We start from the raw sequence: 50,204 nt of genomic DNA on the forward strand, positions 1-50,204 counted from the left end.
TATATCAACTAACTTATCCATATGCCCTCTGCGTGATTGATTAATCTTGGTCGAAAGATCTGATCACAAAGAGGGCTGTTAGTTCAATTTCTTATCCCGAGTTCAGGTTACATAGTTGGGATCCTCTGTTTTCAAAATTAAAACAATACGCTGAATTATGGCTAACCAGATCAATAGTATTAATAGTGCTACTTATCGGTGCACTATTAACGCTAAAACAGCCACTCATTCTATTATTAGTAGGCCTTTATCTTATTGCATTGAGTCTCGGCTTTATCATTCCTATGTCCACCAGCTCAGCCATGAAGCACGTTCATCAAGGACAAGGCATGGCCTCGTCTTTGATTGTCTTTTGCTATGCTCTAACTTCCAGTCTTTATAGTCAAATTGAAGCCAATGCTTCTTTCTCTCATAAGGACTTTATGAGTGGCTCTATTGCGATATCGACCGCACTATTAATCGGTATATTCACTTACTTGCAATATAAACACCATAAAGAGCATAATGATCATCATTAAGATCAGCCACACAGTGCCAAGTCATTAGACTCCTCAATGAAAAATAACATCAAAATCAGGTAATGTTTATTATAAAAGTGTTTATATCATTTAGAGAATAACCTAAAGACTTTACTGATTTATATAATAAAGAAACAAAAAAGCCGCAATATGCGGCTTTTAATAAAACGTTTAATTAATAAACAAGCGACTCATCAAAATTAATCTTTAACATGTTCCTTGCCTAAATAAAGCCAAGTATCAATCACAGTATCCGGATTCAGTGATACAGTATCAATGCCTTGCTCAACCAACCAAGCAGCAAAATCGGCGTGATCTGATGGACCTTGACCACAGATCCCCACATAAGCACCTTTAGCTTTAGCCGCTTTTATCGCAAGGGATAATAGGGCTTTAACCGCATCATTTCGCTCATCAAATAAATGACTAATAATGCCCGAATCTCTGTCAAGCCCAAGGGTTAGCTGAGTCAAATCATTTGAGCCAATAGAGAAACCATCGAAATACGCTAAAAATTGCTCAGCCAATAACGCATTTGAAGGTAGCTCACACATCATAATGACACGCAATCCATCTTTTCCACGCTCTAGGCCTTGCTCTTTAAGCAACTCTATAACTTGCGCCGCTTCATCAACTGTTCGCACAAAGGGGATCATGATCTCAACATTCGTCAAGCCCATTTCATTGCGCACCCGTTTAATCGCCTCACATTCTAATGCAAAACAATCACGGAACGACTCAGAAATATAACGGCTAGCCCCACGGAAACCTAACATAGGATTTTCTTCTTCCGGCTCATAACGATCGCCACCTACAAGGTTTGCGTATTCGTTAGACTTGAAATCTGACATACGCACAATGACTTTCTTTGGATGGAAAGCCGAAGCTATGGTCGCAATCCCCTCCACAAGGCGAGCAACATAAAATTCAACTGGTGATGAATAACCGGCTATCATTTCATGAATTTCAGCCTGAAGTTCTGCATCTTGCTGGTTGAATTCTAATAAGGCTTTTGGATGGATACCAATCATGCGATTAATAATAAACTCGAGGCGGGCAAGACCCACACCTTCATTAGGCAAACGAGCAAAGTCAAAGGCTCTATCAGGATTCCCCACATTCATCATGACTTTCATCGGTAAATCAGGCATCGCATCCACTCGGGATGAAACTACATCGAATTCTTGAATCCCCTCATAAATAAAGCCTGTATCACCTTCAGAACAAGATACGGTCACAGCCTGACCATTTTTGATTTGCTCTGTTACGTCACCACAACCTACCACTGCAGGTACACCCAGCTCACGTGCAATAATCGCGGCATGACATGTTCGGCCTCCTCGGTTAGTCACAATGGCACTGGCGCGCTTCATAATCGGTTCCCAATCAGGATCCGTCATGTCTGTTACCAATACATCACCTGGTTGAATTTGATCCATGTCATCAATCGATGCTAATACCTTCGCCACACCACTGCCTATCTTATGGCCAATAGCACGCCCTTCAGATAACACTTCACCTTTCGTTTTCAGATGATAACGCTCGATAAGTTGAATATCTTCGCGAGAGCGGACGGTTTCAGGACGCGCTTGCACAATATAAAGTTTGCCATCATTGCCGTCTTTTGCCCATTCGATATCCATGGCACGGCCATAATGCTTTTCGATGATCATGGCTTGTTTCGCCAATTCCATCACTTCATTATCATTAATTGAAAATTCACGACGCTTTTGTGCCTCTACGTCTTCGATTTGAACTTGTTTACCATGCTCAACAGAATCGGCATAAACCATTTGAATCAATTTACTGCCGATATTACGACGAACAACAGACTGATGTCCGGCCGTTAAACTGGGTTTATGCACATAAAACTCATCTGGGTTTACCGCGCCTTGTACCACCATTTCACCTAAACCAAAAGATGACGTAATAAAGACAACATCATCATTACCTGATTCGGTATCCATAGTAAACATCACACCGGATGCCGCTTTATCAGAACGTACCATACGCTGTATACCTGCTGACAAAGCCACGCCTTTGTGATCATAACCTTGATGAACACGGTATGAAATCGCGCGATCGTTAAACAATGACGCAAAAACATGTTTAATCGCAATCAGCACTGCTTCATAGCCTTTAACGTTTAAAAATGTTTCTTGTTGTCCGGCAAATGACGCATCAGGCATATCTTCTGCCGTTGCACTGGACCGCACAGCAAATGATGCTTCACTGGTTTGTGTTGACAATTTATCATATGACTCATGAATCACCTTTTCAAATTCAGCATGAAAAGGCGTATCTATGATCCATTGTCTGATCTGTGCACCAGCTGTAGCGAGTGCATTCACATCATCTACATCGAGTGTTTCTAGTACATCATAAATTTTTTGGTTGAGTCCGCTTTGCTCGAGAAATTCATTAAACGCAAAGGAAGTCGTAGCAAAACCGCCTGGAACTTGAACGCCAGCGTTTGCTAAGTTACTGATCATTTCACCTAGTGACGCGTTCTTACCGCCAACCTTGTTGACGTCACCCATACCTAATTCTTGATACCAGAGTACGTATTGCTGCACAGTTCTATCTCCGCAAGTTTATTTCAGTGTGGCCCCTTCACATCAGGGCTGGAGCATTTTACACTCCACGGCAAGCAGCGTAAATCTATAATTTTATTTGTAATTTTATTACTACAAGAGGCCAACAAATTGAGAAAAGTATTCTACATTTCAGACGGAACAGCCATCACAGCAGAAGTGTTTGGGCACGCAGTTTTATCTCAATTTCCAGTTGAGTTTGATGCACTTACCATACCCTTTGTTGAAACAGAAAAGAAAGCAACTGAAGTCAAGCAACAAATAAATGATTGTTTTATTACAACAGGTGAAAGACCGATTGTGTTCCACTCCATTGTAAAACCGGAGATCAGGGACATTATTTACAGTAGCGAAGGGCTTGATTACGATTTTTTAAACACCTTTGTTGCTCCATTAGAACAACAATTAGGCATGTGTGCCGTCCCCGCACTTCATCGAACCCACGGTAAAACCAATGAAAGTTACGAAACCCGCATTGAAGCCATTAACTACGCCATGGATAACGACGATGGCCAAACCATGAAGCACATGGATGAAGCCGACTTAATCCTTCTTGGCGTCTCTCGCTGTGGAAAAACCCCCTCCAGTCTTTATCTTTCTATGCAATTTGGTATAAAAGCGGCCAATTACCCCTTTACCGAAGATGATATGGACAACCTAACACTCCATGCCGCATTAAAACGTAATAAGGAAAAACTCTTTGGCTTAACCATTAATCCTGACAGATTGCATGAAATACGCCAAAGCCGCATGCGAAACAGCCGCTACTCATCACTTAGGCAATGCCGAATGGAAGTCAAAGAAGTGGAAATGATGTACCGTAAAGAGCGTATTCCATTCGTGGATACCACTAATCACTCTGTAGAAGAAATCGCCACAAAAATTCTAGAAGTCACAGGCCTTAAACGGCATATGTTTTAATCATCAAGAGAAAAACCGTTAGCGAAAAGCCATCAGAAAAGACAGCATTGGCCATATTCCCCTTAATTGATGGGGTCAGTCAGCAGAAGTTGTCGGCAACAAAATAAGCTTCCTCATTTGAGGAAGCCTTAATGGAAGAAGCCTTAATGATTGATAAAAGATGCGTTAACAATGCCCATCTTTCACATTGTTATCATTCATTCTAAAAAGAATATTTAACGCCTAAGGTAATCGTTGAGTTTTGATTATCTAATCCGGCACCATCAGAATAATAAGAGGTCTCTCCCGTCTGATTATTAATTAGTGTCATATCGGCCTTAGCTTCAGAATATTGACTGTAAACGTATTCGGCAAATAAGGTGACACTTTGCGTATAATGGTAATTATAATTGACGGACACAGAGAACAAGTCAGCCGATTCATTACTTTTCTCATAGAAAGTCAAATCACGTTGATAGTGATTGTCCTTATCTTTAGCATTTACCCATGGACTCCATTTAAGTTGCAGACTGATGTCAGACTGTTGAAATCGATAAAGACCTGCTAACCCTAAATAAAGAGCACTGAATTCTTGTTTATAATCAATGCCCACGGTATTGGGAAAAACGCCCACATTCGCGCCATTATCATAAGAATAAGTGCCGCCTATTCCATCCCATTTAAAGGTGTTGTATTAGTATCAGCTGAATAAACCTATTCCAAAGTTCAATATACCTTTGTACAATTGATACATATAGATACATATAGATACGTAAAATACAGTTTAGCTTTAAATATTTCCGTTATGAGATCATATGTTTTTAATTCGTTAATTTTTTTATTTTTTATATGTTTGTTTACTAACCAAGTTACAGCTGGTGTATATTATGACGATTGGGTCACAAAAGATGTTCCAGAAGAAACAAAACACACTACATTGTACTATGGAAAGGCAAGATGTGAATTTAGACTAATAATGCCACCTCCAAACAATCAATTGAAGTCGGAATTTATACATATTGCTAAAAAGGATGCGACAAGTAAAGCATGGGTTTCTAAAAAAGTTTATGCACCTTTGATAACTCAGCACAAAGCAGAGGAACGTCATCCTTACACGTGTAAAGCTATTGAAAAGCTGCCTCATTCATATGTAAAAGAAGAAGTTATTAAATATAAAACGGTACATGAACCTATACAGCCATTTCCTTCTTCAGTCGTTTATAAGCCTGGAGCATGTAAGAATAAAGTTAGAAAAGAAACAATTGTGACTTCTCTTGGGCATACTAGCGCTAATAATATGAAAGTTTATGCATCAGCCCAAGGGAAAAAAAGCTATATGAATCTACAAATGCATAGAACACTTATAGATCCTGAGTTTGCATCAAGTAAAAATTTTCCGAATACACTTATTTATGATGGTGTGCCAACTTCCTTTGTGGGTTATGAAGTAAATACAAGTAAAGAAGAGCAATCAGTTAGGTTCAGAGTTAAACTTGACGATGGGTCAAGTTTCTATGCTCACGACTTTGCTGCACAATGTAAATAATTCTTCAAGACGATAGTAATTAACTGGCCTCCGGCAAAGCCGGAGGCTTATTGGAATGACACCCTAAAAGGGCTTAAATAAATACCCAAGGCCCCCTACATTCCTAATTTCAATTGCTCCCAATGCATATCAGAGGGCATTCACTATTCTGTGTCAGTAATATCATTTCCTCATCCAAACCAACTGTAGAAACATAATAGCCTCTTGCCCAAAAAGCCTCTCCATTGAAATTTTTTTGCCGTCCCTTAAACTGACGAGCAATTGAAATAGCACTTTTACCTTTCATAAAACCCACAACGTTAGATACTGAAAATTTGGGTGGAATACTCAAACACATATGAACATGATCTGGCATTAGATGCCCTTCTTCGATCACAACTCCTTTTTGACGAGCTAGTTCGTGAAAGACTTCGCCCAGAGGGTTTACATTACCTCTAAAGTGAATCTATTTACTCTCATCATTTTCTCATCCTAATGTAAAATGATTTTAACTTAAGAACCATTTTACATTCAACCCTCAACTCATTTTGAAATAAAAAAATAGGCACTGCCAAAAGATGCACAATTGAGTATAATCAAGACAATTAACATTAAGTCCATTAAACACGCGGTATCATGCATGACCATCAAAACAGACGAACTACGCACCTCCCTTTTATGCAAAGTCATTTCACCTGCGCAATTAGCTTCTGAATACCCTTTAACACAAGCCGCTGCCGATTACCTTATTAAACAAAGGCGAGAAGTTGAAGCCATTATCAGCGGTGAAGATCAACGCTTATTGGTGATCATAGGTCCTTGCTCAATTCATGATACTAAAGCGGCATTAGAATATGCAGCACGTCTTGCTAAATTGCATCAGGAACTCAAGGATGATTTATGTATTGTGATGCGTGTTTATTTTGAAAAACCCAGAACCATAGTGGGATGGAAAGGCCTCATCTCAGATCCCGATCTTGATGGTAGTTTCAGTCCCAATAAAGGCTTGCGCATGGCAAGGCAGTTATTACAACAAATCACTGAACTTAAATTGCCAATTGCCACAGAATTTTTAGATATGGTCAATGGCCAATACATTGCCGATCTGATCACATGGGGTGCCATTGGCGCTCGAACCACTGAAAGCCAAATTCATCGAGAAATGGCCTCAGCCCTGTCTTGCCCCGTTGGCTTTAAAAATGGCACTGATGGCAATATTAATATTGCCGTCGATGCCGTTCGTGCCGCTCAAGTCCCGCATATTTTCTATTCACCCGATAAAGATGGTGCTATGGCGGTTTATCGCACTCATGGTAATCCTTATGGCCATATTATCTTAAGAGGCGGTAAACAGCCTAACTACAAGGCCGAAGATATTGCCACTGCCAGCCAACAACTCACCAGCCTAGGTATCACTCCACGCATGGTAGTCGATTTCAGTCATGGTAATAGTCAAAAGCAGCATAAACAACAGCTTAATGTTGCTAAAGACATTATGGAACAAATGAGACAAGGCTCTACTGCGATAGCAGGGATAATGGCTGAAAGCTTTATACTTGAAGGCAGCCAAAAAGTAATCCATGATCAGCCCCTTGAATACGGTAAGAGTATTACCGATGCTTGCTTACATTGGAATGATTCAGAAAAACTCTTAAGAGACTTAGCAAAAGCCTCTCGTGATAGACGTGAATATTTGCGTAAACACAAGCTATAATCTCATCCTATCACAGCGACTGACGATATGAATAAAGGCCTTACCAAAGGCCTTGATACTTTTATTTACACTCTAATATCTTTAATTAACAGCATTAATCACAAGCAGTTAAATCAGCGAAAGTTAAACACTTGTTTTATTGCTGTTCTTTTTTAGGCAATATCACTATAATCTCGCTCGAATTTTATCCGTATAATCTCAGGTTGTAGTATGTCCTTTGCCAACAAATCAATATCCAAAACCATGGCGCTTCGAATTGAACAGTCAGAAGCCAGAGTCATTAAAGTGGTTTTTCCATCATTAACCAATCATCACAACACGCTTTTTGGTGGTGAAGCACTATCTTGGATGGATGAGACCGCGTTTATTGCTGCAACACGCTTTTGCCGTAAAACCTTAGTAACGGTGAGTTCTGATAAAATTGATTTTAAAAAATCCATTCCAGCAGGCACCTTAGCGGAAATAGTAGCTCGCGTCATTCATGTGGGAAACACTTCAATCAAAGTTGAAGTAAATATTTTTGTCGAAAATATGTATGCCGACATAAGAGAGCACGCCATTAAAGGCGTATTTACTTTCGTTGCTATTGATAAAAACAGGCAACCGACACCCGTTTGGCAAGATCCTATTGAAAGTCATTAATAGTGTGCTATACCTCCTATCTAACTCTAGAGTAACAACCTAGACAACATACATTGATGGATAAAAAGCGCTGTTTTTCTATCCATCAAAATCAGCACATTTCTAATGCTCAACGGATTTCACCATAATGAAATAATAAACGGCTTCCCTTTGGATCTCTGTTCTTAAACAGCCTTATTACTCGACATATAAACAACAATAAAAGTCACAATAAAAAATAAAAAAATAAAGATTAATACAATATAAAAACAAAAATTAATAAAACAATATTAATAAATACATTGAAAACCAAATTAAACATAAAATAAACAAAATTAAAACACAAAATAAACACAAGTAAAAAAAAACCTTTTGCAAAGCAATATTATGTCATGATTCAATGAGTTTAATTAATAACATTGTTCAACAAACCTCTATCAATTAAATCAAAAAAAACAAAAAATGACTATTTTTTTGATTTAAAAGTCACTTTATTGGTAATTAGGAATAAAATCGATAGAATAACGAATACATAATCTGTTACATTAAACTTATTCCCGCACCACAAACTTAACATTAGATAAATTCATGAAGTCTGAAAAATTAACGATTATTATTGCGGATGATCATCCTTTATTTAGAAATGCACTAAGACAAGCATTAACTAGCGTATTCACTCATACTCTCTGGTATGAAGCCGATAGCGCAGATGCATTACAGTCATCATTGGATAATCCCAAATTAAATCCTGATCTCGTATTATTAGATTTACAAATGCCAGGTTCAAATGGTTACTCTACTTTGATCCATTTAAGAGCACATTATCCCAGTATTCCCGTGGTTGTTATTTCAGCTTACGAAGATAACGATACCATTAGCAGAGCGATGCATTATGGCAGTTCAGGGTTCATTCCAAAATCTGCTTCTATGGATACACTGGCTAATGCGATTTCCACTGTACTATTAGGTGATTTTTGGTTACCTGAAGGCGTTGAATTACAAGAAGTCGATAATGATGATGATGTCAATCAGATGGCCTGTAAGTTAAAAACACTAACGCCTCAACAATATAAAGTATTACACATGTTTGCAGAGGGGCTACTGAACAAACAAATAGCCTATGACTTGTCGGTATCTGAAGCGACGATTAAAGCCCATGCTACGGCTATTTTCAAAAAACTAGGCGTCAGAAATCGAACCCAAGCCGTCATCTCATTAAAACAATTGGAAATGAAAAAAAGCCCGATAGAATAACACTAATACGGGCTTTGGTGCGTAATATTCCCATTAGAAATCCATAATGATTTTTAATGGGAAAAATCAATTTTCAAAGCAAGCATATTAAAAATACTTAGCATGAAACGCTAAATGTTCTTCAATAAAACTCGCAATAAAATAATAACTATGATCGTACCCTGGTTGCATTCTTAATGTTAACGGATAAGATTCTTGTTCAATAAAATCATGTAAACTTTCAGGCTTAAGCTCTTTTTCTAAAAAAGGATCGTCCAAACCTTGATCAATCAAAATAGGCGTAGAAATCCCCTTACTCCGCATTAATTCAACGGCATCATATTGCTTCCATGAATCAAGATCTTCCCCTAAATAAGCAGTAAAGGCCTTTTTTCCCCATGGTGATGACATAGGATGACAAATAGGACTAAATGCAGAAATAGACGTATATCGCTCAAATGTTAGCCCTAACACTAAAGCACCATGCCCCCCCATTGAATGACCCGAAATAGCCCGTTTATCACTGACAGCAAAGTTGGCTTCAATAAGCTCAGGTAATTCCGTCAGCACATAATCAAACATGCGATAATGCTTAGCCCAAGGTGCCTGAGTGGCGTTAAGATAAAACCCCGCCCCTAACCCCAAATCGTAGGCGCCATCTTGAGCATCGGCAACACCTTCTCCTCTCGGACTCGTATCCATTGCAACAATGGCAATACCAAGCTTGGCGGCAATGCCTAAAGCGCCTGCTTTTTGCATAAAGTTTTCATCAGTACAGGTCAGTCCCGATAACCAATACACAACAGGCACAGGCTTAACTAGACTTTGAGGCGGCAAAAAAATAGCAAAACGCATTTCACACTTAAGACTTGCCGACATATGTTGATACTGTTGATGTAACCCACCAAACACTTTATTACTGCTAAGCAAAGTCAGGGGCGATTTATTTTCCATTAACCATTTCCTCAATCGCTAAAAGTGGATCACACTTCGAATACTTTTTCCTTCATGCATTAATTCAAATGCCTCATTAATACGCTCAAGTTCCATTGTATGGGTAATGAAATCATCAAGTTTAAAATCACCTTGCAAGTAACGCTCAACGATCTCAGGTAATTCAGAGCGCCCTTTCACTCCGCCAAATGCAGAACCTTTCCATACACGCCCAGTGACTAATTGAAACGGTCTTGTACTGATCTCTTTTCCGGCGCCAGCCACGCCAATAATCACAGACTCACCCCAACCTTTATGACAACATTCAAGGGCTGAACGCATCACATCAACATTTCCGATACATTCAAAAGAGTAATCCACCCCACCCTCTGTCAATTCGGTAATGACCTCGGCAATAGGTTTGTCATAGTGTTTAGGGTTAATGCAGTCTGTGGCCCCTAATTTTTGCGCTAATTCAAACTTACTCTCATTGATATCAATGGCAATGATACGGCTCGCTTTAGCCATTGCAGCCCCAATAATCGCTGAGAGTCCAATGCCACCTAGACCAAAAATGGCCACCGTCGCCCCAGATTCAACTTTCGCGGTATTTAATACCGCCCCCATGCCTGTTGTCACACCACAACCTAACAAACACACTTCCTTCAATGGCGCCTCAGGATTGACCTTTGCAAGAGAAATTTCAGGTAATACAGTATATTCAGAAAAAGTAGAACATCCCATATAATGATAAATAGGCTCACCATCTTTATAAAAACGCGTCGTTCCATCAGGCATAACACCTTTGCCTTGGGTTTCACGAATTTTTTGACATAAATTGGTTTTACCTGACAAACAAAACTTACATTCACCGCACTCAGGCGTATAAAGCGGAATAACATGATCCCCTACCGAGAGACTGGTCACTCCTTCCCCAACAGATTCTACAATGCCGCCACCTTCATGGCCTAAGATACAAGGGAAAATACCTTCAGGATCATCACCCGATAGGGTAAAAGCATCAGTATGACACACACCCGTTGCCACTATTTTAATGCGCACTTCACCCGCTTTAGGTGGCATGACATCCACGATTTCCATCGATAATGGCTGTCCAACTTTCCAAGCAACCGCGGCTTTTGATTTAATAATTTCTGCTGACATATCCTGTCCTATATAAAGTTTAAACCCATAAGTTTCATTAAAATCATTATATTCATTACCCAAAAAATGATAATCATATAAAATTGAAAATAACTTTTACTGTATAGTAATAATATAAGGCTGAGTATCAGTATTTATCACAATGAGTAAAGCATCATGTTAAGTTGGGAAGGCGTTTGCGAGTTTGTGGCTGTCGCCGAAACAGAAAGCTTCACCTTGGCAGCGAAAAAGCTCAGTATTTCTACGGCTCAAGTCAGTAGACAAATCACGGCTCTAGAAGCAAGGTTGGCCGCAAAGCTGTTTTATCGCACCACACGTAAGGTCTCTGTGACAGAAGTTGGTAAAATTTATTATCAACATTGTCGCCAAATATTAGACGGTTTAGATGAAGCAGAACGTGCTATCACGAACCTTCACTCTACTCCTCGCGGCCATTTGAAGTTAACCGCCCCTAATACTTATGGGGAGCGCACCATAGCGCCATTAATCAACAACTTTATCGCTCGTTATCCAGAGCTAAATGTTCAACTTCACCTCACCAATAAACCATTAGATCTGGTGGATGAAGGCTTTGATTTAGGGATCCGCTTAGGCCATTTAGAAGCTTCCAGTATGATGGCAAAACAATTATCAACACGCAAACTCCATGTCTGTGCATCGCCTGAGTATATTCAACGTCATGGTCTCCCTAACCAATTAAGCGATCTTGAACACCATAATTGCTTATTGGGAACAAAAGATTATTGGCAATTTTATGATCAAGGAAAAAGACGCAGTATTCGTGTCAAAGGCAATTTACGCTGTAATAGTGGCCAAGCCCTCACCGATGCGGCGTTAAAAAGCATAGGTATTGTGCAGCTACCTGACTATTATGTGCGCCCCTATATTCAACAAGGTTTACTGGTTAATCTTATTGAAAAATACATAGATTCAGACGGAATTTGGGCCATCTATCCCCATAATCGCCATTTATCACCTAAAGTAAGAATGCTCGTGGATTATTTAGCCGAGAAGTTAAACCAATAAAGGGTTATTTATCAAAATTAAGGGAGAGGTAATTACACTCTCCCTATACTGGTATGAATTACTGAGATTTGATTAAACTGGACATTAATCCCTTTAACGCTGCTGGTTTAACCATTTTGGCCATAAATTCATAACCTCGTTGATGAACATCATCAATTAATGTTTTTTGAGTATTGGCCGTGATCAAAATCCCCGGAATAGACTTACCAAAGTGAGCACGAATACCATCCATAGCATCGACACCATTTTGACCATCATCAAGATGGTAATCAGATAAAATAATATTTGGCACGACATCTAAACGGATCAATAATGCTTTTGCCTCCTCAAAAGAAGCTGCACAGAAAACCTGGCACTGCCAACGGGTTAATAAAGATTCCAGCCCTGCGAGAATAGCCTCTTCATTATCAATACATAACACCTTAATACCCGCTAAAGGCTGCATTAAAGAAGGCTTCACACTCACCTGAGACTTAACAACGGGTTGTCCATATGGAATGCAAATGGAAAACAGTGATCCCTTAGCGAGCCTTGATGTCACGTTAATTTTATGTTTTAGCACACGACTAATTCGGTCTACTATCGCTAATCCTAATCCTAACCCGCTCACTTGCTTAGTCTCTGGATTTTCAAGTCGCTTAAATTCTCTGAAGATATGACTCAAATCAGACTCTGCGATGCCACATCCGGTATCAATCACTTGAATTTCTAACCCATGTCTGCGATGGCGACAACCTAATAGCACACGCCCTCCTTTCGCATAACGATAGGCATTGGTCAAAAAGTTTTGTAATACACGCCGCAATAAATAAGGATCAGAATTAACCGTTGCCGAACAGGACACATAACTAAAATCGATATCACAATCTGCTGCCATAGCCTCAAATTCTATCGCCAATTCACTCAATAGCTGATTAATCATAAAATCTTTACGATTCACATCCACCGTACCAGAATCCAGCTTTGAAATATCAAGCAGATCCGTTAATAACTCACCCGCCGCTTTCAATGAACTGCCAATATGCGATAAGGTTTCCTTACCGGCTTGAGTCAAATCAGGATCTTGAGATAAAGAAGCAGAAAACAAACGTGCAGCGTTAAGCGGTTGCATCAAATCGTGACCCACTGCGGCTAAGAAGCGACTTTTAGAGGCATTCGCTTTTTCTTCTTCTGCTTTTGCTCGAATTAACTGTGCATTTAAAACAGACAACTCATGTGTTCTAGCTGTTACCCGTGTCTCTAACGTATCATTCATTTCTTGTAGCGCTCTGGCTTGTTCTCGATATTGAGTAATATCAGTAAAGGTCATCACAAAGCCCCCACTAGGAATAGGATTACCTTGCACCTTAATCACACGGCCATCTTGTCGCTCCCTTTCTGAAACATGGGCTGAGCCTTGACGCATAAATGCCACTCGTTTAGCGACCTGTTCCTCAATATCACCTTCACCGCAATACCCCCTCACTGCATTAAAATGGATCACATCAGCAATAGGCATGCCTGCTTTTAAAAACTCAGGAGGATAATCATATAACTTAGCGTATTTATCGTTCCAAGCGACTAAATTTAAGTCTTTATCGACCACACTCATGCCTTCATAAGCGTGCTCTATTGCCCCACGTAACATTTCTTGGCTTAACATAATTTTTGAAGAAGCATCATCAACCAAATTAAACACTTCATCAATAGCTAAATCTCTGCCATGTACGACAGAGTCCATCACCAAAGCCGCACTTGAACCGCCTAAGATCCCCGCCAATAAATGCTCAGTTTGTCTCACCAATTCTGGCGCAGCCACTTTATCACGCATGTCACTCTTTACTGAATCTTCTGAAAATTGAGCAAAGCTATCATAAGCCGCAGATGGACTCATAAAACGACTCGCCAACAGCAATAGATCTTGATGAGTGATTGACATAGACCGATTTGTTGACGGGCCTTTTAATGTTCCCGGTGTCACAAAAGCACGGGCTTGCATCCTTTCAACCACCCCCGCGCGACACCAAATAGATCCCAGAATATAGCCTAAAATATTCGCCAGCAAAGCATATGAAATATCAATGGCATCAGGTTTTATCATCGGCATCAAATCAACATGGAGTACTTGCCCACCAACCGAATCCATCACCTCTTGCCATAAAATCACAAACCAAACACTAAAGCCGGTTATTAAACCAGTAAACACTCCCCCACGATTACCATGAGTCCAATACATACCGCCAATCAATGCTGGAGCCAATTGAGCAAAAGCACCAAAAGATAAAATACCTAAGCCCGCTAATGAACGACTATCGAGCAAAGCGAGATAACAGACATAACCCATGCCTAATATCAGGATAATGGTTAGCCGTCTCACATTCAGTAGCACACTGGAAAAATCACTAAAGTTTTTCTGTTTTATTTGCTCAGTGCGAAGCATAATGGGAACAACCCATTCATTACTCACCATGACACTTATCGTCACAACAGCAACAATAACCATGCCTGTTGCGGCTGAAATCGTACCCAAAAGCGCAATAATCGATAAAGAAGGATGCTGCAGCACTAAGGGTAAATTAACCACATAACTATCCGGTGATACCACATCCCCTAAAATACTTTTCCCTGCTAAGGCGATAGGGATCACAAATAATGCAAATAAAATTAAATAAAGTGGGAATAGCCAACGCGCTTTAACTAAGGTTTTCTCACTGTCACATTCCACCATCATGACGTGAAATTGTCTAGGCATACATAAAAAAGCGGCCATACCAACAAAGAGCTCAGGCAATAACGACATAAAGTTAAAGTCAGTTTTTTTTATCACATTTTGACTGACTGCGTTTTGCCACAAATCGCCCACGCCATCAAACACATCAAATACTATGATTAAACCAATTAATAAGAAAGCAACGAGCTTCACCATTGATTCAAACGCAATCGCCAATATCATGCCAGGATTATGCTCCGTCGCATTCAGCTTTTGCGTCCCAAATAAAATCGCAAATAACGCTAAAATAACCGTAATAATTAAGGCTTCCGTTTGAGTATCAAATAATCCCTCACCTTGCTGAAACAAACTCATACCAAATATCATGGCTTTTAACTGCAGAACGATATAAGGCATGATGGCGAAAAGCGCAATCAAAGTCACAATAGCCGCCAGAACTTGCGATTTACCATATCTTGCTGCAATAAAATCAGCAACAGAAGTAATGTTATGGTTTTTTGTCACCATCACTATTTTCTTCACTAATCCAAAGCCGACAGTAAAAAACAATAATGGCCCGATAAATATGGGTAAAAAAGACCAAAGATCTTCTGCTGATTGACCCACAGTACCTAAAAAACTCCAAGAAGAACAATACACACCTAAACTCAGCGCATAAATCCACACTTGCATACGTTTAGTAATGCGAGTAAACCAACGTTCAGCTCCCCAAGCTAATAAAAATAATGTTAAAGCATATAAAATGGCTGTTGCGCTGATAATAATTGTAAACTTCATAACTCTCTCGTGTTTAAGATACGCCAAACTTTGATAATGAGTTCAACAACCCTTAATTTAACTCTCAATATAACCGCTAAATCATATATCACTTGAAAAGATCTGTTTTCATTCACTAAAAGTAATTACCTCAAAAGGCTAATGTGTAGTTTATCTAGAATAAAAACTAACAGCTATCAAATTAAGACAAGACATTCTTTGAAATAAAGCCTTTGCGCATTCAATAAAATAACCCCACAAAAAAAACTACAAACCACAACAATAAAACCCAAACAAAAACAAGTAAAAAACAAATGAGAAACAAATGAGAAACAAAAAAGAGTCAAAACAAAACGATTGACAACAAAAAGCCTTGTCTTTGAACTGGTTCAAGCCAAAATTTAATGCTATTTTAAAATGACTTTCTCGCCTGCACATTAACAGGGAATGCCAATGAAAGCTCAATCTCTCTACAAAGTTCCAAGTACTATAGCCGAAAAAACACGGGTTAATGATGAACAATATAAAAAAATGTACCAAGAGTCTGTCATTAACCCTACAGGATTTTGGCGAGAACATGGTAAACGTATTGACTGGATCAAGCCTTATACTCAAATAAAAAAAACCTCATTTGACGATCATAATCTTTATATAAAATGGTTTTATGATGGCACGCTCAACGCTTCAGCTAACTGCCTTGATAGGCACCTAAAATACGATAAAAACAAACTTGCCATCATTTGGGAGAGCGACGATGCCCAAAAGCAGCGTACCTTGACTTACCAGGAATTACACAAGCAAGTCAGTCAATTCGCCAATGGTTTATTAAGCCAAGGTGTTAGGCGTGCAGATGTTGTCACGATTTATATGCCAATGATCCCAGAAGCCATTATCGCCATGTTAGCTTGTGCGAGAATTGGAGCGATACATTCAGTGATCTTTGGAGGATTTTCCCCAGAATCCATTGCAGCAAGGATCATTGATGGGCAATCTAAAGTGGTCATTACTGCCGACGAAGGCGTCAGAGCAGGCCGGATCATTCCATTGAAAAATAATGTCGATGAAGCCATATCACACACGAATGTCACTTGTGTAGAGAAAGTCATTGTCATTGAACATACTTCTGGCGACGTGACATGGCATAAAGAAAGAGATATCAGTTGGCATGCACTCATGAATACCGCATCAGAGCATTGTCCCTATGAAGAAATGTCCGCCGAAGATCCCTTATTTCTGCTTTATACATCGGGATCCACTGGCAGCCCTAAAGGAGTTTTACATACCACAGGTGGCTACATGGTCTATGCATCCATGACCCATGAGTACATTTTTGATCATAAAAAAGACGATATTTATTGGTGTACTGCCGATGTAGGATGGATAACGGGCCACTCCTATATGGTCTATGGTCCGCTGGCTAATGGCGCAACCATTTTAATGCATGAAGGTGTGCCTAACTATCCTAGCCCTTCACGGTTAGGCGAAATGATCGATAGACATAAAGTCACCACCTTATACACTGCCCCCACCTTAATACGTTCACTCATGGCGGAAGGAAAAGAGAAATTTGCAAACTTTGATGGCAGTTCATTGCGTATTCTAGGCACTGTTGGCGAGCCAATAAATCCTGAAGCTTGGCGCTGGTATCATGACACCATAGGCAAACAAGCATGTCCGATTGTTGATACTTGGTGGCAAACTGAAACTGGCGGTGTGTTGATCACTCCACTACCAGGTGCGACAAACACTAAGCCTGGATCAGCCACCCGTCCATTTTTTGGTGTTCAACCTGCACTGGTTGATAATCAAGGTCATTTATTAGAAGGCGAAAACGAAGGAAATTTAGTGATTCTTGACTCATGGCCAGGGCAAATGAGAACCATTTATGGGGATCATGACCGTTTTATTTTAACTTACTTTAAAACATTCAACGGCATGTATTGTACAGGCGATGGTGCACGACGAGATGAAGATGGTTACTATTGGATCACAGGCCGTGTTGATGATGTGATCAATGTTGCAGGGCACCGTTTAGGCACAGCTGAAATTGAAAGTGCGTTAGTCGCTCACCCTCATGTCGCTGAAGCCGCCGTTGTCGGGTACCCTCATGAAATTAAAGGCCAAGGTATCTATGCATACGTCACCTTAAACACAGGCATTAATGAAACTGATCAATTAGCACAAGAACTCATCAAATGGGTGAGAAAAGAAATTGGGTCAATCGCCACCCCAGATCTCATCCAGTGGGCCCCCAGCCTTCCAAAAACTCGCTCAGGAAAAATAATGCGACGATTTTTGAGAAAAATTGCCGCAAATGAGACGACACAATTAGGCGATGCTTCCACTCTCGCCGATCCTACCGTCATCGACGCTTTAATAGCCAGTCGATTAAATCGATAGTCGCTCACTCTTTCGAGTCCAACTCGAGCCCAACGACTCGAAAGAGACAAAATCATGATAAAATTCATCAGTGCTGGTATGCTTACAGCAAACAAATATCATGATAATGCTAAGTGAAATTAAGAGACTACCAACAAGATTCCGTCGATGCCGCTATCAGTCACTTTAAAAAAACAACGGATTCAGCAGTATTGGTACTGCCCACTGGCGCAGGAAAAAGTATCGTCATTGCCCAGCTCGCAAAAATTGCAAAAGGACGAGTACTGGTTCTCACCCACGTAAAAGAGTTAGTGGCACAAAATGCAGAAAAAGTTGGCTTGCTCACCACTGCCGCTAGCATTTATTCAGCTGGATTGAAACAAAAGTCCACTACAGGTAAAACAGTAGTTGCTAGCATTCAATCTGCGGTAAAAAAACCTCAACAATTTAATGAAGCTTTTTCAATAGTGATTATCGATGAGTGCCACCGTGTCAGCAATGAAAAAACCAGTCAGTATCAGCAATTATTAACACACCTTTTCAAACAAAATCCAAAATTAAAATTACTGGGGTTAACCGCTACCCCTTATCGTTTAGGAATAGGGTGGATATATCGACACCATTACCATGGAAAAGTCGGTAACCCTGAGAACGCCATTTTTGAGAAATGCATTTTCGAACTGCCCATTCGTCCTCTCATAAAGTCAGGCTTTCTGACTCAACCAATAATGTTAGATGGTCTATCGGCCCAATATGACTTTAGCCAACTCACACCCTCAAAGACTGGTGAATATTCAGAAAGTGAAATCGACTCATTACTTAACCATTCTGGGCGAGCAACAACAGCCATTATAAAACAACTTATTGAGTTAGCTAAAACCCGTCAGGGGATTATTATTTTCGCAGCAACCATCAGACATGCACAAGAAATCATGACTCAGTTGGCTTGTGAAACTGCAGTACTCATTACAGGAAACACCTCAAGCCAAGAAAGAGATGATTACATTGCCGCCTTTAAAGCAAAGAAAATTAAATTTTTAGTTAATGTCTCTGTTCTCACAACAGGGTTCGATGCACCTCATGTTGATTTAATTGCCATAATGCGCCCCACGGCATCCGTCAGTTTATTTCAGCAAATGATTGGCCGAGGCCTTAGGATCTGTGAAAACAAGCATGATTGCCTTGTCATTGATTATGCCGCCAACGGCTATGATCTGTATTTTCCCGAGGTTGGCCAAATAAAACCTAATAGTAAAAGTAAGCCAGTACAAGTACTCTGTCCTATATGTCAATTTGCCAATATTTTCTGGGGAATAATCGATGAAGATGGCGATATTATCGAACATTTTGGTCGACGATGTCAGGGACTTATTACAAAAGCTCCAAACCAAAAACAGATCCAATGTGATTTTAGGTTTCGTTCTAAGTCTTGCCCCCAATGTGGCGAAGAAAACGATATTGCCGCCAAAATTTGTCAACATTGTCAATCGACACTGGTCGATCCGGATAAACGCCTTAAAGAAGTGTTGCAGCAAAAACACCATCACCTGTTTAAATGTCAGACCATGCTATTTGAAGATCTCGATACACAATTGCTTGTACGTTATATCGATGTTGATGGGAATGATTTTGTACAGCGCTTTTCAATGAAAACACCTGCACAGATCAGAGCCTTATATGCTATTTTTATCCACTCTCACACACGAACTCCCGGTATGCCACATCCTAAATACAAAGCACCCAAAGACATCATTCAACATGCAGATAATTTCAGAAAACCCGATCTTCTATTATTGAAAAAGAATAAAAACCGTTGGGATCTCATCGACACCTTCTTCGATTACCAAGGTCGATACCAAACAGATAGACTCGTTGAATTTGAATAATTTCTTTCGCCATTATGAAATGCTTGTGACGTATGGTATAAATATGACAAAGATTTTTTAGGAGCTAATATGTTTGTTGTCATTTTTGGCCGCCCAGGCTGCCCTTATTGTGTTCGTGCCGTTCAATTATCAGAGCAGCTTGTTGAAAAGCGTGATGATTTTGATTTTAAATATGTCGATATTCATGCAGAAGGGATCAGCAAAGCCGATCTAGAAAAAACCGTTGGCAAGCCTGTTGAAACTGTCCCACAAATTTTTGTCGATAAAGAGCATATCGGCGGCTGTACTGAGTTTGAACAATATGTGAGAGACAAAGATTTATTATAATCTTTCTGCTATCTAAAGAGGTGTCCACACCTCTTTTTTGTTATTTTATCTCCCCCCCTTAACCAAGCGGCTACTTTTATTGTCAAATATAAGAAATAAAACATAGGTATGGAAATATAAGAGTGATCGATCATGAAGCATTCTAACCTTGACCTTATTCTTCAATAAAGCGGTTAAAAGCCAACTGCCCTTTCTCTAACAAATAGCGACTGAGCTAACGCTTCATCTGATATGCCTTTTTTAGATTTTTAACTGAATGATACTTTGAAGACAGTGGTGGGTCGTGAAGGATTCGAACCTTTGACCTTATTCTTCAATAAAGCGGTTAAAAGCCAACTGCCCTTTCTCTAATAAATAGCGACTGAGCTAACGCTTCATCTGAGATGATTTTTTTAGATTTTTAACTAAATGATACTTTGAAGAAAGTGGTGGGTCGTGAAGGATTCGAACCTTCGACCAATTGGTTAAAAGCCAACTGCTCTACCGACTGAGCTAACGACCCATATTGGTGTTGATTGTCACTTTGTCAGAAATAACTAACATTCTTTAAAGTGGTGGTACGTTATGGTTCCTAACCTTCACCTTGGTTAAAAGCCAACTGCCCTTTTTTATAAAAAACTGGCTTTACAAAAAAGCGACTGAGCTAACGTCCCATTAATTACTGCTTATTTTTAACTTTTCACTAAGCTGTACTTTGAGAAAAGTGGTGGGTCGTGAAGGATTCGAACCTTCGACCAATTGGTTAAAAGCCAACTGCTCTACCGACTGAGCTAACGACCCATATTGGTGTTGATTGTCACTTTGTCAGAAATAACTAACATTCTTTAAAGTGGTGGCACGTTATGGTTCCTAACCTTCACCTTGGTTAAAAGCCAACTGCCCTTGCTTTACAAAAAAGCGACTGAGCTAACGACCCATCTGGTACTGCTTCTACATTTTATACTCTATACAAGAGTGATGTTTCGCTTCAATTTAGTTTTCAACCTATTGGTTAAAAGCCAACTGCCCTTTTTTTATAAATAACTGGCTTTACAAAAAAGCAACTGAGCTAACGCCCCATCTAATCTTGCTTATTTTTAACTTCTCACTAAGCTGCACTTTAACAAAAGTGGTGGGTCGTGAAGGATTCGAACCTTCGACCAATTGGTTAAAAGCCAACTGCTCTACCGACTGAGCTAACGACCCATCTGGTACTGCTTCTGTATTTTATACTCTGTACAAGAGTGATGTTCCGCTTTAATTTAGTTTTCAACCTATTGGTTAAAAGCCAACTGCCCTTTCTCTAATAAATAGCGACTGAGCTAACGACCCATCTGCTACTGCTTCTGTATTTTATACTCTGTACTAGAGTGATGTTTCGCTTCAATTTAGTTTTCAACCTATTGGTTAAAAGCCAACTGCTCTTTCTCTAATAAAAAGCGACTGAGCTAACGACCCATCTAATTTTGCTAATTTTTAATTTCTTACTAAACAGCACTTAAAAAAAGTGGTGGGTCGTGAAGGATTCGAACCTTCGACCAATTGGTTAAAAGCCAACTGCTCTACCGACTGAGCTAACGACCCATATTGGTGTTGATTGTCACTTTGTCAGAAATAACTAACATTCTTTAAAGTGGTGGTACGTTATGGTTCCTAACCTTCACCTTGGTTAAAAGCCAACTGCCCTTATTTTATAAAAAACTGGCTTTACAAAATAGTGACTGAGCTAACGCCCCATTAAATACTACTTATTTTTAACTTTTCACTAAGCCGTACTTTAAGAAAAGTGGTGGGTCGTGAAGGATTCGAACCTTCGACCAATTGGTTAAAAGCCAACTGCTCTACCGACTGAGCTAACGACCCATCTGCAAGCAATATGTTAATGAAAAATAACATTTTAAGCTGCTACTCTTAATTAACTATTCAATGCTCTTAACTTGCTGTCTCGTTCTGAGGGCGCCTATAATACCGTTTTAATCTCTTCATGCAAGCGCAAATTAAACCTTTTTTGTCAGTTGCATGAAAAACAATCGAGAAGATTAATTTTTGTATCACTCGCGCCTAAAGCTCGGCTAATTTTTGCTCCGCAATACGAGCAGCGGCACTGTTGGCGTACTCTTTGATGACATTTTGATAAAGTTTACGTGCGCTAGCTGTATTACCTTGTTTTTTCGCTATCATGCCCAACTTAACCATACTATCAGCCCGTTTAGTTGAATCTTTATACTTTTCAACAACAGTCATAAAGGCCGATTGAGCCTGAACAAGGTCCCCTTTATTGTATAACAGCTGGCCCAACCAATAGTTTGCATTAGCAGCATAGGTCGAATTCGGGTACGCATCGATAAATTGACGAAATGCCGGAATAGCCTCATCATACAAACGTTGCTTAAGCACTAAATTAACCGCTTTCTCATAACTTGCGGTTTCACCTAACGAACTCGAAACTTGTTCAGTAGACGGGCTTTTCTTCGCTGTACTTGCGGCGCTTGTCAAATTAGCAATATCATCATAGAGCTGCCTTTGGCGCTGTAACATCTGTTCAATCTGATAACCTTGTTGCTCAGTCAGTCCCCGTAAATCTAACACATCCTGCTGCAATGCATCTAAGCGTTGCTGCATCTGGTATTCACTCTGTTGTTTTGCCTTAATAATCCTTTCTAACTTGGCCACCCTTGAACTAATAGAGCTTGAAGTAGTAGCAATATCCTCAACAGGAGCAGGCGCTGCAAAAGCAGCGCCTGATGTAAGGGATATTGCCGCAATCAATGCGGCGACTTTCATAAATTAAACCCTATACGTTATTAATAAACCAAAATAGCACGACGGTTTTGAGCAAAAGCGGCATCAGTACGCGAGGTATTAGCAGGCTTCTCTTCTCCATAGCTCACGATACTCATTTGACTCGGTAATACTCCCATGCCTTGCAAATATTTAGCAACCGACTTCGCACGTCGCTCACCTAGTGCAATATTATATTCAGGTGTACCTCGGTCATCAGTATAACCTTCAATCACCACTTTCACATTAGAGTGTGCCGCTAAATACTCAGCATGTGCGTTTAAAATTTCTTCATACTGAGGCGTAAGGGTACTATTATCAAATTTAAAATAAATAGTATTCTCTTTTCTTAGCTCTTGGTACTTAAGACGTTGTTGCTCCTCAGGTGAAACGATAGGTGCAACTCCCCCCGTCTGAACACCATTTGCAGCGGATTCACTTGAAGTCGTTCCATTTGTACTTGTTGCATCGGTTTCTGTTTCCGATGTTGAACTACAAGCACTTACTGCCATAATAGGAAGTACGACCAACATTGCTTTAAAAAGCTTATTTAAATCCATTATAAAATCCTTAATCTTATAGTTTAGTTAGAGATATGGTGACCAAGAAGGTGATCTGACTTCCCCTTGCCCCATTGGTAATCTTGCTTTAAATCGCCCATCCGTTGAAACTGCTGCCAATACTTGCTTACCCTGATAAGTCGTCCCATAAATGACCATAGTACCATTGGGTGCAATACTGGGCGATTCATCTAAATGTGTTTCCGTTAATACATCCATAAAACGAGTTTTTAAATCCATTTTGGCAATGTGAAATTTACCTTGTATTTTATGCACAAAAACAATGCCACTTCCATCGGGCATAACCGCCCCTCCCATATTGGCTTGCCCTTCAAAGGTCAAACGGGATACTTTTCCTGTATCTAAATACACACGGTAAAGCTGAGGTCTTCCTCCTCTTTCAGAAGTAAATAATAATGATTTGCCATCAGGAAACCACTTCGCTTCTGTATCAATCGCATAATGATTCGTCACCCGAGACAGTGCTTTTGTGGCAATATCAATAATATAAATATCAGGTTGACCATCTTTTGAAAGTGTAATCGCTAATTTTTTTCCATCCGGTGAAAACGCTGGCGCACCATTAATATTGGGATAACTCGTGACTTTTGTTCTTGCCTGAGTATAAATGTCTTGTATATAAATCTCGGACTTTTTGTTTTCAAAACTCACATACGCCAGTTGCCTACCATCAGGAGACCAACTGGGTGACATTAATGGCTCAGGTGATCGCAATAACATCTGCTCATTATAACCGTCATAATCCGCAATCATTAAACGATAGGGATACTTGTCACCATGTTTCACCACAACATAGGCAATACGCGTTAAAAATGCCCCTTTAATCCCAGTCAATTGTTCATAAACAATATCACTGATCCTATGTGCATATTGTCTAAATTGCGCATCAGAAATCACCGCCTCACGGGAATCAAGAATAAAATCATTTTTCATCGCCGTTGGGTTTTGCTGCACTTTAATTAAATCTATCAATTCAAAATTGACTAAATATTGCCCCGCGCCATAAGGCTTAACCGTACCGGCAACCACAGCTTCAGCACTGACATCCTTCCAGCTTGTTGGGTTAAAGTCACTCATACCCGATAAGCTTTTTTGAGGTAATCCAAATGTATCTATGGGGTTAAATGTGCCACTTCTCGTCAAATCAGATGTCACGACATCCGAAATTTGCGAAGGCGCTGGACCTTGCCCTTGCCATTTAAATGGCATCACGACTATTGGGCGCGCTGCATCAACCCCTTCTGTAATGACAATGTCCAATGCAGCCTTGACTGGTGCTGAACAAAACACAAGTATTAAAACTAAATATTTTCCTAATACTTTCATAAGCATCCTTTAATTAAACTTATCTGGAGACACAGTTAAATTGATTTCTCTTAACTTTTCATAAACATCCGGCTCTGCTGATACCGGTAAACGTCCGGCTTTTGTTATCGCCGTTTCTGCAGCTCGACAGACGACATTATCACCACCTAAGGTTTTAACTGCGGTCACAAAACCATCTTTAGCTAAACGAATAAACACTTTACAACTCTTCCCTCTCATGGATTCATTCGTCACTAAATTACGTTCAATCGTCGCCTTGATCATCGCACGATACTTATTCACCTCTGACACCAACTGCTTATTTTTAAGGCTAGAGAGGTTAGCTTGTTCTTCAGCTAACGCTTCCTGCATCATCCTTTCTTGCTCTTGTCGTGCTTTTTCTTCTGCTTTTCGTTTACGCTCAGCTTCCGCTTTACGCTTACGTTCATCAGCCGCTTTCTTCGCCGCTGCTTCTTCTTGCTTACGCTTCTGTGCAGCTTGTTTCGCTGCAGCCTCTGCGGCTTGTCGCTCTTTTTCCTTTTGTTTTCGTTGATTTTCAGCTTGTTGTGCTCTTTCCTGCTCTTGCTTCTGCTTTAATTTAGCCGCTTTCGCAGCCGCTAATGCCTGTTGTGCTTCTTTCTCTTGTTGCTGACGCTGTTGTTCAAGCTTCTTAATTCTTAATTGTTCTTGCTCTCTATCTTTTCGCGCTTTATCCGCTTGACGCTTAAGCTCATCTTGTCGCTGCTTTTCTTTTCGCTCAGCGGCCAACTTTTGCGCTTTAAGCTTTTCAACCTGCTGATCCACTTGAGACTGACTGACAACAACGGCTTCCAATGCTGGCGCACTGGCCTGAGGAATGACCTCAGGTTTATCATCAAAATTAAGGTTCAACACCAACAATACAATCACACCAATGTGTATGATTGCTGAGATAGAAATCGGTATACTTAACTTAGGTTCTTTAGCCACCTACTTCTCCTTTGGCGCATCAGTCATTAACCCCACCGAAGGCACGCCTGCATGTTGTAAAGTCACCATCAATTGGATCACTTTTTCATAGGCAATACTTTTATCGGCTTTAACAACAACTGGCCTTTGTGGCTCAAGTTGAATAATCGCGGCAACGCGAACAGCCATATCATCTAAACTCAATATCTCACGATTACTCACACTACCCACATCCAAATAATAATCCCCTTGAGCATCGATGGAAGCGACCACAGGAGGTTTACTATCCGCAGGCAAAGATTCAGCCGCGCCTTGTGGTAAATCCACTTTCACCCCTTGAGTAACAATAGGCGCTGTGACCATAAAAATAATCAAGAGTACCAACATAACATCGATATAAGGCACAACATTGATTTCAGCCACAGGACGACGACGTTTTCGTTGATAACCTTGTTGCATTATCCTTTTTCCTTTTCGCTATAAGCTTGACGGTGCAATATACTGGAAAACTCTTCCATAAAATTCGCATACGCCATTTCAATTTTTTCAACCTGAGTTGAAAAACGATTATATGCAATTACAGCAGGAATAGCGGCAAATAATCCCATAGCTGTTGCGATCAGTGCTTCTGCAATGCCCGGCGCAACCATCGCAAGTGTGGCATTTTCAACAGCGCCAAGGGCAATAAAGGAATTCATGATCCCCCAAACAGTGCCAAATAAACCAATATAGGGGCTGGTTGAACCTATGGTCGCCAATAAGGGTAAATGGGTTTCTAACTTTTCCAATTCCCTCGATAAAGACACTCTCATGGCTCTATAACTACCATCCATCACAGCTTCTGGCACTCGACCATTTAATTGACTTAATCGAGCATATTCTTTAAAACCTGCTACAAATAGTAACTCAGTCCCAGCATTACTCTCTTGTCGAGCCGAAAGTTCTTGATAAAGCTTATTTAAATCGACACCAGACCAAAACTTATCTTCAAATTTATCTGCTTGTAATTTCGCCGAAGTCAACAATTTTCGCCTTTGTAAAATCACTCCCCAGGATACAACAGACAATGCTAACAAGGTCAACATGACAAATTTCACGAGTAAACTGGCCTGTAAAAATAGACCAACTAAAGAGATATCAGATTCCACAGGAAAACTCCTTGATAATATTTTTCGGTATGGCTTTAGGTCTCATTTCAGATAATGACACACAAGCCACTAAGATCATTGCTTTACAATACACCACACCCGCTTCATCAACGAGTTGCTGTGCAAATAACAAAGAAGCACGATTAACCTTTTCGACTTTAGTTTCCACTATTAAGTTCTGTTCTAATCTTGCCGGTTTACAAAAATCAAGTTCACTGTGTTTAACCGCAAAAGCCAAATCTTCAGCCAGTAAGTCAACCTGACTGATCCCCAGCTCATTTAACCACTGACTTCTTGCACGTTCAAAGAACTTCAAATAATTGGCATGATAAACCACACCACCTGCATCTGTGTCTTCATAATAGATAAAAATGGGCCAGCGAAACGTCACGTTAATAAATGCCAATCTAAGTAAAAATAAAGGCATACTATACCTAGCCTATCGCCAATTGTGAATGCTCTGGCAAAATGAGATGCTACAATACGTAACAAGAATAAAATGAAAAAACACCATACAAGCCTAAACAAACCCAAACTTAAATCATAGAGACACCAAGCAAACGACAAACTCAATTGCTAAAACAACAACTTAAACTTTAGTCTATTCAAAATTAATTATCGTTGAAAAAATAGTTAAAAGTAGAAAATACTGTGTGGACGGCATTGAATGTGATTAATAATTTGATAACATTGATTAATTAACAGAAAAATAAAACAAGATTAAAAACAAATATATTTCATACAGTTAATGACATCTCCTCTCCTAAATTCCTCCTCAGAAAAACAATATGCATTAGAATTACTAATCGATTAACCCAATTTTTTTCGTTTGTACTCACTAGTTGAAAACTCTATGATTGTTCCGTTCTCAGGAAGTGTCTACTAGCAGAGATGAGAACATAGAGCTTTATGCTTTAGTGAATGAATACAGAAGTGTTTCCACAGCTTCTTGTGCATGACTTCCTTCCTTCAATTTGTTGATTGCAAACCATATTCTTGCAGCCCACTGACCTTTCAGTGGGCCTTTTTCTTTCTGGGACAAAAAAATCAACTTATCCATCAATGAATACAAGCAATTTTTACCTTTTAGAAAAAGATTAAATAATTAATTATCATTAATATCATCGAAGGCATACATTTTCAAACAAGACTATTTTTGAAACAGGATGTTATACCATGGCTTTATCCTGTGTCAGTCAGAACATGACATCATCAGAATTTAGTGATCTGTATGACAACTCGCCGATTTCGCCCTCTTTCACTCTTGGTCAAATTAGACGCAACGGGTCTTTTTTCACCATGTGCAGCAGTTAAAATCCGCTCAGTATCAATACCGCTTTCGACCAAAACCGCTTTAAGGGAATCCGCTCTCTTTTGCGATAATATTTGATTCGAATGTCGCGAACCGTAACTGTCGCTATAAGCATCAATCAACACCCATTTGACACTTGGATCGACAGCCAAATAAGCTTTGATCCTGTCTAACTGACCCTGAGCAGCGTCGGTTAGCTGTGTCCCTCCTGATTGGTAAGACAAGACTGTCAATGCGATATCATCAAATGAGTAAGGCAGTAATTGAGACACACATGCCTTAAATTCGCTAAATGTCGACTTAAAATTAGCGGATGATAACCCCACCGACACCTGATCTTGTACATTAAACCAATCATTATAAAAAAAGGTCGGCTGCATGCCCGCATCAAGCTGAGCTAGCACATTCCAAGCTAAATCATTAGAAAGTTCCCCGTCAAAAGCAGGGTAAACATCAAATTCTGCCAAAAAATGCTCCTCCTTGCCCGGTTGCCACTTGGGAGCAATACTGTGTAATGTCACAGAGGTTTGCTTACTGGGTTTCACCCACATATCTAATTTAAAGCTTAAATTACTGTCTTTATTTGCTCGACTGGTAAATACCGCTTTTCCATAAGCAGGAATATCATGAACTAATTGACATGATATCGAATTATTGAGACTAAGCCGCCACTGGGCTGTGTCAATATCAGCGATAAAAGATCGCAAGTCGGCCTTTACAGGAAAAGCGCCAAATAAAATAAGAGCCATCAATATACGCCAGCCCATATTAGAATTCCTTCGCTATCAAATAATACTCATTATCGACCTAGACCGTGATTGCTTTAGAGAATAACGATGCTAAGTCATGATTTTCATCACCCTCTTTTTCAATCATCTCTTTTGACAGACGCTGAAAACATGCATTTTAAAGTGGCTTATGGACAGGTATAATAACGCCAGACAAATTATTAGGATAAATGCATGACTGACATTTGCGACGCGCATAAAATGAAACACCGTTTTAGAGGCTACTTTCCTGTTGTCATCGATGTAGAAACAGCAGGCTTTAACGCTCAAACGGATGCGTTGCTGGAAATAGCGGTAACGCTACTTAAAATGAACAAAGAAGGTCACTTGGTATTAGATAAAACCCTTCACTATCATATTGAACCTTTTGAAGGAGCCAATCTTGAACCTGAAGCATTAGCGTTTAATGGCATCGATCCGACCAACCCTCTTCGTGGCGCAGTCGACGAAAAACACGCTTTTTTAGAAATATTTAAAGAAGTGAAAAAAGCACAAAAAGCCGCTGAGTGCCACCGCAGTATTATTGTTGCCCATAACGCCGCCTTTGATCATGGCTTTGTCACTAAAGCTATTGAACGTAATGGATTAAAACGCACTCCATTTCATCCTTTTGCGACTTTTGATACCGCAACCCTTGCAGGCCTTGCCATCGGGCATACGGTTCTGGCCAAAGCTTGCTCTATCGCAGGCATTGAGTTTGATAATAAACAAGCCCATTCTGCGTTATATGATACAGAACGAACAGCAGAACTGTTTTGTCTTATTGTTAATCGCTGGAAAAATCTAGGTGGCTGGCCATTGATAGATGAATCAAAACCAGAGGAAAAGGAAGATAAAGATGAAGACAGTGTCCAGTCGCCAGTAGAGGCATAGGCTAAATCTGAATTGACCTTTTGCGAGGAATATTCAAGCAACAAAAAAGCTGCGATAACCGCAGCTTTTTTATACTACTAAATACTCATGAATTCAGAGTAAATTATAGCTCATCAGCATTATTGCTTAGATAAGACGCAACACCTTCTGGACTTGCATCCATACCTTTGTCGCCTTTTTCCCAGCCTGCTGGGCACACATCACCATGCTCTTCATGGAATTGAAGTGCATCGATCATGCGTAGCATTTCATCAATATTACGACCCAATGGTAAATCATTTACCACTTGATGACGAACTTGACCCGCTTTATCAACAAGGAAAGAACCACGGAAAGCCACACCCGCTTCAGGATGCTCAACATCGTATGCTTTACAGATCTCATGTTTCACATCAGCAACTAAGGTATATTTAACTTGACCAATACCACCTTGATCAACTGGCGTATTACGCCATGCGTTGTGCGTGAATTGTGAATCAATAGATACACCAATAACTTCAACACCACGCTTATTGAACTCTTCAATACGGTGATCAAAAGCAATCAACTCTGAAGGGCAAACAAAAGTAAAATCAAGTGGGTAGAAAAAGATCACCGCAGGCTTGCCTTTAATCGCTTCACTTAGGTTAAAGCTATCAACAATTTCACCATTACCCAGTACAGCTGCCGCTGTAAAATCAGGTGCCGAACGGCCTACTAATACGCTCATTTTATGTCTCCATCTATGGATTGAATAAGATCGTCTACAAAAAGCTACTGGCATTATAGGCAGTGTATAGCAAGGTACAACCTATTTAAGACGAATATCGGTAAATTTAAATTTAAATCACCTTCATATGCCCAAATTACCAGCATTTTGTCCTTATAAAAATAAAGGAAAAGGATCCCTGAAGCCATCATATGTTTATAATATGTTAATCATAAATCATAAGCACTGGACAAGTGATAAATAGTCGTCACACTATAGGACTTTTCGTCACTCAAACAATAAGAAAGAAGCTTATGAATGCCGTTGTGATTGCTGTTTGTTTAATGTTGGTGCTCAGTGTTGCTAGAGTCAATGTCGTTATCGCATTAACCGTTAGCGCGCTTGTCGCAGGATTAGTCGGGGGCATAGATTTACAACATACTGTGGATGCCTTCAATACCGGTTTAGGCGGTGGTGCTCAAATTGCCTTAAGTTACGCATTATTAGGTGCATTTGCCGTTGCACTTTCTCATTCAGGTTTAACCACATTAATCTCACAAAAGGTCATTAATGCTTTAGGGAAAGAGCAAAACACCTCCAACATGAAAACTGTGCGTTGGGGGTTATTATTGACGATTTTAGCCATGGCCATTGCTTCACAGAACCTCATCCCCATTCATATCGCCTTTATCCCTATTTTGATCCCCCCATTGCTACATGTTATGTCAAAGTTAAAGCTTGACAGAAGACTTGTTGCCTGCGTGATAACATTTGGTTTGGTCACAACTTATATGATCATTCCAGTGGGATTTGGTGGAATTTTCTTAAATAACATCCTATTGGCTAACCTTAATAATAACGGCCTGCACGCGGTACGTGAGCAAATCCCCAGTGCCATGTTATTGCCCGCAATGGGAATGATAGCTGGGTTACTCATCGCAGTATTTTTTAGCTACCGAAAACCTAGAGAGTACAGTGAGTCCGCTATTTTAAAAGCGGAACCCGAAGAAAAAATTCAAAAGAAAAATATTATTATTGCCATCGCAGCGGTTTTATCTGCATTAACGGTCCAACTTTACACAGGTTCAATGATTTTTGGCGCCTTAATGGGGTTTATTATCTTTAGTTTTTCCGGTGCATTAAAGCATGTCGCCGATCAAGATATTTTCAACCAAGGTGTACGCATGATGGCCAATATTGGCTTCATCATGATCTCCGCTGCTGGCTTTGCTGCCGTGATAAAAGCCACTGGTGATGTCAATACATTAGTGGCCTCATTGCATGAGATCATTGGAAATAATAAACCCCTTGCCGCCTTTTTAATGTTATTGGTTGGATTATTGATCACCATGGGAATTGGTTCCTCCTTTTCAACCATTCCCATTATTGCCACCATTTATGTGCCACTATCATTAGGTTTTGGTTTTTCTGTACCTGCGACCATCGCACTCGTGGGAACCGCTGCGGCTTTAGGAGATGCAGGCTCACCCGCATCCGATTCCACCTTAGGCCCAACGGCTGGCTTGAACGCAGATGGGCAACACGATCATATCAACGACAGTGTGATCCCAACCTTTATTCATTACAACATTCCTCTGCTTGTATTTGGCTGGATTGCCGCCATGGTACTTTAATGATTTAGATATTGAGCCAAGCTCGTCAATAGAAAAGGGAGCTCATCGCTCCCTTTTTGTTTGCCCCGTAAAGCTGGGAAAATCGTCAAGTTGCAACAGGATATGTATTCAACCGTTACGCTAAATGAAAATACGCTAAATGACAACGTATATGAGCCCTTTACGAGACCAGTATGTAGGGCTATGTGACAGGAATGAGGCACTACCGCCTCACCCTACTCGCTTTGACGTCAATGGCGTAGTGAGCCTTTATTATTATTGCTCATTTCGTTCCAAAAATTTTATCTCCCGCATCACCCAGCCCAGGTAAAATATAGCCTTGCTCATTCAGGCAATCATCAATGGCGGCCGTATAAAGTTCAACATCTGGATGTGCGGCTTTTAATGCTTCAACACCTTCAGGTGCAGCCACTAATACTAAGGCTTTTATGGCCGTGCAGCCTCTTTCTTTCAATAAATCAATAGTGGAGATCATAGAGCCCCCTGTCGCTAACATAGGGTCAACAACCAAGGCGATGCGTTCATCAATATGGCTGGCTAATTTTTCAAAATAAGGCACTGGTTGAAGGGTTTCTTCGTCTCGATAGATCCCCACGACAGAAATTCTAGCACTCGGCAGGTGCTCTAAAACGCCATCCATCATGCCGAGACCCGCACGTAAAATCGGCACAACGGTCACTTTCTTACCTTTAATTTGCTCCACGCTGACAGGCCCATTCCACCCTTCTATTGTCACCGTTTCTGTTTCAAAATCTGCTGTTGCTTCATAGGTTAATAAACTACCCACTTCAGCAGCTAGCTCACGAAAACGTTTAGTACTGATATCACCTTCACGCATCAATCCCACTTTATGACGGACTAAAGGGTGCTTGACTTCAACGACTTTCATAGATTTATCCTCTTTTTATTGATTTTTGAAACAACAAATTTGCATAATCTTAGTGTATTTGTTCTCGTTCTAAAACATAAAATTTCCATATATAAGCCCTTATCACACTTTAAAACCCAAAACATACCTTTCGAGGCCTCTTGCAAACTGGTAGAATGGCGCCGCATAAAATCCTATAACGATGTACCCGTACCTGAGAGGATCTTCGTGAGCACTCCAACTACTCCATTGAGCTACAAAGACGCAGGTGTCGATATTGATGCCGGAAATGCACTTGTCGATAACATTAAATCTGCAGTAAAACGCACTCACCGCCCAGAAGTCATGGGCAATTTAGGTGGCTTTGGCGCCCTCTGTGAGCTTCCCACCAAATATAAGCATCCTGTTCTCGTGTCTGGTACAGATGGTGTTGGCACTAAACTGAGACTGGCCATTGATCATCAAAAACATGACAGTGTAGGCGTTGATCTTGTCGCTATGTGTGTCAATGACTTAATCGTATCTGGTGCTGAGCCATTGTTTTTCTTAGATTATTATGCAACAGGAAAACTAGACGTTGCGACAGCCACTGCCGTTGTTAACGGTATTGCCGAAGGTTGTCATCAATCTGGTTGTGCATTGATTGGCGGAGAAACCGCTGAAATGCCAGGTATGTATGAAGGTGAAGATTATGATCTCGCCGGTTTTTGTGTCGGCGTTGTCGAAAAAGAAGGCGTCATTGATGGCAGTAAAGTCAAAGCTGGTGATGCACTCATTGCATTAGCTTCTAGTGGGCCTCATTCCAATGGCTTTTCTCTCATTCGTAAAGTCTTAGAAGTCAGTGGTGCCGATCCACTGACCTTATTAGACGATAAGCCGCTCATCGATCACTTAATAGAACCGACCAGAATTTATGTGAAGTCCTTACTCAAACTCATTGAATCATCGAGTGTTCATGCAATGGCCCATATCACAGGGGGCGGATTTTGGGAGAATATTCCTCGTGTATTACCCGATGATTGTAAAGCCATCATTCAAGGGCAATCTTGGCAATGGCCAAGCATTTTTAACTGGTTAATGGATAACGGCAATATCAGCGAGTTTGAAATGTACCGAACCTTCAACTGCGGTGTGGGTATGTTAATTGCCTTGCCCCAAGATAAAGTCGAGTCAGCGCTGGCACTTCTTGCAAAAAAAGGCGAGCAAGCTTGGTTGATTGGCCATATCGCACATCGTCAAAGTAATGATAAGCAAGTGGAGATAATTTAATGGCGCAGCCTTGTCGTATCTTAGTGCTTATCTCAGGTAGTGGCAGTAATTTACAAGCCATTATGGATAGCTGTGACGATAATCTCCATGGAGAAATCGTCGGAGTGATCAGCAATAACCCTAATGCCTACGGTTTAACCCGTGCACATATGGCTGAAGTCAACACTAGCTGTATTATCCCTCATCAAAATGAAAACCGCCTTGACTATGACAGGCGCCTCATCACTGCCATTGATCACTATCAGCCAGACTTAATTGTATTAGCGGGTTTTATGCGAATTTTAAGTGATGAGTTAGTGTTAAAGTATGAAGGAAAAATGCTCAATATCCATCCTTCTTTGTTACCTAAATACCCAGGTCTTCACACACATAAAAACGCATTAGCATCTAACGACAAAGAGCACGGTGCCAGCGTTCATTTTGTTATTCCAAAACTGGATGCAGGCCCTGTCATTTTACAAGCTAAAGTGCCAGTTTATGAAGATGATACCGTTGAGACTTTAACCGAGCGAGTACATGAGCAAGAGCATAGAATTTACCCATTAGTGGTCAAATGGTTCAGCCTTAATCGTCTTCAAATGAAGGATAATCAAGCTTATTTAGATAATCAATGCCTGCCTATTAACGGTTACGCCCCAGATTAATCCACTCTTTAAATAAGCCACTCTTAGAATAAGCCACTTCGACGCGATTGCTTGAAGTGGCTTCAATGCCATCGTTATACCATTTCTATTATTACGCACGACTCAATACCTATTACCTATCATTGATTGTCAAAATAAAGTGACTGCCTCTTTCACATGGAAAAAAATGATATACTCGCCAAAAATACTTGACTGGAAAACCTTAATGAAAAATATTATCTGTGACATCGATGGCGTACTCTTACACGACAACAAGCTCATTCCCGGCAGTGATAACTTCATTAAACGCATTTTAGAACAAGGTAATCCACTGCTTTTATTAACTAACTATCCCGTTCAAACGGCAAAAGATCTGCAAAATAGACTCGGCGCTGCAGGTATCAGTATTCCTGAATCTCACTTTTATACCTCAGCCATGGCGACAGCAGACTTTTTAAAACATCAAGACGGTAATAAAGCTTTTGTCATCGGTGAAGGGGCCTTGACCCATGAACTCTATAAAGCCGGTTTTACCCTTACCGATATTAACCCTGACTTTGTTATCGTTGGCGAAACCCGCTCTTACAACTGGGATATGATCCACAAAGCAGCCAAATTCGTCGCCGAAGGCGCACGCTTTATTGCCACCAATCCCGATACCCACGGTCCTTCTTACAGCCCAGCATGTGGCGCCTTATGTGCACCGATAGAAAGGATCAGCGGCCGCAAGCCCTTTTATGTTGGCAAACCTAGCGCATGGATTATTCGTTCAGCCCTTAATCACCTACAAGCGCATTCTGATAACACCATAATCATTGGTGATAATATGCATACCGATATTCTCGCCGGCTTTCAAGCAGGCTTAGAAACCATTTTGGTCACCAGCGGAGTCAGTCAACCTAGTGATATCAGTCAACACCCCTTTAGACCAAATCATATCTTTGATTGCGTGGAAGACATTAACATTGTTTAATATTTTATAAGATATTGTTTTTTATATACTATTGTGGGTAAATGTTGACAGTCACATTCTGTTACAGTCTTCTGTTTCATTGAATCAATATAAAAGGCGCATCATACTCTTAGGTTTTATTTCACATTCGTCATGGTTGTGATAAAAAGAACAAAAAGTTAACAGGAAACAAACATGCGTCTGTTCGTATTGGGATTATTATTGATACAAATTATCGCTTGCAGTCCTAATGAAGCTGTGAGCAAAGCCGTTTTTGATGAATCTGATTTTCGCCAAGATATTAAGATCCTCTCATCCGATAAATTTGAAGGAAGAGCCCCCAATACTCATGGTGAAAAACTCACCTTACAATTTCTTACTCACGCCTTTACAGAGATGGGCCTGAAAAAACCTAATGGTAAAGACTATTTACAAGCCGTTCCCATGATAAGTTATACCGCTTCAAATGACCAAGTGATCCGTTTAGGCGATATGAACCTACGAAGCGGGCAAGACATCATGCTAAATAGTCGGCACGATAAAGAAAGGATTGATATTGAACAAGCCCCCTTAGTGTTTGTTGGCTATGGTATTAATGCCCCCGAATACCATTGGAATGATTACAGAGATCTTGATATGAAAGGCAAAGTCGCCTTAATTTTAGTCAACGATCCCGGCTTCGCTCACCCTAACAGTCCATTATTTGATGGAAAAGCAATGAGCTATTATGGTCGCTGGACCTATAAGTTTGAAGAAGCCAGTCGTCAAGGGGCCCTCGGCGCAATCATCATTCATCAAACCCAACCTGCTGGTTACCCTTGGTCTGTGGTCTCAAACAGCTGGAACGGCCCGCAGCAAGATCTTAGACCCAATAAAAATGACATCAATAATCGTATATTAGTCGAAGGTTGGCTCAACTTTGACAAAGCGAAGCAACTCTTTAAACAAGCAGGTTTACCTTTTCAAAATTTATTAGACAGGGCTTCAGCCAGTGAAATCAGCCTGCCTTTGAATATGACGGCTTCCATTTCATTCAAAAACAAAGTGAATTATTCAAATAGTTACAATGTCATTGCAACACTGCCCGGCACCACTCAAGCTGATGAACATATTATTTTCACAGCCCATTGGGATCATATCGGCACTGACAAACAAAAATCGGGCGATAACATTTATAATGGCGCTGTTGATAATGCCTCAGGCACTGCGGGAATGCTGGCTATAGCAAGAGAATTTGTTCAACTCGTAAAAGACAATGGCCACTTAGCCCGCTCCTTAACCTTTATTGCTACCACAGGTGAAGAACAAGGCTTATTAGGCTCTCGTTACTATGTCGAACATCCCATCTATCCATTATCTCAAACCGTTGCTGTTTTTAATTTAGACAGCACGAATATTTATGGCCCTACCACTGATTATATTATCGTTGGTAAGGGTAAATCTGAACTTGAAGATTATTTGGTAAAAAATGCCTCACTTCAACAGCGTCATGCCATTAGTGAGGCCAAACCTGAAGTCGGCGGCTTTTTCCGCTCAGATCATTTCAGCTTCGTCAAAAAAGGGATCCCAGCGGTTTTTGCAGGAAGCGGCAATCATCCCATCGATGAAGCAACGGCGATAAAAAAAGCGCAAATGAAAAAGAATGTGCAAGGCTGCTATCATAATACCTGTGATGAATATCGTGAAGATTGGGATTTACGGGGTGCCCTTGAGGATCTCAGTATCTATTTTAACGCGGCAAATGAATTAGCCTCAAATAATGATTGGCCTGGTTTCTATAAAGGAACAGAATTTTACTCATTAAGACCCGCACATCCCCCTGTCTCAGATTAAACAACACAAGTGACCGTCCTTTATACATATCTCCGAACGGTCACTTACGCCACGCTACTTACAAATAATAAACATACCAGCAAAACAAATAACCCAATACACAAAAAACACCAAAAATAAAAACAAAAATAGCGACCTAGACTATTATTCAATATTTATTCCCTTCCATTGCAGAACCCATAATCTAGAGTCTTTCAACTCCCCTATTTCATGCTTAATATCAATAAAAAGCCATTAAAAATGAAGATTACATAATTTTAAAAGCAAATAATAAAGATTATTCTCATTAAAAAGCCATTTTTCATGAATAATTCTCGCTTTTAAATTTGAGAAAAAAATCACTTAATGTCACAGTAGACTCAATTCAATACGAGATAGCCCTGCTCAGGAGTTTTACTATGTGTTCTATTTTTGCCATTTTAGATATTCACTCAAATGTGACGGCACTCAGACAAGTTGCCCTAGAAATGTCAAAGTTACTTCGCCATCGCGGACCGGATTGGTCAGGCATTTACAGCAGTGATAAAGCCATACTCGCACACGAACGTTTGGCGATTGTAGATATTGACAACGGTGCCCAACCTTTGATCAGCCAAAATGGTGATCTTATTTTAGCTGTCAATGGTGAAATCTATAACCATCAGGCTCTTAAAGCTGAACTAGGCGATAAATATCAGTATCAAACCCAATCAGACTGTGAGGTGATCTTAGCCCTCTATCAAGAATACGGTGTGGACTTCCTCGATAAACTTAACGGTATTTTTGCTTTTGTTCTCTATGACAAAACAAAAGACAGCTACTTGATTGGTCGTGATCATATGGGCATTATTCCACTCTATACTGGGCGGGATGAAGAGGGACAATTTTATGTCGCCTCAGAAATGAAAGCCTTAATGCCAGTTTGCAAAACAGTCGAAACATTTCAACCTGGCCATTACCTGTACAGCGAACAAAGTAAGCCAGTAAAATATTACCAACGTGATTGGCGTGAATTCTCTGAAGTGGCTGACAACGGCGCCAGCATTGATGAACTACGTGATGCATTAGAAGGCGCGGTAAAACGCCAACTCATGTCAGATGTTCCTTATGGTGTCTTGCTTTCAGGCGGACTTGATTCTTCCGTTATTTCAGCCATTACGCAAACTTTTGCCAAACGCCGTATTGAAAATAACAGTGAGTCCAGTGCTTGGTGGCCCCAGCTACACTCCTTTGCAGTAGGCCTTGAAGGTGCTCCGGATCTTATCGCCGCGAAAAAAGTGGCCGATGCGATTGGTACGATACACCATGAGATGACCTTTACCTTTCAAGATGGATTAGATGCATTAACCGACGTTATTTATCACTTAGAAACCTATGATGTCACAACCATCCGAGCCGCCACCCCTATGTATTTAATGGCGAGAAAGATTAAAGCCATGGGCATTAAAATGGTGTTATCGGGCGAAGGGGCCGACGAGTTATTTGGCGGTTACTTGTATTTCCATAAAGCCCCTAATGCACAGGCATTTCATGAAGAACTGGTCAGAAAACTCGATAAACTGCATTTATATGATTGTTTACGTGCCAATAAAGCCATGGCAGCTTGGGGCTTAGAAGCACGTGTGCCTTTTCTTGATAAAGCGTTTATGGATGTGGCCATGCGCATTAACCCAGAAGCTAAAATGTCAAAAGAGGGCCGAATTGAAAAGCATATTCTACGTGAAGCCTTTGAACATAAATTACCAGAATCCGTTGCTTGGCGTCAAAAAGAGCAATTCAGTGATGGTGTTGGCTACTCATGGATTGATGGACTAAAAGATCATGCTGAAGCACAAGTCAGCGATCAACAATTAGCCAATGCTGCGTTTAAGTTTCCCTATAATACGCCAACAACAAAAGAAGCTTATTTTTACCGTTGCTTCTTTGAAACCCACTTTCCATTGCCCAGTGCCGCAGAGACAGTTCCTGGTGGTAAATCAGTTGCTTGCTCAACACCGGAAGCACTGGCATGGGATGAAAGCTTACAAAATATTGTCGATCCTTCTGGCCGCGCCGTTCAATCCGTTCACGATAAAGCCTATTAGTCACTTAAACATCATAACTGCTATTTATCAATAGCAGTTATGATCCATCAACTCACATCACATCACATCACGATACGGTATTAGGCAATACCTCAATACAATAAAAAAAGAGTATAAGCAATTGTATCAATTACCTATTTACGTAACTTAATCGAAAGAGCTATAGTTAAAAATCATAAGGAAAAGCCCCTAAAAAGGTTAATGACGGCAAGACATTAAGGACATTCATGCGTTTTTATAGCTTATTACTGATCTTATTCATTTTATTAACCCAACATAATGTCTGCATCGCCACCATTAATCCCGCTCATATTCAACAAGGTGACATACTCATTAATAAAAATCACCATCAATGGTACACTGTCCACATCCTTGCTCTAGAAAAAAATGAACAGCAACACAACATAGCCCACAGCATTATTTACCAAGCACAAAAACAAAAACCCACGATAGGAACTTGGACTCGCAACCCTATTGCCAGTCAACATGCTCAAATAGACATCGATGATTTTAAAGAGTGGCAAAAATTAACGCACAAAAAACCAACAATTCGTGATCTAAAAGGTTATATTCATTACCTTAAACACGCCCACTTTGATCGCTATGTGCATTTCACAAAACAAAATAAAGAGAAAATAATCATCACATCCATGGCATTTGATCAAAAAGCCAATAACGAGAAACGGCAAGGTCATGTCAATAACGCGATTAATCTATACAAAAAAGCCATTGAACTTTATCCCAAAAACACCACGGCAATGGAACATTTAGCGTCCTTGTATATGGAAACTGATTTATATGAAGACGCCTTGGTGCTATTTGAATCATCCTTGTACATACATCCTAACAACAGTACAGGGCAATTATTACTCGGCCAATGTCTGATGCACTTAAAACGCTTTTATCAAGCTAAACGGGTTTTTCAAGAGGGTCTTGCTCAATACCCAGAACAAGAAGCCCTTTTCGCTCACTACCATCAATGCGCATGGAAGGAACAAAATAATCAATATACTCCTCGAATAGCAGGTTTGTAACGATTAATAGCAAGGGTGAATGAGCGAATTATTCAATTAAGTGAAGAAAACTTTGATATACCTATCCTTAACGAATTACCGCGCATTTTAAGAAATAATCCTAAACAAAAAGCCGTAATATAAAGCCTAATACAAGCATTTCACCAAACTAACAAATATGCATTAATATTAGCCGCTCTAGTAACAATAGAGATCAAATTACTATTTGAGTCAATTAAATAACTATCTAAAAGTATTATACTTTACCCATTGAGTTTATCTCTAACATTCATGATAATGCGCCCCCTAAATAAACAATCACGTATCATTCATGCCAAAAGCCATTGAACTTATCGATAATCTCATCGCACAAATTACGCAATTTCAAAGCGCAAGCAATACTGTCACCAACTCAGAAGCACAGTCTCACACTCAGCATACAGCTCTTGATCTTCAACGCCGTATTAACGAATGCGAAGGCACTATCGCGTTGACTCACTATGATCCCGTTAGCACTGATATAAACGAAAACAACTTATCACTGGATAATGGCAAGAAGCTAAAAAAAGTCATCGCGTTATATAGTCAATCTGTAGTGGACGAAAACCTCAACCTGAACAGGGACTGTTTAATCACCAGCCAACAAGATGTTCAAAATAAAATGGACATAGTCGATCATGATGCGGGGCGGACAAGTAAAACCAAATGGGTAATACGAGATGGTAACTTATACATCGCTAGCCACGCCCCTTGGCGACAGCTAGAAGACAGCAATGGCACTGAAAAGAAAAAAATCCATCATCTAGAATTTAATATCAACTCCTTCGCCACACTGGAAGAAGATATGACACAAGGCAGTATCTTTTGTGGTGGAGAGCTCAAAGTGAATGCAAATGGTAAAGTCACCTCTTTTAATATTGATTGCAGTTACAGTAAAGAAGGCGGTAAAGGTGAATATAAACAGCAAGCAAAAGAAAATGGCTACGCCAGTTTATTACACTTTAATCAATTAGGTTTACTACCTGATAATTTAGACGAATTAAACATTGGGTAACTTACATTAACGCCTATAGTGGCTATGACCGAACCTTAGTTGTTCGGTCATTATCAAAGTGAACAAAGCACAGAAATGAAGAATGGCTAATGATATGATAACTAGATTCCATTAAAATACCTTCACTCTGTCAAATTGATGACTCATGATTATTCGCAAGCTATAAAATTAACAGTCAGATATGTGGACGCCCCCAAATACAAGAGCAATGCGCCAAACTGATATTCAACATAGCGTTAAATTAGGCGCATCCCTATATTTTGGTTATGTGTATTAGTTTCGACTTGATCTGACTTAATATTCTTCAGATGAATTGGCTATTTTCGTGGCATCTTCAGCACTTATTTGACCAAATAATGCAGCCATCATGAGACGAATGCGTTTCTCGGCATTCCCAAATTTACTGGGATTCATGGTATAAGGCACATGAAAGTCCACTTCACCCACTCTTTGACCTTGCTGATAGGCTTTAATTTCAGCATCCTGTAAATACAACGCAAGATCCCATCTCCAAAGGCCTTCATATTCAAGGGTCAATTGATTCAAGTCATGTTTTGAGCCACTATCAACCACCTTATACACATAGTGATGCTCACTCAACCAATCTTCCATGGTTTGTAAAAAACCTTCACGGGTCTTATCATTCTTAACGATAACCACTTCGGCTTTATTGGTACTGACTTCAATGGGCTTTGCCATATAACCCGGTGAGCCGCAACCAGATAACCCCACTAACAACATAAGGGCAACTAAAAACCGACTACACTTTTCTATCATGGATCTTCCTTGTATATTCCTATTGACATCGATCGGTAATACCGTTTCGATAATAATGGAGCGGAATATTAAAACAATAAAAATCAATTGTATATACCCAATAAAAAACAATTGATTCATTGGCTACTCGTTTTACGGACAGTGGGAATGACGTGATTTCACCTTCGGAAACATCATCTTTCCGAGTTTCTACTATTTTTAAAGCGCCATTTTCTTTAAATTCGGCCCCTCAATAAATATCATACTCATAAATAAAAACATTCACAGACCAAGATAAGAAAAGTCTTAGCAGGAGGTACTCATATCAAAATTTAGTGCGAAGCGTCCATATATATCTTGATTAGGCTCTGTTGCTAACTGTGGGGCTTATTTATTGGACAATTTCATCACTATAACTAGACTTTATATGATGAATAAAGGCAATTATAGGATCTAGGCCATGGATACTGTGAGGTGCGCGGCTTTTACGTGGAATACGGCTAATGTTAATGTACCTAAAGAAGCACCAATAGAGATGGCTGAATATTTAAAGAAGTATTCACCGCATATTTTAATCATTAGCCTTCAAGAAGCCGTTCGGTCTTGGCACCGTGAGTTTGTATCCCAAAGGATCAAAAAAAGAATGGGGCATGACGTTCACTATACGAATGGAGAAAAGAAAACAGTTTCTTATAACCCACTTGTTGAAAAAGAAATGGGCGTGATAACGAAAGCGGATCCTCAAGGGATCTTTGGATACACGCATTTAGCGATATATGTGCGCAGTGATCTGTATGATGTTAACGTCGCATCACGTACCATGCTCTCTATACAATTAAATAAAACGTGCCCCATTGAGCTTATAAAAGAGGGGGAATGCCGTGATGGCCCCAATTGGATTATGAATAAAACCAGAAATAAAGGCGGGTTATATGCACGTTTAAGTATTTTTGGACAGCCATTAGCCGTGATTGGAGCCCATCTTGATTCAAATAAAGAAGAAAATAGAGCGCGAGAAGTTAACCAATTATGTCAAAGTGCTGAAGCCCAAAAAGATTCTCATGAAGAAACGCCATCATTGATCTTTATGGGGGATTTAAATGAGAGGATAACGCCATTTACCAACAATCTAAAGACATTACTTAATGAGTATAAAAAAGAATGTGGTGAGACCTATTTTATTTCTCAAGGTGATCCTCTATCTAGAGGGGAAGTCGACCACTTTAAATATCGAGATATACAATTTGAACAATTAGATCAAATGACTTATGGAGAGTTTTACAGCAAGACTGATCCTAAAAAAGGTCAAATTAAGGGTAACTATAAGTTTAAAGAGAAAAGAGGAGGAAGGCCCGATGCAGGCGCATTAGACAACATAGGAATTAGAGATAACGAAGGCCGTATTAGCTCCATAGCTTTAAAAGTACATCCTCTTATGGATAAAAAAGGTAACTTAATTAGCGATCATAATGGCGTTTCACGCATATTTAAATTTGACTTTAGATAAATACGCCCCTGAAGCAGATACTGTGTAACTACCTTAAAGGACATAATCAATAAAATAGTCAAGGTAATAGTCAAGACTCAACCCGAACATCTATATATTCTTGGTGGTTTTGCTTTTTAAATAGCATTTTCATATCAAAATCAGATAAAAAGTTAATTAAACAATAAAAAAGTACCAGTAAATGCGCTTTCTTGATAAAAAAATATTAATGTCTTGATTAAAATAATGATTAATATCTTGATTAAAATAATGATTAATATTTGATGAATCAACTCACTTCACTTGGAATATTCGCTTTAAAAACAACATAAAAAATCATATAAGATACATTAATAAAACATTTATTTTGCAAAGGTAAAAAAGAAACCACTAGAGTAATAAATTGAAAAACAAGTCAATTACTCACAAATTAAAACTTGACTAAAAATTAAATTAATTTTAATTAAAGTAGTGTCATGATATTCCACACTTAAGCGCACAAGCCCATACTAAACTGACACTTTCAAATACAATAATTTATTTTTCTTTTGGTTATCATGCATTGAAATTAATGCCCTTGATAGATGTAATTCACCACGAAAAACATAAATAACAAATTAAATTTAGATGAAACTATGGTGAATATTATGCATTCAAAAAAAGTAACCAGACTTGCACTTCTTATATCACTCGCCTTAACAAGCGCTAGCACTTATGCGGCTGTTAATGATACCAATCAGCCAATCAATGCCGTTGCCAACGAACAGGCTCAAGTTCTCAACCAAGGCAATGGCCAAGATCAAAACCAAGGCAATGGCCAAGATCAAAATCAAAACAATGGCCAAGACCCAAACCAAAATAATGGCCAAGACTCAAATCAAAACAATGATCAAGACCCAAACCAAGACAATGACCCAGATCAAAACCAAGGCAATAACCCTGATCAAAACCAAGGCAATGACCCAGACTCAAACCAAGGCAATGGCCAAGACCCAAACCAAAATAATGACCCAGACTCAAACCAAGGCAATGACCAAGACCCAAACCAAAATAATGACCCTGATCAAAACCAAGGCAATGGCCAAGACCCAAACCAAGGCAATGGCCAAGACCCAAACCAAGGCAATGACCCAGATCAAAACCAAGGCAATGGCGAAGATCCAAATCAAAATAATGACCCAGATCAAAACCAAGGCAATAAAGATGATAACAATGCCAACACAGGTGACGAAAATAGCGATAAGAGCAGTGACACTAGTAGTTACGTCCTCTATTCTCCACTTTCGTCAACCTCAACCTATTTAGTCGATACCGATAACAATAAAAAATACGAATGGACCAGTGACTACATTCCTGGACAAGTTACTTATTTAGACAGTGAAGGTTACTTGGTTCGTACGGGTTATGATGCGGATAATATCGAAACCAATAATAATTCTTTTTATCAAACTCAGCCTGGTTTCAACTTTGGCGGTGTGGTTCAACGCAGTCATATCGATGCCGATACTGGGGAGACTGTCATTGATTGGACACTTAACTATCAAGATGACTTAGGCGGCGATTATAATGCTGAAATGCCTCACCACGATATTGCCATCATGCCAAATGGTCATATTTTAATGCTAGTCTGGATCAGAATGTCCTATGATGAAGCGGTTCAAGCAGGCCGAAACCCTGATGAAATCAATAAAGACGATGGTATTCTCTCTGAGCGTATCATCGAAGTGGAACAAAATGAAGATGGCAGTTGGAATACAGTTTGGCAATGGAACGCTTGGGATCACTTAGTTCAAAATCAAGATCCTGATCAAAATAACTATACCGATGAAGCCATACTAAATAGCCCTGAGAAACTGGATGTCAATTACATCACCAGTAACACAGATGATATCTTTCATCTTAATAATGTCTACTACATCGAAGACTATGATCAAATCATCGTCTCTTCAAATACCTACAGTGAACTTTGGGTGATCGATCATTCCACCACATCTGCTGAAGCCGCGACCAATGCAGGCGGCAATTCAGGCAAAGGAGGCGATTTACTCTATCGTTGGGGAAATCCAGAGGCCTATGGTTATGAAAATGATACTTATACCTTCTTAAATGGTGTTCATGACGTCAACCTTGTATTGGATAGTAGCGCCAGTAATGGATTTGGTACCTTTGTTATGTACGGCAATAACCGCAATGAAACAAGCAGCCAAGTCATTGAAATAACCCCTCCGATTAACAGTGATGGAAGCTACACACTGGGTGATACTAGCCAAGGTATTGACGATCTTTACGGGCCATTCAGCACAGATCTGACCGCCGACATAGGTTATCAACAAAACAGTGTTGGCTCCGCCGAAAAACTCACTTCAGGTGATTACATTACCTGTGATTGTGGCGGCACAGGCAAGGCCGTCTGGATAGACAGTGACGGTAAGGTCACAGGTGAAATGGATCCCTCTCTCAATACCACAGGTCAAACAGGCCCGGTATTTAGGCTCTACCAATTTGAAGCTGACGACAGTGCGTTTACAGGTATAGAAAAATAACCTGTCAATAAAAAACTAAAATGCAACAGCTCTAATAGAGCTGTTGCAGCACTATCTATCCTGGCTTTGGGTATATGAGAATAGCTTTTGATCTATGGGAATCGTTTTTAGTGCATAAGAATAATTTCTGGTGTATGAGCAAAGTAGGAGCGAAGCACACTGTTATGCCTGTCCTATCTTTGTTTCTATCTCTGTTTAATAGCTTTATTCTCTTTATGTAAAAGCTGTCAGTGAGCGAATAAGTTTATGTTTTGACGTGTTCTAGAAATGACCTACACATTGATTTAATTCTACTCACCTGTCCCCACAAACCCGACCATACGGGATATTAAATCACCTTCCATTTCGGTAAAATATTGACCAAGCTGAACTTGCTGTAAACCGTCCGCTCCCGTACCAGAAAAAGCGACAGTGACACGAGTGACGTTGGAGAGGGTATCGCTTTTAACCACTTTCGCTGACCAACCGAGCGCATTCGCACTAAACATGCCAACATAATGACTTAATGCGTCAATCCCCATTAAGGTTTCAGGGGTACGAGGATCGTCGTAGCGTATGCTCTCTGTTACTGCACTCTTTATTTTAGCAAGTCGAACCTCAGCATTCTCGATTTGCCAAGCATCAAAAAAAGTTGTAATACAATCTGACATATTTGAATCCTCACTTTTAAACGAAATACATAAATGAAACACATCATACCGCGCCCAGCCTTTGAAGGCTGGCTACAGCACCTTGTTATTTATTTGAATTATTCATCTATAAACATATTAAAACCACCATAAATTAAACGCTTACCATCAAAAGGCATAGGGTTGTTATCAGGGTGCATCCTTGGATCGTCCTTCATGGCTTTCCAGCCAAGATCCCGCACCGCTTTAGAAGGCCATGTGACCCAAGAAAAAACAATGGATTCATTAGCTTCTCGTTTCACGGACAATGGGAATGACGTGATTTCACCTTCGGGGACATCATCTTCCCACGTTTCGACTATTTTTAAAGCGCCATTTTCTTTAAATACCGCGGCCGACATTTTTGCGTGTTCAATGTACTTCTCTTTATTTAGGGTAGGTACAGCGGCAACAAATCCATCGACATAATGCATTTCAATCTCCTTAATGATCAATAAAATCTATCCTTAATGAACCATAAAATATAAACCGTCCCTTCAACATGGACTCCCCCATAAAGCCTAGTCAAAGGAGATCAAATCGACTATTAATGATGGCTCTCCATGAATGCAGCCTCTCAATACATACCATAAACAACTGAATTCACATACTAAAATAAGAAAAATCTTGACAATAAACTCATGTTATGACTCAGCAGGAGCGTCCATATATGTCTTGGTTGTTTTTCTAATTATCATCATCTTCACTATTATCGTTTTCATTGAAAAATAAGTCAGAATTTTTTAATTGCTCCCACTCAAAAAAATGAGCCAATGAATTTCTATTTTTTATCCTTCTTTTAAGTTTTTCAATCTCTCCCTCACCCAAATCACCATATTGATACTTTAGCTTTAAATCTTCATATTTATCATACTCTTTTAATGACTCTCGTAACATATTGAAATGTTTCTTTTCTAACTCTTTCTCTAATTGATTAGATTCTAGATGCCGAGTTACACGCCCCAAAGACTGTAAAAACATGGTTGCATCTTCAATAGAGCTATCATGCACAACCAATTTTAAGATTTCCTTCCCACTTTCTAAAAAAGCTGGAGTGTTGTACATGTGGAACATATCTAAATCTGCTTCTCGATATATCTCGCTTTGTAAATTAGCATGCGGCCCAACTTGTTTTTTACCCCGTGACTCCAAGATATACCACCAGTCTTCTTTCGAGTCGTCTGTAACAAAGATAACATTCTTAATGTCTTCACCTTTAGCTTTCTCTATTAATTGTTTCCACAAGATTAAATCCCCATATTGGCGATCGTACTTTAACCCGTTATAAGAAAAGGTGTTGTTCTCAGACTTCGACTTATTAAAATCTTTGTATCCTGGAGGTATTTTGTTCTCGTAACGCTCCTTGCCTTCTTTATATAAATTATTCAACCATTCTTGATCTTTAGGAGGCTGCCCAACTTTCCCTTCAATTACTTCGTTCAATTTGTCTCTAATAGAATCATGAGACCTAACACAAGGTTGCTTATCATCCCAATAAGTAACTGACTTTTTATAAGAAGATATCAATTTCCCGATATCTTTGTGCAGTTTTTCCGTGTTTTCATGGAGCCTTGGAAACCTTCTTTGCAACGCTAACGACTCAAAATCACCTTTGAATATTTTTTCAATCTTATCAAGATTACCATTGATTTTATTAAATATTGCCTTTTCGTCTCTTACTACTTCAAGGCGCCTTCTTTGATACTCCAAGCCTACATGATAAGGAATCCATAACTTATCTCCCAAAGATTCAAGCAACGCGAAGAAATCATCACGTGTCTGCTCAGCATAGCCGTACAAATTAAGTAATACATTTGTGTCGAGGACAAACAGCGTTTCCTCACTTCTCCAAGCTTCTTGAAGTGAATCCTCTTTGGGGTTATAAAACCCCTTAAAACAATCTCTCATATCAGCCTAACTTATTTAAAAATATATTTTTTAAATATCACATACTGAAATAACATAGTTAATTTGATCAACTAGTTAAAAGTGATATCATTTACTCCATATTACCAATAGCCTTTCTAACTAAACCATCACCCAAAAATACTAAAACCATTCCAATCGAGTGTTCTACATCACAATTCTCAGCTAATGAACCAAGCCATACTCTAATCCAACACACTCAATTCGAAGCAATACTCTGCTTTTGATGTTCAACTCAGTACAAACACGGTTGTGTCCGTCCGTGACAGGGTGAGGGTTTATATAATAAAGCGTTTCGAACGATAAATAGGAATATTTATCTGGCTGTTAAACATGGATGTTATTTGTCATCGTCGAGCCCACAAGGCCAAAAATGTTCCCGACATTTTAAGGCATTCCCTGCTATCCATGCAGGTCAGATACTTGCGCTGTGTCACAAGTGTGTTTGCACATAAGCCTGCGGCCAGCAATTTAATGCATTACACCTAGCCTATTAAAACCAAATAATTTAAACCAAGGATATTATTTGCTGTTCATTCTCCTTTGGCCCAGTGTGAGTGGGTACTCACGCTCTTCATTAAGCGAAGCTTCATCTCTTCAATCCTGCTGCAAGCAATTAGCATCAATAAGGGAACAAGTAAACAGGAAAGAAAGTTTAAGTGCGAAACTTAATAAAAAGAGAGATACAACTTACATAGAAAGGTCGACATTGAACTCAAAGGCTCAAGTATGACAAATCAATGTCATACTTATACCCGTGACTGAGGGATCCCCACTTTTCTGGCTCATAAACAATGAATACTGATTGTGAAGTGAGCCAAGTTATA

39 protein-coding genes, 5 tRNA genes and 3 pseudogenes are annotated in these 50,204 nt (G+C 39.8%); 21 read left to right on the top strand and 26 right to left on the bottom strand.

Features of this window, described 5'->3' with window-relative positions; all coding sequences use genetic code 11:
- Nucleotides 1-185 precede the first annotated feature (185 nt).
- Entirely contained in the window at nucleotides 186-518 is a 333-nt protein-coding gene (locus tag Q0791_RS10455; protein ID WP_299005811.1) for a hypothetical protein, read from the top strand.
- Between the two features lie 200 nt (nucleotides 519-718).
- Here the strand turns inward: Q0791_RS10455 and ppsA are convergent, their stop codons facing one another.
- Nucleotides 719-3,094, bottom strand: coding sequence for a phosphoenolpyruvate synthase (gene ppsA, locus Q0791_RS10460; RefSeq protein ID WP_299005814.1), 2,376 nt, complete (start codon nucleotides 3,092-3,094; stop codon nucleotides 719-721).
- Between the two features lie 129 nt (nucleotides 3,095-3,223).
- Between ppsA and Q0791_RS10465 the strand changes: the two genes are divergently transcribed.
- The gene (locus Q0791_RS10465) at nucleotides 3,224-4,033 is read left to right on the top strand and encodes a pyruvate, water dikinase regulatory protein (protein WP_299005817.1); all 810 of its coding nucleotides are present in this window, start codon (nucleotides 3,224-3,226) and stop codon (nucleotides 4,031-4,033) included.
- Between the two features lie 202 nt (nucleotides 4,034-4,235).
- On the opposite strand, the pseudogene Q0791_RS10470 reads toward Q0791_RS10465, so the two are convergent.
- Nucleotides 4,236-4,691 (bottom strand): annotated as a pseudogene (locus Q0791_RS10470) (omptin family outer membrane protease); the annotation flags it as partial.
- A gap of 126 nt (nucleotides 4,692-4,817) precedes the next feature.
- Between Q0791_RS10470 and Q0791_RS10475 the strand changes: the two are divergent.
- The gene (locus Q0791_RS10475) at nucleotides 4,818-5,558 is read left to right on the top strand and encodes a hypothetical protein (protein WP_299005820.1); all 741 of its coding nucleotides are present in this window, start codon (nucleotides 4,818-4,820) and stop codon (nucleotides 5,556-5,558) included.
- Nucleotides 5,559-5,718: 160 nt separating this feature from the next.
- Here the strand turns inward: Q0791_RS10475 and tnpA are convergent.
- Nucleotides 5,719-5,976 (bottom strand): annotated as a pseudogene (gene tnpA / locus Q0791_RS10480) (IS200/IS605 family transposase); the annotation flags it as partial.
- Nucleotides 5,977-6,177: 201 nt separating this feature from the next.
- On the opposite strand from tnpA, the gene Q0791_RS10485 reads away from it, so the two are divergent.
- From Q0791_RS10485 to Q0791_RS10495, 3 genes are all read left to right on the top strand, one after another.
- On the top strand, nucleotides 6,178-7,251 hold the full coding sequence (locus Q0791_RS10485) for a 3-deoxy-7-phosphoheptulonate synthase (protein ID WP_299005823.1): 1,074 nt from the start codon (nucleotides 6,178-6,180) through the stop codon (nucleotides 7,249-7,251).
- 210 nt (nucleotides 7,252-7,461) lie between these two features.
- Complete coding sequence (locus Q0791_RS10490; protein WP_299005825.1) at nucleotides 7,462-7,893, top strand: acyl-CoA thioesterase; 432 nt, start codon at nucleotides 7,462-7,464, stop codon at nucleotides 7,891-7,893.
- A 567-nt stretch (nucleotides 7,894-8,460) separates the two neighbouring features.
- Nucleotides 8,461-9,126, top strand: a complete 666-nt coding sequence (locus Q0791_RS10495; protein WP_299005828.1) for a response regulator transcription factor — start codon at nucleotides 8,461-8,463, stop codon at nucleotides 9,124-9,126.
- A gap of 87 nt (nucleotides 9,127-9,213) precedes the next feature.
- Here Q0791_RS10495 and fghA read toward each other — a convergent pair whose 3' ends face one another.
- Both fghA and Q0791_RS10505 read right to left on the bottom strand, forming a co-directional pair.
- A complete protein-coding gene (gene fghA / locus Q0791_RS10500; RefSeq protein ID WP_299005904.1) occupies nucleotides 9,214-10,041 on the bottom strand; it encodes an S-formylglutathione hydrolase in 828 nt (275 codons plus the stop codon).
- 36 nt (nucleotides 10,042-10,077) lie between these two features.
- Nucleotides 10,078-11,202: an S-(hydroxymethyl)glutathione dehydrogenase/class III alcohol dehydrogenase gene (locus Q0791_RS10505; protein WP_299005831.1), complete on the bottom strand. Its 1,125-nt coding sequence runs from the start codon at nucleotides 11,200-11,202 to the stop codon at nucleotides 10,078-10,080.
- Between the two features lie 156 nt (nucleotides 11,203-11,358).
- Here Q0791_RS10505 and Q0791_RS10510 point away from each other — a divergent pair, with 156 nt between their 5' ends.
- The gene (locus Q0791_RS10510) at nucleotides 11,359-12,228 is read left to right on the top strand and encodes a LysR substrate-binding domain-containing protein (protein WP_299005833.1); all 870 of its coding nucleotides are present in this window, start codon (nucleotides 11,359-11,361) and stop codon (nucleotides 12,226-12,228) included.
- 58 nt (nucleotides 12,229-12,286) lie between these two features.
- Here the strand turns inward: Q0791_RS10510 and Q0791_RS10515 are convergent, their stop codons facing one another.
- A complete protein-coding gene (locus Q0791_RS10515) occupies nucleotides 12,287-15,715 on the bottom strand; it encodes a PAS domain-containing hybrid sensor histidine kinase/response regulator (RefSeq protein ID WP_299005835.1) in 3,429 nt (1,142 codons plus the stop codon).
- Between the two features lie 432 nt (nucleotides 15,716-16,147).
- Here Q0791_RS10515 and acs point away from each other — a divergent pair, with 432 nt between their 5' ends.
- The 3 genes from acs to Q0791_RS10530 all read left to right on the top strand — a co-directional run bounded on the left by acs (nucleotide 16,148) and on the right by Q0791_RS10530 (nucleotide 20,286).
- A complete protein-coding gene (gene acs, locus Q0791_RS10520; RefSeq protein ID WP_299005837.1) occupies nucleotides 16,148-18,094 on the top strand; it encodes an acetate--CoA ligase in 1,947 nt (648 codons plus the stop codon).
- 113 nt (nucleotides 18,095-18,207) lie between these two features.
- Complete coding sequence (locus Q0791_RS10525) at nucleotides 18,208-19,959, top strand: DEAD/DEAH box helicase (RefSeq protein WP_299005839.1); 1,752 nt, start codon at nucleotides 18,208-18,210, stop codon at nucleotides 19,957-19,959.
- A 69-nt stretch (nucleotides 19,960-20,028) separates the two neighbouring features.
- Nucleotides 20,029-20,286 (top strand): GrxA family glutaredoxin, encoded by a 258-nt coding sequence (locus tag Q0791_RS10530; protein ID WP_299005842.1) that lies wholly within the window; start codon nucleotides 20,029-20,031, stop codon nucleotides 20,284-20,286.
- Nucleotides 20,287-20,712: 426 nt separating this feature from the next.
- Here Q0791_RS10530 and Q0791_RS10535 read toward each other — a convergent pair.
- The 13 genes from Q0791_RS10535 to Q0791_RS10595 all read right to left on the bottom strand — a co-directional run bounded on the left by Q0791_RS10535 (nucleotide 20,713) and on the right by Q0791_RS10595 (nucleotide 29,107).
- Nucleotides 20,713-20,788: transfer RNA gene (locus tag Q0791_RS10535), tRNA-Lys, on the bottom strand.
- Between the two features lie 202 nt (nucleotides 20,789-20,990).
- Nucleotides 20,991-21,066: transfer RNA gene (locus tag Q0791_RS10540), tRNA-Lys, on the bottom strand.
- 329 nt (nucleotides 21,067-21,395) lie between these two features.
- Nucleotides 21,396-21,471, bottom strand: a tRNA-Lys gene (locus Q0791_RS10545).
- A gap of 302 nt (nucleotides 21,472-21,773) precedes the next feature.
- Nucleotides 21,774-21,849, bottom strand: a tRNA-Lys gene (locus tag Q0791_RS10550).
- A gap of 203 nt (nucleotides 21,850-22,052) precedes the next feature.
- Nucleotides 22,053-22,128, bottom strand: a tRNA-Lys gene (locus Q0791_RS10555).
- A gap of 198 nt (nucleotides 22,129-22,326) precedes the next feature.
- On the bottom strand, nucleotides 22,327-23,049 hold the full coding sequence (gene ybgF / locus Q0791_RS10560) for a tol-pal system protein YbgF (RefSeq protein WP_299005844.1): 723 nt from the start codon (nucleotides 23,047-23,049) through the stop codon (nucleotides 22,327-22,329).
- 20 nt (nucleotides 23,050-23,069) lie between these two features.
- Nucleotides 23,070-23,606: a peptidoglycan-associated lipoprotein Pal gene (pal, locus tag Q0791_RS10565; protein ID WP_299005847.1), complete on the bottom strand. Its 537-nt coding sequence runs from the start codon at nucleotides 23,604-23,606 to the stop codon at nucleotides 23,070-23,072.
- 27 nt (nucleotides 23,607-23,633) lie between these two features.
- The gene (gene tolB, locus Q0791_RS10570; protein WP_299005849.1) at nucleotides 23,634-24,953 is read right to left on the bottom strand and encodes a Tol-Pal system beta propeller repeat protein TolB; all 1,320 of its coding nucleotides are present in this window, start codon (nucleotides 24,951-24,953) and stop codon (nucleotides 23,634-23,636) included.
- A gap of 9 nt (nucleotides 24,954-24,962) precedes the next feature.
- The gene (gene tolA, locus Q0791_RS10575) at nucleotides 24,963-25,901 is read right to left on the bottom strand and encodes a cell envelope integrity protein TolA (protein ID WP_299005851.1); all 939 of its coding nucleotides are present in this window, start codon (nucleotides 25,899-25,901) and stop codon (nucleotides 24,963-24,965) included.
- The gene (gene tolR, locus Q0791_RS10580; RefSeq protein WP_299005854.1) at nucleotides 25,902-26,339 is read right to left on the bottom strand and encodes a protein TolR; all 438 of its coding nucleotides are present in this window, start codon (nucleotides 26,337-26,339) and stop codon (nucleotides 25,902-25,904) included. It lies immediately after the preceding gene.
- Nucleotides 26,339-27,028: a protein TolQ gene (gene tolQ, locus Q0791_RS10585; RefSeq protein ID WP_299005857.1), complete on the bottom strand. Its 690-nt coding sequence runs from the start codon at nucleotides 27,026-27,028 to the stop codon at nucleotides 26,339-26,341. The genes tolR and tolQ overlap by 1 nt, the downstream gene beginning before the upstream one ends.
- Complete coding sequence (ybgC, locus tag Q0791_RS10590; protein WP_299005907.1) at nucleotides 27,018-27,419, bottom strand: tol-pal system-associated acyl-CoA thioesterase; 402 nt, start codon at nucleotides 27,417-27,419, stop codon at nucleotides 27,018-27,020. The genes tolQ and ybgC overlap by 11 nt, the downstream gene beginning before the upstream one ends.
- A gap of 821 nt (nucleotides 27,420-28,240) precedes the next feature.
- Nucleotides 28,241-29,107, bottom strand: coding sequence for an OmpA family protein (locus Q0791_RS10595; RefSeq protein ID WP_299005860.1), 867 nt, complete (start codon nucleotides 29,105-29,107; stop codon nucleotides 28,241-28,243).
- 195 nt (nucleotides 29,108-29,302) lie between these two features.
- On the opposite strand from Q0791_RS10595, the gene rnt reads away from it, so the two are divergent.
- Entirely contained in the window at nucleotides 29,303-30,001 is a 699-nt protein-coding gene (gene rnt / locus Q0791_RS10600; protein WP_299005863.1) for a ribonuclease T, read from the top strand.
- Nucleotides 30,002-30,104: 103 nt separating this feature from the next.
- Here rnt and Q0791_RS10605 read toward each other — a convergent pair whose 3' ends face one another.
- Nucleotides 30,105-30,710, bottom strand: a complete 606-nt coding sequence (locus Q0791_RS10605) for a peroxiredoxin C (RefSeq protein ID WP_299005865.1) — start codon at nucleotides 30,708-30,710, stop codon at nucleotides 30,105-30,107.
- A 293-nt stretch (nucleotides 30,711-31,003) separates the two neighbouring features.
- Here Q0791_RS10605 and Q0791_RS10610 point away from each other — a divergent pair, with 293 nt between their 5' ends.
- Nucleotides 31,004-32,323: a Na+/H+ antiporter family protein gene (locus Q0791_RS10610; RefSeq protein WP_299005868.1), complete on the top strand. Its 1,320-nt coding sequence runs from the start codon at nucleotides 31,004-31,006 to the stop codon at nucleotides 32,321-32,323.
- 262 nt (nucleotides 32,324-32,585) lie between these two features.
- On the opposite strand, the gene upp is transcribed toward Q0791_RS10610, so the two are convergent.
- Nucleotides 32,586-33,212: a uracil phosphoribosyltransferase gene (gene upp / locus Q0791_RS10615; RefSeq protein WP_299005870.1), complete on the bottom strand. Its 627-nt coding sequence runs from the start codon at nucleotides 33,210-33,212 to the stop codon at nucleotides 32,586-32,588.
- A gap of 207 nt (nucleotides 33,213-33,419) precedes the next feature.
- On the opposite strand from upp, the gene purM reads away from it, so the two are divergent.
- The 7 genes from purM (at nucleotide 33,420) to Q0791_RS10650 (ending at nucleotide 41,998) form a co-directional block, all read left to right on the top strand.
- Nucleotides 33,420-34,460 (top strand): phosphoribosylformylglycinamidine cyclo-ligase, encoded by a 1,041-nt coding sequence (gene purM / locus Q0791_RS10620; RefSeq protein ID WP_299005873.1) that lies wholly within the window; start codon nucleotides 33,420-33,422, stop codon nucleotides 34,458-34,460.
- Nucleotides 34,460-35,104, top strand: coding sequence for a phosphoribosylglycinamide formyltransferase (gene purN / locus Q0791_RS10625; RefSeq protein WP_299005876.1), 645 nt, complete (start codon nucleotides 34,460-34,462; stop codon nucleotides 35,102-35,104). The genes purM and purN overlap by 1 nt, the downstream gene beginning before the upstream one ends.
- 205 nt (nucleotides 35,105-35,309) lie before the next feature.
- Nucleotides 35,310-36,056, top strand: coding sequence for an HAD-IIA family hydrolase (locus Q0791_RS10630; RefSeq protein ID WP_299005878.1), 747 nt, complete (start codon nucleotides 35,310-35,312; stop codon nucleotides 36,054-36,056).
- A gap of 174 nt (nucleotides 36,057-36,230) precedes the next feature.
- Entirely contained in the window at nucleotides 36,231-37,868 is a 1,638-nt protein-coding gene (locus Q0791_RS10635; protein WP_299005881.1) for a M28 family metallopeptidase, read from the top strand.
- 398 nt (nucleotides 37,869-38,266) lie between these two features.
- Entirely contained in the window at nucleotides 38,267-39,931 is a 1,665-nt protein-coding gene (gene asnB, locus Q0791_RS10640; protein WP_299005884.1) for an asparagine synthase B, read from the top strand.
- A 227-nt stretch (nucleotides 39,932-40,158) separates the two neighbouring features.
- Nucleotides 40,159-40,965 carry a tetratricopeptide repeat protein gene (locus Q0791_RS10645; RefSeq protein ID WP_299005886.1) on the top strand — a complete coding sequence of 269 codons (807 nt, stop codon included), beginning with the start codon at nucleotides 40,159-40,161 and terminating at the stop codon, nucleotides 40,963-40,965.
- 310 nt (nucleotides 40,966-41,275) lie between these two features.
- Complete coding sequence (locus tag Q0791_RS10650; RefSeq protein ID WP_299005888.1) at nucleotides 41,276-41,998, top strand: hypothetical protein; 723 nt, start codon at nucleotides 41,276-41,278, stop codon at nucleotides 41,996-41,998.
- Between the two features lie 294 nt (nucleotides 41,999-42,292).
- Here Q0791_RS10650 and Q0791_RS10655 read toward each other — a convergent pair whose 3' ends face one another.
- Both Q0791_RS10655 and Q0791_RS10660 read right to left on the bottom strand, forming a co-directional pair.
- The gene (locus Q0791_RS10655; RefSeq protein ID WP_299005891.1) at nucleotides 42,293-42,775 is read right to left on the bottom strand and encodes an Sbal_3080 family lipoprotein; all 483 of its coding nucleotides are present in this window, start codon (nucleotides 42,773-42,775) and stop codon (nucleotides 42,293-42,295) included.
- A gap of 19 nt (nucleotides 42,776-42,794) precedes the next feature.
- Nucleotides 42,795-42,983, bottom strand: a pseudogene (locus Q0791_RS10660) (DUF1428 family protein); the annotation flags it as partial.
- A gap of 231 nt (nucleotides 42,984-43,214) precedes the next feature.
- Here Q0791_RS10660 and Q0791_RS10665 point away from each other — a divergent pair.
- Together Q0791_RS10665 and Q0791_RS10670 are read left to right on the top strand one after the other, a co-directional pair.
- Nucleotides 43,215-44,261 (top strand): hypothetical protein, encoded by a 1,047-nt coding sequence (locus tag Q0791_RS10665; protein ID WP_299005893.1) that lies wholly within the window; start codon nucleotides 43,215-43,217, stop codon nucleotides 44,259-44,261.
- A gap of 626 nt (nucleotides 44,262-44,887) precedes the next feature.
- Nucleotides 44,888-46,783, top strand: coding sequence for an aryl-sulfate sulfotransferase (locus Q0791_RS10670; RefSeq protein WP_299005894.1), 1,896 nt, complete (start codon nucleotides 44,888-44,890; stop codon nucleotides 46,781-46,783).
- A 290-nt stretch (nucleotides 46,784-47,073) separates the two neighbouring features.
- Here Q0791_RS10670 and Q0791_RS10675 read toward each other — a convergent pair whose 3' ends face one another.
- The 3 genes from Q0791_RS10675 to Q0791_RS10685 form a co-directional block, all read right to left on the bottom strand.
- Nucleotides 47,074-47,433 (bottom strand): hypothetical protein, encoded by a 360-nt coding sequence (locus tag Q0791_RS10675; RefSeq protein WP_299005897.1) that lies wholly within the window; start codon nucleotides 47,431-47,433, stop codon nucleotides 47,074-47,076.
- A 98-nt stretch (nucleotides 47,434-47,531) separates the two neighbouring features.
- Nucleotides 47,532-47,885: a DUF1428 domain-containing protein gene (locus tag Q0791_RS10680; protein WP_299005899.1), complete on the bottom strand. Its 354-nt coding sequence runs from the start codon at nucleotides 47,883-47,885 to the stop codon at nucleotides 47,532-47,534.
- Between the two features lie 253 nt (nucleotides 47,886-48,138).
- Entirely contained in the window at nucleotides 48,139-49,359 is a 1,221-nt protein-coding gene (locus tag Q0791_RS10685; protein ID WP_299005901.1) for a PIN-like domain-containing protein, read from the bottom strand.
- Nucleotides 49,360-50,204: the final 845 nt, after the last annotated feature.

The sequence above is a fragment of the uncultured Shewanella sp. genome (assembly GCF_947495455.1).
Classification (GTDB): Bacteria; Pseudomonadota; Gammaproteobacteria; order Enterobacterales; family Shewanellaceae; genus Shewanella.

Bases quoted from the DNA above. Each gene is read 5' to 3' on its own strand.
- ybgF (WP_299005844.1), bottom strand. From the start codon at position 23,049: ATGAAAGTCGCCGCATTGATTGCGGCAATATCCCTTACATCAGGCGCT.
- upp (WP_299005870.1), bottom strand. From the start codon at position 33,212: ATGAAAGTCGTTGAAGTCAAGCACCCTTTAGTCCGTCATAAAGTGGGA.
- Q0791_RS10680 (WP_299005899.1), bottom strand. From the start codon at position 47,885: ATGCATTATGTCGATGGATTTGTTGCCGCTGTACCTACCCTAAATAAA.
- Q0791_RS10655 (WP_299005891.1), bottom strand. From the start codon at position 42,775: ATGATAGAAAAGTGTAGTCGGTTTTTAGTTGCCCTTATGTTGTTAGTG.
- asnB (WP_299005884.1), top strand. From the start codon at position 38,267: ATGTGTTCTATTTTTGCCATTTTAGATATTCACTCAAATGTGACGGCA.
- Q0791_RS10645 (WP_299005886.1), top strand. From the start codon at position 40,159: ATGCGTTTTTATAGCTTATTACTGATCTTATTCATTTTATTAACCCAA.
- Q0791_RS10650 (WP_299005888.1), top strand. From the start codon at position 41,276: ATGCCAAAAGCCATTGAACTTATCGATAATCTCATCGCACAAATTACG.
- Q0791_RS10630 (WP_299005878.1), top strand. From the start codon at position 35,310: ATGAAAAATATTATCTGTGACATCGATGGCGTACTCTTACACGACAAC.
- Q0791_RS10685 (WP_299005901.1), bottom strand. From the start codon at position 49,359: ATGAGAGATTGTTTTAAGGGGTTTTATAACCCCAAAGAGGATTCACTT.
- Q0791_RS10675 (WP_299005897.1), bottom strand. From the start codon at position 47,433: ATGTCAGATTGTATTACAACTTTTTTTGATGCTTGGCAAATCGAGAAT.
- Q0791_RS10635 (WP_299005881.1), top strand. From the start codon at position 36,231: ATGCGTCTGTTCGTATTGGGATTATTATTGATACAAATTATCGCTTGC.
- acs (WP_299005837.1), top strand. From the start codon at position 16,148: ATGAAAGCTCAATCTCTCTACAAAGTTCCAAGTACTATAGCCGAAAAA.
- Q0791_RS10610 (WP_299005868.1), top strand. From the start codon at position 31,004: ATGAATGCCGTTGTGATTGCTGTTTGTTTAATGTTGGTGCTCAGTGTT.
- pal (WP_299005847.1), bottom strand. From the start codon at position 23,606: ATGGATTTAAATAAGCTTTTTAAAGCAATGTTGGTCGTACTTCCTATT.
- tolB (WP_299005849.1), bottom strand. From the start codon at position 24,953: ATGAAAGTATTAGGAAAATATTTAGTTTTAATACTTGTGTTTTGTTCA.
- rnt (WP_299005863.1), top strand. From the start codon at position 29,303: ATGACTGACATTTGCGACGCGCATAAAATGAAACACCGTTTTAGAGGC.
- Q0791_RS10670 (WP_299005894.1), top strand. From the start codon at position 44,888: ATGCATTCAAAAAAAGTAACCAGACTTGCACTTCTTATATCACTCGCC.
- Q0791_RS10605 (WP_299005865.1), bottom strand. From the start codon at position 30,710: ATGAGCGTATTAGTAGGCCGTTCGGCACCTGATTTTACAGCGGCAGCT.
- Q0791_RS10515 (WP_299005835.1), bottom strand. From the start codon at position 15,715: ATGAAGTTTACAATTATTATCAGCGCAACAGCCATTTTATATGCTTTA.
- Q0791_RS10510 (WP_299005833.1), top strand. From the start codon at position 11,359: ATGTTAAGTTGGGAAGGCGTTTGCGAGTTTGTGGCTGTCGCCGAAACA.
- Q0791_RS10665 (WP_299005893.1), top strand. From the start codon at position 43,215: ATGGATACTGTGAGGTGCGCGGCTTTTACGTGGAATACGGCTAATGTT.
- purN (WP_299005876.1), top strand. From the start codon at position 34,460: ATGGCGCAGCCTTGTCGTATCTTAGTGCTTATCTCAGGTAGTGGCAGT.
- Q0791_RS10495 (WP_299005828.1), top strand. From the start codon at position 8,461: ATGAAGTCTGAAAAATTAACGATTATTATTGCGGATGATCATCCTTTA.
- tolR (WP_299005854.1), bottom strand. From the start codon at position 26,339: ATGCAACAAGGTTATCAACGAAAACGTCGTCGTCCTGTGGCTGAAATC.
- Q0791_RS10485 (WP_299005823.1), top strand. From the start codon at position 6,178: ATGACCATCAAAACAGACGAACTACGCACCTCCCTTTTATGCAAAGTC.
- Q0791_RS10505 (WP_299005831.1), bottom strand. From the start codon at position 11,202: ATGTCAGCAGAAATTATTAAATCAAAAGCCGCGGTTGCTTGGAAAGTT.
- Q0791_RS10475 (WP_299005820.1), top strand. From the start codon at position 4,818: ATGAGATCATATGTTTTTAATTCGTTAATTTTTTTATTTTTTATATGT.
- Q0791_RS10490 (WP_299005825.1), top strand. From the start codon at position 7,462: ATGTCCTTTGCCAACAAATCAATATCCAAAACCATGGCGCTTCGAATT.
- Q0791_RS10595 (WP_299005860.1), bottom strand. From the start codon at position 29,107: ATGGGCTGGCGTATATTGATGGCTCTTATTTTATTTGGCGCTTTTCCT.
- Q0791_RS10530 (WP_299005842.1), top strand. From the start codon at position 20,029: ATGTTTGTTGTCATTTTTGGCCGCCCAGGCTGCCCTTATTGTGTTCGT.